The 57671-nt window shown below is 69.6% G+C and carries 50 protein-coding genes (1 of these 50 running past the window's edge); 31 read left to right on the forward strand and 19 right to left on the reverse strand.

Annotated elements, in window-relative coordinates; genetic code table 11:
- Window positions 1–134: 134 nt before the first annotated feature.
- Complete coding sequence (locus tag ACWDOP_RS27720; RefSeq protein ID WP_456347390.1) at window positions 135–485, reverse strand: VOC family protein; 351 nt, start codon at window positions 483–485, stop codon at window positions 135–137.
- A gap of 38 nt (window positions 486–523) precedes the next feature.
- On the reverse strand, window positions 524–1342 hold the full coding sequence (locus ACWDOP_RS27725; RefSeq protein WP_456347391.1) for a MerR family transcriptional regulator: 819 nt from the start codon (window positions 1340–1342) through the stop codon (window positions 524–526).
- A 91-nt stretch (window positions 1343–1433) separates the two neighbouring features.
- Between ACWDOP_RS27725 and ACWDOP_RS27730 the strand changes: the two genes are divergently transcribed.
- Entirely contained in the window at window positions 1434–1766 is a 333-nt protein-coding gene (locus ACWDOP_RS27730) for a YbaB/EbfC family nucleoid-associated protein (RefSeq protein ID WP_456347392.1), read from the forward strand.
- A 34-nt stretch (window positions 1767–1800) separates the two neighbouring features.
- Entirely contained in the window at window positions 1801–2409 is a 609-nt protein-coding gene (gene recR / locus ACWDOP_RS27735; RefSeq protein WP_354988298.1) for a recombination mediator RecR, read from the forward strand.
- A gap of 92 nt (window positions 2410–2501) precedes the next feature.
- Here recR and ACWDOP_RS27740 read toward each other — a convergent pair whose 3' ends face one another.
- From ACWDOP_RS27740 to ACWDOP_RS27755, 4 genes are all read right to left on the reverse strand, one after another.
- Entirely contained in the window at window positions 2502–2693 is a 192-nt protein-coding gene (locus ACWDOP_RS27740) for a hypothetical protein (RefSeq protein WP_354988297.1), read from the reverse strand.
- The gene (locus tag ACWDOP_RS27745; protein ID WP_456347393.1) at window positions 2690–3346 is read right to left on the reverse strand and encodes a hypothetical protein; all 657 of its coding nucleotides are present in this window, start codon (window positions 3344–3346) and stop codon (window positions 2690–2692) included. Before ACWDOP_RS27745 ends, ACWDOP_RS27740 begins: the two co-directional genes overlap by 4 nt.
- 157 nt (window positions 3347–3503) lie before the next feature.
- Window positions 3504–4145, reverse strand: coding sequence for a hypothetical protein (locus ACWDOP_RS27750; RefSeq protein WP_456347394.1), 642 nt, complete (start codon window positions 4143–4145; stop codon window positions 3504–3506).
- 92 nt (window positions 4146–4237) lie between these two features.
- The gene (locus ACWDOP_RS27755; protein ID WP_456347395.1) at window positions 4238–4474 is read right to left on the reverse strand and encodes a hypothetical protein; all 237 of its coding nucleotides are present in this window, start codon (window positions 4472–4474) and stop codon (window positions 4238–4240) included.
- A gap of 129 nt (window positions 4475–4603) precedes the next feature.
- On the opposite strand from ACWDOP_RS27755, the gene ACWDOP_RS27760 reads away from it, so the two are divergent.
- From ACWDOP_RS27760 to ACWDOP_RS27785, 6 genes are all read left to right on the forward strand, one after another.
- A complete protein-coding gene (locus ACWDOP_RS27760) occupies window positions 4604–8647 on the forward strand; it encodes a transglutaminase family protein (RefSeq protein ID WP_456347396.1) in 4044 nt (1347 codons plus the stop codon).
- Window positions 8648–8676: 29 nt separating this feature from the next.
- Window positions 8677–11691, forward strand: a complete 3015-nt coding sequence (locus ACWDOP_RS27765; RefSeq protein WP_456347441.1) for a circularly permuted type 2 ATP-grasp protein — start codon at window positions 8677–8679, stop codon at window positions 11689–11691.
- Window positions 11688–12572, forward strand: coding sequence for a transglutaminase family protein (locus ACWDOP_RS27770; RefSeq protein WP_456347397.1), 885 nt, complete (start codon window positions 11688–11690; stop codon window positions 12570–12572). Before ACWDOP_RS27765 ends, ACWDOP_RS27770 begins: the two co-directional genes overlap by 4 nt.
- A gap of 19 nt (window positions 12573–12591) precedes the next feature.
- On the forward strand, window positions 12592–13665 hold the full coding sequence (locus ACWDOP_RS27775; RefSeq protein ID WP_454204633.1) for a zinc-binding metallopeptidase family protein: 1074 nt from the start codon (window positions 12592–12594) through the stop codon (window positions 13663–13665).
- Between the two features lie 227 nt (window positions 13666–13892).
- Window positions 13893–15695, forward strand: a complete 1803-nt coding sequence (gene leuA / locus ACWDOP_RS27780) for a 2-isopropylmalate synthase (RefSeq protein ID WP_454204634.1) — start codon at window positions 13893–13895, stop codon at window positions 15693–15695.
- Window positions 15696–16311: 616 nt separating this feature from the next.
- On the forward strand, window positions 16312–17658 hold the full coding sequence (locus tag ACWDOP_RS27785; protein ID WP_456347442.1) for a MinD/ParA family ATP-binding protein: 1347 nt from the start codon (window positions 16312–16314) through the stop codon (window positions 17656–17658).
- A 72-nt stretch (window positions 17659–17730) separates the two neighbouring features.
- Here ACWDOP_RS27785 and ACWDOP_RS27790 read toward each other — a convergent pair whose 3' ends face one another.
- Complete coding sequence (locus ACWDOP_RS27790) at window positions 17731–18633, reverse strand: LysR family transcriptional regulator (RefSeq protein ID WP_454204820.1); 903 nt, start codon at window positions 18631–18633, stop codon at window positions 17731–17733.
- An 867-nt stretch (window positions 18634–19500) separates the two neighbouring features.
- Here ACWDOP_RS27790 and ACWDOP_RS27795 point away from each other — a divergent pair.
- The 7 genes from ACWDOP_RS27795 to ACWDOP_RS27825 all read left to right on the forward strand — a co-directional run bounded on the left by ACWDOP_RS27795 (window position 19501) and on the right by ACWDOP_RS27825 (window position 27847).
- The gene (locus ACWDOP_RS27795) at window positions 19501–20484 is read left to right on the forward strand and encodes an EamA family transporter (protein ID WP_456347398.1); all 984 of its coding nucleotides are present in this window, start codon (window positions 19501–19503) and stop codon (window positions 20482–20484) included.
- Between the two features lie 28 nt (window positions 20485–20512).
- Window positions 20513–22285, forward strand: a complete 1773-nt coding sequence (locus tag ACWDOP_RS27800) for a hydroxysqualene dehydroxylase (protein WP_456347399.1) — start codon at window positions 20513–20515, stop codon at window positions 22283–22285.
- A gap of 73 nt (window positions 22286–22358) precedes the next feature.
- The gene (locus ACWDOP_RS27805; RefSeq protein WP_454204637.1) at window positions 22359–22979 is read left to right on the forward strand and encodes a pyridoxamine 5'-phosphate oxidase family protein; all 621 of its coding nucleotides are present in this window, start codon (window positions 22359–22361) and stop codon (window positions 22977–22979) included.
- Between the two features lie 125 nt (window positions 22980–23104).
- Window positions 23105–24352, forward strand: coding sequence for a MurT ligase domain-containing protein (locus ACWDOP_RS27810; RefSeq protein ID WP_456347400.1), 1248 nt, complete (start codon window positions 23105–23107; stop codon window positions 24350–24352).
- Entirely contained in the window at window positions 24349–25059 is a 711-nt protein-coding gene (locus ACWDOP_RS27815; protein ID WP_456347401.1) for a type 1 glutamine amidotransferase, read from the forward strand. The genes ACWDOP_RS27810 and ACWDOP_RS27815 overlap by 4 nt, the downstream gene beginning before the upstream one ends.
- Window positions 25060–25350: 291 nt before the next feature.
- Window positions 25351–26925 carry a GMC oxidoreductase gene (locus ACWDOP_RS27820; protein WP_456347402.1) on the forward strand — a complete coding sequence of 525 codons (1575 nt, stop codon included), beginning with the start codon at window positions 25351–25353 and terminating at the stop codon, window positions 26923–26925.
- A 139-nt stretch (window positions 26926–27064) separates the two neighbouring features.
- The gene (locus tag ACWDOP_RS27825; RefSeq protein WP_456347403.1) at window positions 27065–27847 is read left to right on the forward strand and encodes an ion transporter; all 783 of its coding nucleotides are present in this window, start codon (window positions 27065–27067) and stop codon (window positions 27845–27847) included.
- 14 nt (window positions 27848–27861) lie between these two features.
- Here ACWDOP_RS27825 and ACWDOP_RS27830 read toward each other — a convergent pair whose 3' ends face one another.
- Window positions 27862–29079, reverse strand: a complete 1218-nt coding sequence (locus tag ACWDOP_RS27830; protein WP_456347404.1) for a low temperature requirement protein A — start codon at window positions 29077–29079, stop codon at window positions 27862–27864.
- 100 nt (window positions 29080–29179) lie between these two features.
- Complete coding sequence (locus ACWDOP_RS27835) at window positions 29180–29737, reverse strand: SRPBCC family protein (protein WP_454204643.1); 558 nt, start codon at window positions 29735–29737, stop codon at window positions 29180–29182.
- A gap of 375 nt (window positions 29738–30112) precedes the next feature.
- Between ACWDOP_RS27835 and ACWDOP_RS27840 the strand changes: the two genes are divergently transcribed.
- From ACWDOP_RS27840 to ACWDOP_RS27850, 3 genes are all read left to right on the forward strand, one after another.
- Entirely contained in the window at window positions 30113–30688 is a 576-nt protein-coding gene (locus ACWDOP_RS27840) for a dihydrofolate reductase family protein (RefSeq protein WP_456347443.1), read from the forward strand.
- A 110-nt stretch (window positions 30689–30798) separates the two neighbouring features.
- Entirely contained in the window at window positions 30799–32064 is a 1266-nt protein-coding gene (locus tag ACWDOP_RS27845) for an aspartate kinase (protein WP_456347405.1), read from the forward strand.
- A 3-nt stretch (window positions 32065–32067) separates the two neighbouring features.
- Window positions 32068–33102: an aspartate-semialdehyde dehydrogenase gene (locus ACWDOP_RS27850; protein ID WP_454204647.1), complete on the forward strand. Its 1035-nt coding sequence runs from the start codon at window positions 32068–32070 to the stop codon at window positions 33100–33102.
- 66 nt (window positions 33103–33168) lie between these two features.
- On the opposite strand, the gene ACWDOP_RS27855 is transcribed toward ACWDOP_RS27850, so the two are convergent.
- Window positions 33169–33456 (reverse strand): hypothetical protein, encoded by a 288-nt coding sequence (locus ACWDOP_RS27855; protein WP_456347406.1) that lies wholly within the window; start codon window positions 33454–33456, stop codon window positions 33169–33171.
- 167 nt (window positions 33457–33623) lie between these two features.
- Here ACWDOP_RS27855 and ACWDOP_RS27860 point away from each other — a divergent pair, with 167 nt between their 5' ends.
- Window positions 33624–34883: a helix-turn-helix domain-containing protein gene (locus ACWDOP_RS27860; protein WP_456347407.1), complete on the forward strand. Its 1260-nt coding sequence runs from the start codon at window positions 33624–33626 to the stop codon at window positions 34881–34883.
- Window positions 34884–34919: 36 nt separating this feature from the next.
- On the opposite strand, the gene ACWDOP_RS27865 is transcribed toward ACWDOP_RS27860, so the two are convergent.
- Window positions 34920–36272 (reverse strand): serine hydrolase domain-containing protein, encoded by a 1353-nt coding sequence (locus ACWDOP_RS27865; protein ID WP_456347408.1) that lies wholly within the window; start codon window positions 36270–36272, stop codon window positions 34920–34922.
- Window positions 36273–36724: 452 nt separating this feature from the next.
- Here ACWDOP_RS27865 and ACWDOP_RS27870 point away from each other — a divergent pair, with 452 nt between their 5' ends.
- The 7 genes from ACWDOP_RS27870 to ACWDOP_RS27900 all read left to right on the forward strand — a co-directional run bounded on the left by ACWDOP_RS27870 (window position 36725) and on the right by ACWDOP_RS27900 (window position 43274).
- Window positions 36725–37414 carry a tetratricopeptide repeat protein gene (locus tag ACWDOP_RS27870; protein ID WP_456347409.1) on the forward strand — a complete coding sequence of 230 codons (690 nt, stop codon included), beginning with the start codon at window positions 36725–36727 and terminating at the stop codon, window positions 37412–37414.
- A gap of 9 nt (window positions 37415–37423) precedes the next feature.
- A complete protein-coding gene (locus ACWDOP_RS27875) occupies window positions 37424–38722 on the forward strand; it encodes an AAA family ATPase (RefSeq protein ID WP_456347410.1) in 1299 nt (432 codons plus the stop codon).
- 106 nt (window positions 38723–38828) lie between these two features.
- Entirely contained in the window at window positions 38829–40136 is a 1308-nt protein-coding gene (locus ACWDOP_RS27880) for a tetratricopeptide repeat protein (RefSeq protein ID WP_456347411.1), read from the forward strand.
- 82 nt (window positions 40137–40218) lie between these two features.
- Window positions 40219–40638, forward strand: a complete 420-nt coding sequence (locus ACWDOP_RS27885; RefSeq protein ID WP_454204651.1) for a Fur family transcriptional regulator — start codon at window positions 40219–40221, stop codon at window positions 40636–40638.
- A gap of 121 nt (window positions 40639–40759) precedes the next feature.
- A complete protein-coding gene (locus tag ACWDOP_RS27890) occupies window positions 40760–41284 on the forward strand; it encodes a DUF4247 domain-containing protein (RefSeq protein WP_456347412.1) in 525 nt (174 codons plus the stop codon).
- A 25-nt stretch (window positions 41285–41309) separates the two neighbouring features.
- The gene (locus ACWDOP_RS27895; protein WP_454204653.1) at window positions 41310–41738 is read left to right on the forward strand and encodes a DUF350 domain-containing protein; all 429 of its coding nucleotides are present in this window, start codon (window positions 41310–41312) and stop codon (window positions 41736–41738) included.
- Entirely contained in the window at window positions 41739–43274 is a 1536-nt protein-coding gene (locus ACWDOP_RS27900; protein ID WP_454204654.1) for a polyamine aminopropyltransferase, read from the forward strand.
- Between the two features lie 28 nt (window positions 43275–43302).
- Here the strand turns inward: ACWDOP_RS27900 and ACWDOP_RS27905 are convergent, their stop codons facing one another.
- Entirely contained in the window at window positions 43303–44055 is a 753-nt protein-coding gene (locus ACWDOP_RS27905; protein WP_456347413.1) for a TetR/AcrR family transcriptional regulator, read from the reverse strand.
- Between the two features lie 156 nt (window positions 44056–44211).
- Here ACWDOP_RS27905 and ACWDOP_RS27910 point away from each other — a divergent pair, with 156 nt between their 5' ends.
- Window positions 44212–45747, forward strand: a complete 1536-nt coding sequence (locus ACWDOP_RS27910) for an MFS transporter (RefSeq protein ID WP_456347414.1) — start codon at window positions 44212–44214, stop codon at window positions 45745–45747.
- A gap of 64 nt (window positions 45748–45811) precedes the next feature.
- Here the strand turns inward: ACWDOP_RS27910 and ACWDOP_RS27915 are convergent, their stop codons facing one another.
- The 3 genes from ACWDOP_RS27915 to ACWDOP_RS27925 form a co-directional block, all read right to left on the reverse strand.
- A complete protein-coding gene (locus ACWDOP_RS27915) occupies window positions 45812–46003 on the reverse strand; it encodes a hypothetical protein (RefSeq protein WP_454204657.1) in 192 nt (63 codons plus the stop codon).
- A 540-nt stretch (window positions 46004–46543) separates the two neighbouring features.
- Window positions 46544–47041 carry a hypothetical protein gene (locus ACWDOP_RS27920; protein WP_456347415.1) on the reverse strand — a complete coding sequence of 166 codons (498 nt, stop codon included), beginning with the start codon at window positions 47039–47041 and terminating at the stop codon, window positions 46544–46546.
- A gap of 237 nt (window positions 47042–47278) precedes the next feature.
- Entirely contained in the window at window positions 47279–48433 is a 1155-nt protein-coding gene (locus ACWDOP_RS27925; protein ID WP_454204659.1) for an MFS transporter, read from the reverse strand.
- Between the two features lie 126 nt (window positions 48434–48559).
- Here ACWDOP_RS27925 and ACWDOP_RS27930 point away from each other — a divergent pair, with 126 nt between their 5' ends.
- Complete coding sequence (locus tag ACWDOP_RS27930; RefSeq protein WP_456347416.1) at window positions 48560–50152, forward strand: PKD domain-containing protein; 1593 nt, start codon at window positions 48560–48562, stop codon at window positions 50150–50152.
- A 119-nt stretch (window positions 50153–50271) separates the two neighbouring features.
- On the opposite strand, the gene ACWDOP_RS27935 is transcribed toward ACWDOP_RS27930, so the two are convergent.
- Entirely contained in the window at window positions 50272–51276 is a 1005-nt protein-coding gene (locus ACWDOP_RS27935) for a TIGR03617 family F420-dependent LLM class oxidoreductase (protein WP_456347444.1), read from the reverse strand.
- Window positions 51277–51418: 142 nt separating this feature from the next.
- A complete protein-coding gene (locus tag ACWDOP_RS27940; RefSeq protein ID WP_456347417.1) occupies window positions 51419–53056 on the reverse strand; it encodes a GMC family oxidoreductase in 1638 nt (545 codons plus the stop codon).
- A gap of 295 nt (window positions 53057–53351) precedes the next feature.
- On the opposite strand from ACWDOP_RS27940, the gene ACWDOP_RS27945 reads away from it, so the two are divergent.
- On the forward strand, window positions 53352–54584 hold the full coding sequence (locus tag ACWDOP_RS27945) for a cytochrome P450 (protein WP_456347418.1): 1233 nt from the start codon (window positions 53352–53354) through the stop codon (window positions 54582–54584).
- A gap of 84 nt (window positions 54585–54668) precedes the next feature.
- On the forward strand, window positions 54669–55133 hold the full coding sequence (locus tag ACWDOP_RS27950) for a glutathione peroxidase (RefSeq protein ID WP_456347445.1): 465 nt from the start codon (window positions 54669–54671) through the stop codon (window positions 55131–55133).
- A gap of 3 nt (window positions 55134–55136) precedes the next feature.
- Here ACWDOP_RS27950 and ACWDOP_RS27955 read toward each other — a convergent pair whose 3' ends face one another.
- Window positions 55137–55724 (reverse strand): TetR/AcrR family transcriptional regulator, encoded by a 588-nt coding sequence (locus ACWDOP_RS27955; RefSeq protein ID WP_454204823.1) that lies wholly within the window; start codon window positions 55722–55724, stop codon window positions 55137–55139.
- A 124-nt stretch (window positions 55725–55848) separates the two neighbouring features.
- Between ACWDOP_RS27955 and ACWDOP_RS27960 the strand changes: the two genes are divergently transcribed.
- Window positions 55849–56502: a class I SAM-dependent methyltransferase gene (locus tag ACWDOP_RS27960; protein WP_454204663.1), complete on the forward strand. Its 654-nt coding sequence runs from the start codon at window positions 55849–55851 to the stop codon at window positions 56500–56502.
- A gap of 18 nt (window positions 56503–56520) precedes the next feature.
- On the opposite strand, the gene ACWDOP_RS27965 is transcribed toward ACWDOP_RS27960, so the two are convergent.
- Window positions 56521–57671 carry the 3' portion of a hypothetical protein gene (locus tag ACWDOP_RS27965; protein ID WP_456347419.1) on the reverse strand. It continues 28 nt past the right edge of the window, so the window shows 1151 of its 1179 coding nt (coding positions 29–1179); its start codon lies off the right edge, out of view; it ends in the stop codon at window positions 56521–56523.

The raw sequence follows: 57671 nt of genomic DNA on the forward strand, positions 1-57671 counted from the left end.
GGCGGTGGTCCGGCTGCGCCGCCGCGGTGACCGGTACGTATCGGCCTGGGCCGGAACCGGTTTCGAGGCTCCTGACCCGCCCCGTATATACGGGGCGGGCGGCGGTCGTTCGGGTGGACGGGGCGCGGCGACCATCAGCCCGCCGCGATGTCGAAGAGGTTGCCCTCCGGATCCGACAGCGTCGTCCACTGCATGCCGTACTCGTCGAAATCGGCGATGTGCTTGGCGCCGAGGGCGACCGCGCGCTCGATGCCGCCGGGCAGATCGTCCGACAGCAGGTCCAGGTGGACGACGTTCTTGCCCGGGTTCTTGTCCGGGACGTGGATGAACATGAGCGTCGGGCTGTGGCCGGTGCTCTGGCCGACGGTGGCGAAGTGCTCGTTGCCGTCCGGGTCGACGGTGCGGTCGAGCAGTTGCGCCCAGAAGGCGGCCAGTTCCCCGGCGTTCTGCGAGTCGATGGTGATGTTGGCGATCTTGATGGCCATGACGGTCTCCTGTCGGGTCGGATGAACTCGGGTGCTGCTCAGAGCCGGCCGATGGGCCAGCAGATTTCGGTGATATAGCCGGACTCGTCGGCCTCGTCCGGGCCGGCCAGGTAGATCTCGCGGACCGGCTCGGCGAGCGCGGTGTCGTGTTCGGCGACGTGGCTGCCCAGCGCGCCGTAGGTGCGGTCGAACTCGGTGAACGGGCCCAGGTGCACGGCGACCGCGAAACGCCGGGCGGGCAGTTCGAGTACCCGGCCCACCGCCGCGGCGCGCGCCCGGTCGTCCGGGGTGATCGGCACGTACGCCATGACCTCGCCGTGCTCCTGCTCGAAAAAGTCCATGTCATAGGTGGCTCCGGCCGGACCGGCGGGCTCGATCTCCGCGCGCGCCAGCCCCTGATACAGCGTGCCGAAGCTGGCGTCGCACCAGTCGCCGATGCCGTCCCGGCCCACCGTCTCACCCAGTACGAGGGCGGGACAGCTTGCGACGGAACGATATTCGACCTCGAGCGGAATGCTCGCGGGCGGCAGCAGCAGCGTCCGCAGCGAGGCGACCACGTCGCGGGTGCGGGTCAGCTCGGCCTCCATCCGCTCGAGGTGCGCGCGCAGCGCCTCGTCCCGGGCGGCCCGGTCCGGCGCCGCGAGCACCGCCTTGATCTCGGGCACCGGCATGTTCAGCTCGCGCAGCCGGCGGATGAGATGGGCCTGGTCCACCTGATCGGTGGAGTAGAACCGGTAACCGGTGCCCGGGTCGACCGCGGCCGGTTCGAGCAGCTCGATCTCGTGGTAGTAGCGCAGCGCCTTCACGCTGAGATAGCTGAGCCGGGAGAACTCCCCGATGGGAACCGTCGCTGTCATGCCTTCAGCGAACACTCTCCCACCGGGGGAGAGTCAACAGGCCCCGCTTGTAGGCTGGTGACCGATCACATCCCCGCAGAGAGGACACGTCGTGCAGCCCGGTGGAGAGTTCGATATCCAGCAGTTGATGGCCCAGGCCCAGCAGATGCAGCAGGCCGTGATGGCCGCGCAGCAGGAGATCGCGGCGGCCGAGGTGGAGGGCGAGGCGGGCGGCGGCCTGGTGCGCGTCCGCATTCGCGCCACCGGTGAGATCCTGGCCCTGACCATCGACCCGAAGATCATCGATCCGGAGGACGCGGAGACGCTGCAGGATCTGGTGATCGGCGCGATCAACAACGCCATGGGCAACGCCCAGGAACTGGCCGCGGATCGGCTCGGCCCGCTGGCCGGCGGTCTCGGCGGCGGCGCGCTGCCCGGCTTCTGATCGCGGCCGGGACAGCGGCGGAGAGGAATACCGAGTGTACGAGGGTCCGGTTCAGGATCTCATCGACGAGCTGGGCAAACTGCCCGGTGTCGGTCCGAAGAGCGCCCAGCGCATCGCTTTTCATTTTCTCTCGGTGGAACCACCGGAGATCGACCGGCTGCAGGCGGCCCTGCAGAAGGTGCGCGACGGCGTGCGCTTCTGCGTGGTCTGCGGCACGGTCTCCGACGGTGAACGCTGCCGCATCTGCTCCGATCCGCGTCGCGATCGCACGATGATCTGCGTGGTCGAGGAGCCCAAGGATGTCCAGGCCATCGAGCGCACCCGCGAGTTCCGCGGCCGGTACCACGTGCTGGGCGGGGCGCTGGATCCGCTCTCGGGCGTCGGCCCCGATCAGCTGCGGATCCGGGAACTGCTGACCCGCATCGGCAATCAGGACGACGGCGTCGACGTCAGCGAGGTCATCATCGCGACCGATCCCAATACCGAGGGTGAGGCGACGGCGACGTATCTGGTGCGCATGCTGCGCGATTTCCCGGGTCTGAGCGTGACTCGGCTCGCCTCGGGCCTGCCCATGGGCGGGGATCTGGAATTCGCGGACGAACTCACGCTGGGCCGGGCGCTGTCCGGGCGTCGCGCGCTCTGATCCGGGCGCGTCGCGGATCCGGCGCGGCTCGCTACGCTGCGGCGGCGCGGCATCGCTGCCGCGTCGCTCCCGGGGTGTCCGAGCCCGTGCGGCTAGGTCCAGACCGGCGGCGCGGGCATGGCCGCGGGCTGCGGGCACGGCATGTGCTGGCTGTTGCGCGGAACATCGGCGCCCGCCCCGGTGGCGTGCAATGCCACCACCGCGGCCAATGCGGCCGCGATACCGACCAGCACGGCCAGGCTCTTACGCAGTCTCGGTGTGCTCGGCCTCGGGCGTAGCTTCAAAGCTCTCTCCTCGTCTCGGACGGATTTCGAAAGCAAATCGGACGGCACCGCGTGCGAATATTCCGAAATGTTAGCTTTCCGGCGCCCGCGCACCGTTCATTGCGCGGGTACCGGAATCCGAATCGAGATGCGCTTGTTACTCGGCGGCGCACATGGAGCGCAGTACGCCCCGCATAACCGGCCAGCCGTATTTCATCGGCGCGAAGGCCAGCGCGCGCAATTGTGACGGGCGTCAGAATCTCCGAACCGACGCCTCCCATTCCGGCCACCATGCTGCCGAGCGAGAGCAGCAGGCTCGCGGTATCGGCGGTCACATAGGCCAGGTCCAGCGAATTCTCGACGGTCACCTCGCTCAACGGAACCGTGTGGTGCGCCTTGCCTTCGTAGATATCGAACCCGAGATTGGTGAGCAGCGTCAGCGGCCCGTAATCCAGGATTGCCGGAATGGCGCCGAGTTCCGCTGTGGGACGCAGGATCAGCGGTTCGGCGACATCGTGATCGCGCAGGAATGCGTGCAGCGCATCGGTAGCCGCGTGCAGTGTGGGCAGATCGAATGGCAGCTGATCGGAGGCGGCGAGAAAGGCGCGAGTGCGTTCGAGAACGGCGGCGGTATTCAGCTCGCCTGCCGGAGTACAGCTTTCGTCGGCCAGCACGAGCTGGTTCGCCAGATGGGCGAGTTCGGCGGGGACGGGAATTCGGTCGGGATCTTCACGATCCGGGCTGGTGAAGGCCGCGCATCCGGAACGAGCCCGGGACGCGCTCGCGTCCCGGGCTCTGCGGGGTGATCGTGACGGGCCCGGCCCGCGTCGTTCAGAACGTCAGGCGCTGCCAGTCCAGGGCCTCGAAGCGCGAGCGGTCGCCGACGGTCCAAGACCAGATCAGATCGGCCACCGTCTCGGGATCGTCCACCCGGACCCCGAGGTGCCGCTCGGGTGACCCGTCGCGGTACTCGAGCTCGTACCGGCCGTCCTCGCCGCGATAGGTCTGGATGTAGATCTGCTCCCCGCTCTCGACGATCAGGTACGGTCCCGGCGGGCTCAGCTCCGGGATCCACTGGTGCACGAGTTTGCTTGTGAGATAGGGGAATTCGCCTGCTCCGCCGTGCGACACGGCGACCGGGACGTGATCGGCCGGATCGATCAACCAGGTCAGCTGCGGATCGTAGACGGCGTACCCGTGCGGGGTGGCCAGCTCGAACAGCAGGTTCCGGACGTGCCCGACCGCGTCAATGGGGCTGGAAACGAAAAGTGTCGCGCCGATCGTGCCGTCAGCGGCCGGTGCGGCCAGGAAAGCGTCCGACTCCGGCAGCTCGCCGTTGCGGCGATCGAGTTCGGCGGCGATCTCGGCCACCACGTCCGCGGCGGGCTTCCCGTCCTGCGTGGTCAGGTACGCGTCGACGGCGTCGGGGGTCGCGGCGGCACCGGAGGGCAGCAATACGTGGTCGTAGCTCACCTGACCAGGCTAGTTGCCGGACCCTCGGGGTCCGGAGCCAGGCGGCGCGAGCGTGCCGCGGCGGCCGGATCGGGCCCGGGCGCCGCGGGTGATCAGCCGGCTAGGCTCTGCGGCGCGCGGTGTGAATCGACCTCCGCCACTACGCATTCGCAGCCACCGGCCACCATCGAACACTCGGCCAGGTAGGGGTGCCGCACCCGGTCGGCCGCGGCGCAGCCCCAATCGGTGCATTCGAAGGACCCGTCGGCGTGCGCGATCAGCGTCCCGTGGCAGTGATCGAGGGTCGCTTCGCAGAGCCGGCACGCCGGGGTGCTCGTCGTCGTGCTCATGGAAACCTCCTCCCATCGTTCCTACGAGTGTGCGCACACCCTCGCGGCAACTGTGGGAGGTCGCCGCGTGTCGTCCTTTCTGTCGGTAATAAGCCCGCGTGTCACCGCTCTCGCGTGGTGAACTTGATTATGGGGATTCGAGTTTCCCTCGAGCATCGCACGACCTACACCTTCGAACGCCCGGTGCGGATTCACCCGCATGTGGTGCGACTGCGGCCCGCGCCGCACACGCGCACCAGCATCGAGGCATATTCCATGCGGGTGGATCCGGCCGCGCACTGGGTCAACTGGCAGCAGGACGCGTTCGGTAACTTCCTGGCGCGCCTGGTCTTTCACGAACCCGCGCGTGAGCTCTCCGTGGTGGTCGGACTGGTGGCGGAGATGGACGCCATCAACCCGTTCGACTTCTTCGTCGAGGAGTACGCCGAGCACTTCCCCTTCCGGTATCCCCCGGAACTGGCCGCCGACCTGGAGGCGTATCTGCGCCCCGTCGACGAGGCCGAACCCGGTTCCGGCCCAGGCGAACTGGTGCGCGAGTGGGTGCGCGCGAACCCGCCCCGCGACCGGCCGCGCACCATCGAGTTCCTGATCGCGATCAACCACGCGCTGCGCGAGGACGTCGGGTACACCATCCGGCTCGAACCCGGTGTGCAGACCCCGGATCACACGTTGCGCTCGGCGCTGGGCTCGTGCCGGGATTCGGCCTGGCTGCTCGTGTCGGTGCTGCGTGAATACGGGCTCGCCGCGCGTTTCGTGTCCGGCTATCTCATTCAGCTGGCGCAGGACCTGCCGTCGCTGGACGGGCCGTCCGGGCCGCTCGCCGACTTCACCGACCTGCACGCCTGGACCGAGGTGTACCTGCCCGGGGCGGGCTGGGTCGGGCTCGATCCCACCTCCGGCCTCTTCGCGGGGGAGGGGCACATCCCGCTGGCCGCGACGCCGCATCCGGTGTCCTCCGCGCCCATCACCGGGGCCACCGATCCGGTGCGCGCGACCCTGGAGTTCTCCAACACCGTGCACCGCGTGCACGAGGATCCCCGGGTAACGCTGCCCTACAGCGACATTCAATGGAACCGCATCGCCGCCACGGGCGCGGCGGTCGATGCCCGAGTGCGCGACGCGGGGATCGGCCTGACCGTCGGCGGCGAACCCACCTTCGTCTCGATCGACGACCAGACCGGCCCCGAGTGGACCACCGACGCCGACGGCCCGCACAAACGCGAACGCGCCGCCGACCTCGCCCGCCGCCTGCGCCGCATCTACGCCCCCACCGGCCTGGTCCAGTACCGCCAGGGCAAGTGGTATCCCGGCGAGCCCCTGCCCCGCTGGGACATAGCCCTGCTCTGGCGCGCCGACGGAAAACCCCTCTGGCACTATCCCGACCTGCTGATAGACCCCTGGCTCCCACCCGATGCGCCACCGGAGTCCGCGCCGACGGATTCGACGGACGTCCCTGGCTCGCCGGCCGCGGCGGACTCCGGCACCGCGCCGGATGAGCCGGATTCGGGTGCCGGTCCGAATTCCTCGGCGACGCCCGGCGATACGGCCGCGCAGGACTCGGATTCGTTCAGCCCGGATATCCGTCCGGAGCCTGAGACCGCCGGTGCCGTGGCGGCAAACGCGCACGGTGAGCCACACCCGGCCGCGAATCCGGCGTCCGGTTCCGCAGTCCCGGCACCGAAGTGGGCCATCGACTCCGATGGGGCACAACACACTTCCGATCGCGGGCTCGCGGTCGCGGTCGGTAAGGACGCGGACGCGGAGGACGCGGTAGAAGACCGGGCGCCGAACGCTACGGGTTCGGACGGCGCGTTGCGGACATCCAATAGTGCTGATGCACAACGGGTATCGGACCTCGGCCGACTCAATGGGGCGCACGGAACGACCTTGGGCGCGGGTGTCGCCGCGGCGGACGGTCATTCAGCGGCGGGCGGCCCGACCGTGGCGCGCAGCGGGCCGGGCGTGGACGCGGACGGTGCGACCGACCGGCAGCGGACCGACGCGGGGACCTGGGCGGCGGTGGCTCCGGTTGCCGCCGTGGGCGGCAACGGATCCCCGGCGACCGGGCGCACGGCGGGCACTCGCGCCGTCGATGACGAGCAGCTGGTCGCGCACGGCTCCGGGGGTGTCGCGCGGGCCGTGCTGGCGCACATCGTCGACGGACTCGGGTTGCCGGAGAGCCAGATCCGGCCCGCGTTCGAGGACCCGCTCGCGCGGATGGGGGCCAAGGCTCGGGTCCCGTGGGGAGACCCGGTCGCGGGGGCGGAAGATCTGGCGCCGGAGCGGGACTCGGCGGCGGCGCGGGCGGAACTGCTGGCGCGGCTGGACGAAACGGCGGGGGCGGCCGCGGCCTACGTGCTGCCGCTGCACCGGCGGGCGGACGGCGGCGGCTGGGCCAGCGCGGACTGGCGACTGCGGCGGGGGCGAATCGTGTTGACGGAGGGGGATTCTCCGGCGGGGCTGCGACTGCCGCTGGGATCCGTCTCCTGGGATCCGCCGCCGGAGACGGTGGAGAACGACCCCGTCGCGCCGCCGCCCACGCGGCCGCTGTCGGGGGAACCGGACGCGGCGGTGGTGCCCGCGCACGACGCGCCGATCACCGCCCTCGTGGTGGAGGTGCGGCACGGGCGCATGTTCGTCTTCCTGCCCCCGGTCACCGAACTCGACGCCTACTTCGACCTGGTGTGCCGGGTCGAGGAGGCGGTGGCGACGGTGGGGGAGCCGGTGGTGCTGGAGGGGTACCCGCCGCCGGTGGACGCGCGCCTGCACACCCTGTCGATCACACCGGATCCCGGCGTCATCGAGGTCAACGTGCAGCCCGCCGAATCGTTCGCCGAACAGGCCGAACTGCTGGACACCCTGTACGAGCAGGCGCGCCTGGCCCGGCTCGGCACCGAGAAGTTCGACGTGGACGGCACGCACGGCGGCACCGGCGGCGGCAACCACATCACGCTGGGCGGGTGGACGCCCGCGCGCTCGCCGCTGCTGCGGCGGCCGGACCTGCTGGTCTCGCTGCTCACCTACTGGCAGCGTCATCCGGCGCTGTCCTACCTGTTCTCCGGCCGCTTCATCGGCCCCACCTCGCAGGCCCCGCGCGTGGACGAGAGCCGCCCGGACTCGCTCTACGAACTCGAGATCGCGTTCGCGGAGATCGCGCGCCTGCACCCGGCGGGCGCGTCCGATTCCGGGGACGCGCTGTCCGCGCCGTGGGTGGTCGATCGCGCGCTGCGGCACCTGCTCACCGATCTCACCGGCAACACCCATCGGGCCGAGTTCTGCATCGACAAGCTGTACAGCCCGGATTCCGCGCGCGGGCGGCTCGGGCTGGTGGAACTGCGCGGCTTCGAGATGCCGCCGCACTTCCGCATGGCGATGGTGCAATCGCTGCTGGTGCGCGCGCTGGTCCTGCGCTGCTGGGAACGCCCGTACACCGCGCCGCTGCTGCGGCACGGGGTGAACCTGCACGGCAGATACCTGCTGCCGCACTTCCTGGCGGCCGACATCGGCGAGGTCGTGGCCGATCTGCGCGCGCACGGCATCGATTTCGATATGAGCTGGCTCGATCCGTTCTTCGAATTCCGTTTTCCGCGCATCGGCACGGTGGTACTCGGTGGTATGGAAGTCGAACTGCGCGGCGCCATCGAGCCGTGGAACACCCTGGGCGAGCAGACCACCGCCGCCGGCACCGCCCGCTACGTGGACTCGTCGGTGGAACGGTTGCAGGTGCTTCTCACCGGCGCAGACCGCGGGCGATACCTGCTCACCTGCAACGGTTTCCCGGTGCCGCTCGTGCCCGCGGGCAAGGCCGACACGCAGGTCGCGGGCGTGCGCTACCGGGCCTGGCAGCCGCCGAACGCGTTGCACCCCACCATCACCGTCGACGCGCCCCTGGTCTTCGACATCGTCGACACCGAGTCGGGCCTGTCCCGCGGCGGGTGCACGTACCACGTCTCGCATCCGGGCGGCATGTTCTATCCGGGGCCGCCGGTGAACGCGCTCGCGGCGCAGTCGCGGCGCAATCGGCGCTTCGAACCGACCGGGCACACGCCCGGTCCGGTCGACATCGCCGATCTGCGTGCCAAAATGGCGGTACAGGCGACGGATATCGGTGCGCCCGGGATCCTGGACCTACGCCGGGCGCGCACGGTGTGGGGTCTGTCCGGCGACCGATAGGCATCCGGCGGGAGTGGTTTGCGGTGACAATGCTCGAGGCGACGCCACCGGGTGACGCGGCGCCCGGACGGGACCGCTGGGGTGCGGCCGCCATGAGCCCGGCGGCGGCCGAACAGTACGCGAAATACCGTGCGGCGGCGGCGAACACCGGCGCCTTCGATGCCTGCGGGCTGCCCACCGACGGCTACTACGACGAACTGGTCGACGGCGGCGGGCGGCTGCGGCCGCTGTGGGCCGAACTCTCCAGCGATTTCCTGGAACAGGGCGGCGCGGGCCTGAGCCGGCTCGACGCCCGGGTCCGCCGCCTCATCGAGGACGACGGCATCACCTACACCGAGCTCGGCGGCTCGGCCACCGAACCCGCGGCCGCCACGCCCTGGCGACTCGACCCGATCCCGCTGCTGCTCGCCGCGCACGACTGGGCCGGGCTGGAAGCCGGTGTGGTGCAGCGCTCCCGGCTGCTCGACGCGATCCTGGCCGACGTGTACGGGCCGCGCCGCACCATCACCTCCGGGCTGCTGCCCCCGCAGGTCGTGTTCGGCTACAGCGGCTACATGCGTGCCGCGCACGGTATCTCGCTGCCCGGACGGCATCAGCTCTTCCTGCACGCCTGCGATATCGGCCGCTGGAGCGACGGCGGATTCCGGGTGCTCGCGGACTGGGCGCAGGCGCCCTCGGGCGCGGGCTACGCGCTGGCCGATCGGCGCGTGGTGTCCGCCGCCATCCCCGAAGCGTTCGAACTCGCCAGCCCGCTGCCGCTGACGCCCTTCGTGCGCGCCATGCGCCTCATGCTGATCGAAGCCGCGCCGCGCGCGGCCGACGACGAGCCGACGGTCGTGGTGCTCAGTCCGGGCCCGCAGTCGGAAACCGCCTTCGATCAGGCGTATCTGGCGTCGGTGCTGGGTTTCCCGCTGGTGGAGAACGCCGATCTGGTCGTCCGGGACGGGCGACTGTGGATGCGCTCGCTGGGCACCCTCGAACAGGTCGACGTGGTGCTGCGGCGCGTGGACGCCGAGTTCTCCGATCCGCTGGATCTGCGGCCAGACTCCCGGCTCGGGGTGGTGGGCCTGGTGGAAGTGCTGCGCAAGGGCGCGGTCACCGTCGTCAACACCCTGGGCAGCGGCGTGCTGGAGTCCCCGGCGCTGGCCGCGTTCCTGCCGGGGCTGTCCCGCGCGCTGCTGGATCAGGACCTGAAGCTGCCGAGTGTCGAAACCTATTGGGGCGGTGACGATCTCCAACGCTCCTACCTGATCGGCAACCTGCACCGGCTGATTCTGCGCTCCACCCGCGACGGGACCACCGTGTTCGGCACCCTGCTCACCCGCGAGCAGCGCGCGCAGTGGCGCGCCCGCATCGAGGCCGAGGGCTGGAAGTGGGTCGGCCAGGAACCCGCGCGCTTCGCCGTGGCGCCGGCGGTGTCGGCCGGCGGGACACTGGCCGCGTCTCCGGTCGAGATGCGGCTGTTCTCCCTGGCGGGCCGGGTCGGCTACCGGGTCATGGCGGGCGGGCTCGGGCAACTGCATCAGCGCACCGGTCCCGAGGGCATGGTGGGCGAGGCCGCCGCCAAGGACATCTGGGTGCGCGCCACCCCGACCCCGGCGCCCGCCGTCGAGGTCGCCGAGGAGCGCGAACACCGCACCCCGGCCGTCGCGGCCCTCGAGGTCGTCAGCTCGCCGCGCGTCCTGAACGATCTGTTCTGGCTCGGCCGCTACGGCGAACGCGCCGAGGCCACCGTCCGTCTGCTCGGCGCCACCCACGACCGGCACCAGGACTACCGCTACCGGCCCTGGATGGAAGGCGCCGACGCGATGCCCATCCTCATCGCCGCCCTCGGGCACATGACCGGCACCGCACCGCCCGCGCCGAAACAGACCGTGGCCCAGTCGGACTGGATCAACCGGCAGCTTCAGTCGCAATCGCAAGACGGGCAGGCCCAGTCGCAGGGCGGTCAGTCGCAATCCCAAGGCGGGCAGACGCAGTCGCAGGGCGGACAGACCCAATCCTGGGGTGGGCAATCGCAAGGCGGACAGTCACAGTCGCAGGGCGCACAGTCGCAATCCCAAGGCGGACAGTCGCAATCGCAGGGTGGGCAATCGCAATCCCAAGGCGGGCAATCACAATCCCAAGGCGCGGCCCGGCCCGCGCGCGCCCACCGGGACGCCGACGACATCGCGGCCCGGCGGGAGCAGCGGCGGCGCGAGTACTCCGACCAGCCGACCATGCCCATCGCGCTGCCCGGCGCCTCGCGGCGCGATCACGACTACCTGGTCGCCCTGACCGTGGACCGCGACCTGCCGGGGTCGGTCGCCTACGCCATGGAGCGGTACGGGAAAGCCGCCCGGGCGGTGCGCGACCAGCTCTCGCCCGACACCTGGATGGTGCTCGGTTCGGTGGACCGGGCGCTGTCGGAGTACCGGGGCGTGCGGGGGGATCAGGGCGCGGCGCTGTCGGCGGTGCATTCGCGCGCGCTCGCGGGGCTGCTGGCCCTGACCGGGATCGAGGGCGAATCCACGGTGCGCGACACCGGCTGGCGGGTGCTGGACATCGGCCGCCGGATCGAACGCGGGCTGGCGCTGTGCGCGCTGCTGGCCGCCGCGCTGACCGACACCTACCCGCCCCCGGTGGGGCGCGTGGTCACCGAGGCGGTGCTGCGGGCCACCGTGTCCTCGGTGAGTTACCGTCGCCGCCACCGGGATTCGGTGCGGGTGGCGGCACTGGCCGCGCTGCTGCTGTTCGACGCGAGCAATCCGCGCTCGCTCGCCTATCAGCTCGCCCGCCTCGAAGCGCACTTCCTCGCGCTGCCGTCCGCGGCCGGATCCGCACGCCCGCAACGCCTCCTGAGCGACGCCCAGCGCATGCTGCACCGGCTCGACCCGGCCGACCTGGAGGTCATCGACGCGCAGGGCTGCCGCACCGAACTGGCCGAACTGCTCGACGGCGTCCACCTGCGCCTGCGCAAGGTCTCCGAATCCTTCGAGAGCACACGGCTTTCGGTGCCGCGCGAAACCCAGCCGCTGTGGGGATCGGCCCGGGTGGTCGGATGAGCGCCGCGCGCCGCTACCGGGTCCTGCACAGCACCGTCTACGTCTACTCCGACGTGGTCACGAGTTCCTACGGCCGCGCCTATCTGACGCCGCGCGAATTCCCCGGCCAGCAACTGCTTTCGCACGATATCCGCGTCGATCCGGTGCCCTCGGATCGCTCGGTCGGCACGGACGTCTACGACAACACCACGCTCTACTTCCACGTCACCGCCGATCACCGCCGCCTGGAGGTGACCGGGGAATCGGTCGTCGAAGTACGACGCCCGCCCGCCACGGCCGCCGCGCAGCCGTGGGAACAGGCCCGCCCCGGGCACGAAAACGGCCCGCTGGCGGTGGAATTCACCCTCGATCTGGTGCCGCCGGAGATCGTCCCGGAACTCGCCGCCTACGCCGCCGAGTCCTTCCCGCCCGGCCGCCCGCTGCTGGACGCGGTGACCGAGTTGAACACCCGCATCTTCACCGATTTCACCTACGAGTCCGGCTCCACCACCGTCAGCACCCGCGTGGCCGACGTCTTCGCCGCCCGCGCCGGCGTCTGCCAGGACTTCGCCCGGCTCGGTATCGCCTGCCTGCGCTCGCTCGGGCTGGCCGGGCGCTACGTCTCGGGCTACCTCGCCACCGATCCGCCACCGGGCAAGGAACGCATGGTCGGGGTGGACGCCACCCACGCCTGGGCCGCGGTGTGGCTGCCGGACGGCAGCGCCGAGGGCGGCTGGCTCGATTTCGATCCGACCAACAATCAGTTCGCCGACGAGCGGTACGTCACCCTGGCGTGGGGCCGGGACTACGCGGATGTTCCGCCGGTCCGCGGCATCATCTACACCGACGCCAAGGAGAGCACCATCGGTGTGTCGGTGGACGTGGCCCCCCTGTCCCCGTGAACGATCGAGGTGTCGTGCCGTGCGTGATTTCAGCTGCCCCCAGTGCGGCCAGCAACTGGCCTTCGAGAACTCGCTCTGCCTGCAATGCGGCAGTCCGCTCGGCTTCGGATTGACCGAACGGGCGCTGCTGGTCATCGCCGCGGACGGTGATCCCGCGCGCGCGAGCGGCGAGCCGGACGACGCGGGGGACAGCGCCCGCGATTTCACCAGCGGCACCGTCGATGCCCAGGAGTTCCGGCTCTGCGACAACCGCCATGTGGCCCAGTGCAACTGGCTGGTGCCGCGCACCGGCGGCCCCACCCTCTGCGAATCCTGCCGCCTCACCCGCACCCGGCCCGCCGATCAGGACGACAAGTGGCTGCCCGCCTTCGCCGAGGCCGAGGCCGCCAAACGCCGCCTGGTGCTCGAGCTCACCGAACTCGGGCTGCCGATCGTCGACCGCGTCGAGGATCCCGAGTTCGGCCTGGCCTTCGATCTGCTGGCCAGCGGATCCGAGCGGGTCATGACCGGCCACGAGAACGGGGTCATCACCCTGGACCTGGCCGAGGGCGACGACGTGCACCGCGAGCAACTGCGGGTCGCCATGGACGAGCCGTACCGCACCCTGCTCGGTCACTTCCGGCATGAGATCGGCCACTACTACTTCCCGGTCCTGGTCACCGCCGACGCCGATCTCGAGCTGTCCCGGGAGCTGTTCGGCGATCCCTTCGCCGACTATCAGGAGGCCCTGGACCGGCACTACCGTTCCGGCCCGCCGCCGGGTTGGGAGGACAATTTCGTCTCCTCGTACGCGACCATGCACGCGGCCGAGGACTGGGCGGAGACCTTCGCCCACTATCTCCACATCCGCGACACCCTGGACACGGCCGCGGCCTTCGGCTTCGCCCCGGCCGGCGCCACCCTGGAACGCCCGCAGGTGGGCCGCGCGGGTTTCGACCGCATCATCGATCTGTGGTTGCCGCTGGCCTGGGCGCTGAACATGGTCAATCGCTCGATGGGACACCGCGACCTGTACCCCTTCGTACTGGCCGAACCGGTGCTGGACAAGATGCGTTTCATCCACGAACTCTGCGCTAACGCGGCAAATCGGTAGGCAAATGCGGCAAAGCGGAAGAAGCAGGTTCAGCGGTGTGGCGCGTACCTCCCCGGCTACCGGGTGCGCATTGCAGCCCTGTAAACTCTGATCATCATGCAGCGGGCACTTCTTCTCCTTTGCCGCCGCGACGGGGTCTGATTCGGACTGGCCTCCCGTCGCGGGTGCCAGTCGTGCCGGTCTAAACCCATACCTGGGATCCAGCCACACTTCGGAGATAAATCGCTATGTCACCCGCTGATGCGTTCGTATCCGGCTCGCGCTCCATCACCGCGCCGAGCAAGCCCGCGCCCGCCGACCAGCCCGCGTGGAACAAGCAGAAGAACTCCTCCATGCCGGTGTTCCGGTATCGGCCGTTCGCCGAAGAGGTCGAGGCGGTGGATCTGCCCGACCGCACCTGGCCGGACAAGGTCATCGATCGCGCTCCCTCCTGGTGTGCGGTGGATCTGCGCGACGGCAACCAGGCGCTCATCGACCCGATGAGCCCGGCCCGCAAGCGCCGCATGTTCGACCTGCTGGTCCGTATGGGCTACAAGGAGATCGAGGTCGGCTTCCCGTCCGCCTCGCAGACCGACTTCGACTTCGTCCGCGAGATCATCGAAGACGGCGCCGTGCCGGACGACGTCACCATTCAGGTGCTGACCCAGGCCCGCGCCGAGCTGATCGAGCGCACCTTCGAGGCCTGCGCCGGCGCCCCGAACGTCATCGTGCACTTCTACAACTCCACCTCGATCCTGCAGCGCCGCGTCGTCTTCCGCGCGGACCGCGACGCGGTGAAGAAGATCGCCACCGACGCCGCGACCCTGTGCCTGGAGATCGAGCAGCGGCACCCGGACACCAACTGGCGCTACGAGTACAGCCCGGAGTCCTACACCGGCACCGAGCTGGGCTACGCCAAGGAGGTCTGCGACGCGGTCTCGGCGATCATCGCGCCGACCCCGGACAAGCCGCTCATCATCAACCTGCCCGCGACCGTGGAGATGGCGACGCCCAACGTCTACGCCGACTCCATCGAGTGGATGCACCGCAACCTCGAGCGCCGCGACTCCATCGTGCTGTCGCTGCACCCGCACAACGACCGCGGCACCGCCGTGGCCGCCGCCGAACTGGGCTACCAGGCCGGCGCGGATCGCATCGAGGGCTGCCTGTTCGGCAACGGCGAGCGCACCGGCAACGTGTGCCTGGTGACCCTGGGCATGAACATGTTCAGCCGCGGCGTGGATCCGCAGATCGACTTCTCCAACATCGACGAGATCCGCCGCACGGTCGAGTACTGCAACCAGCTGCCCGTGGCCGAGCGCCACCCGTACGGCGGCGACCTGGTCTACACCGCGTTCTCCGGATCGCACCAGGACGCCATCAACAAGGGCCTGGACGCGATGAAGGCCACCGCCGACGCCGCGGGCTCCGATGTCGACGACATCACCTGGGAGGTTCCGTACCTGCCCATCGACCCGAAGGACGTCGGCCGCACGTACGAGGCTGTCATCCGGGTGAATTCGCAGTCCGGCAAGGGCGGCGTCGCCTACATCATGAAGACCGATCACGGGCTGGTGCTGCCGCGCCGGCTGCAGATCGAGTTCTCGCAGGCGATCCAGAAGATCACCGACGGTGAGGGCGGCGAGGTCACCCCGAAGGAGATGTGGGACGTCTTCTCCGAGGAGTACCTGACCCCGATCCTGCCGCTGGAGCGCATCCGCCAGAAGGTCTCGGCCTCCGAGCTGGACGGCGGCGTCGATCACATCGAGGCCGTGGTCAAGGTCGACGGCGTCGAGCAGGCCATCTCGGGTGAGGGCAACGGGCCGCTCGCGTCCTTCGTCGACGCGCTGGGCACCATCGGCTACGAGGTCCGCGTCCTGGACTACAGCGAGCACGCCATGTCCTCCGGTGACGACGCGCAGGCCGCCGCCTACGTCGAGTGCGCCATCGGCGAGAAGGTCACGTGGGGCGTCGGCATCGCCACCTCCATCACCACCGCCTCGCTGCGCGCGGTCGTCTCCGCGGTCAACCGCGCGGCCCGCGCGAACTGACACCGAAGTCTCGACGAGCCCGCTCCGATTGCCGGGGCGGGCTTTTCGATACCGGGCGAGTTGATTTCGCGGGATCGGGGTAACCCGCGGGGGTACGCCTCGCATCGCCGGCCGCACCGGACCGCGGGCTCGCACGCGGGGCGGGCCGTGGCCCCGGGCCATGCGCTGAAGATTCGGAGAGGCGGGACAGCTGCTAGCGTTGTGCTTGCATTAGCGCCGAGCTCTCTGTTCGAGCTGTCGAGCAGATGGGGGACACGTGACCACGAACGATCAGAATTCGACTTCGAAGCCGGGGTCGTCGGTGGATGCCGACGATCTCGAGCCGGACGAACGCGCGTCCGCCGGTGCGGTTCCGCCGGAATCGGGCGAATCCGCCGAGGCGGAGCAGCCGGGCGCGGGGTTCTTCCCACCGGTTCCGGATTCGATCGACCAGACCGTGCACCTGGGCGCGGGTGCGGTGCCGCCGTTCGCGCAGCCCGGTGCGCCGGGTGGCTTCCCGCCGGGACCCGAGGGCCCGAATCCCTTCGCGCCCGGCGGATTCCCGCCGCAGGGCGCCTACGGCGGGCCGTTCGCGACCGGCCAGCAGCCGGGGTTCCCGCCCACCGGCAACTACCAGATGCCCGACTCCGGGCAGTTCGCGCCGCCGCCGAATCCCGGTGCGCCGGGCGGTTTTCCGCCGGGTGAGGCGTTCGGCGAGGTCCGTGAGGAGACGCCGTACGGGGAGATCCGCCAGGAGATCGGCAGTGACGGCATGGTGCGCCGGGTGTTCCCGGAGCAGCAGCCGGATCCGGGCGGGCAGTTCGGGCCGCAGGGTCAGCAGCCGGGGCCGCCGGGCCAGTTCGGGCCGGGCGCCGACGCGTCCGGGGCGCCGATCTACACCTGGTCGCCGCCCCCGCCGGTGCAGCAGCAACCGCCGCAGGGGCCGCCGCCGGGATTCCAGCAGCAGGGCTGGAACGGGCAGCCGCCCCAGGGGTTCGGGCAGCAGCCCGGTTTCGGCCAGCAGCCACCGCCGCAGGGCAATTCGGTCAACGACCTGAATCTGCTCAAGCGCGCCCGGCGCGCGCCGCGCAGCGGGTGGCGCCGGACGGTGCACAAGGCATCCGGCGGCATGATCAACCCGGGTGAGTCGCCGGCGGACGTCGTCTACGGCCAGCTGGTGGACCGGGTGAATCAGCCGGTGCGCGGTGATTACCGCATCGCGATCCTCTCGCTCAAGGGCGGTGTCGGCAAGACCACGACCACGGTCGGGCTCGGCTCGACGTTCGCCTCCCAGCGCGGTGACCGCGTCATCGCCATCGACGCCAACCCGGACCTGGGCACCCTCGCCCACCGGGTGCCGAGACAGACGCGCTCCACGGTGCGAAATCTGCTGGAGGACAACCACATCAGCCGGTACTCCGATGTTCGCGCGCATACCTCGCAGGCGCCCAGCCGCCTCGAAGTGCTTGCCAGCGAACAGGATCCGGCGGTGTCGGAGGCGTTCAGCGAGGCCGACTACCGCAAGGCCATCGGCATCCTGCAGCAGTTCTACAACATCATCCTCACCGACTGCGGCACCGGTCTGATGCACTCGGCGATGTCCGGCGTGCTGGATATGGCCAGCTCGCTGGTGCTGGTGACCTCGCCCGCCATCGACGGCGCGCGCAGCGCGTCGGCGACCCTGGACTGGCTCGACCACCACGGCTACCACAAGCTGGTGGAGCGGACCGTGGTGGTGGTCAACGCTTCTCGCAAGGGTTCCTCGACCGTGGACCTGGATCAGCTGCGCAAGCTGTTCCTGGACCGGACCCGCGCGGTACAGGTGGTGCCCTTCGACGATCACCTCGCCGAGGGTGCCGAGATCGACCTGGAGCTGGTGAGTAAACCGACCCGCCGCGCCCTCCTCGAACTGGCCGCGATGGTGGCCGACGATTTCGGCTACCACGCCGCCCAGATAGGCCGCGGCCAGCAGCCTCCGCGCTAGACCCACCCCGCCCGACCCGGCCCCGCCTCGCTGCCGAGCGCGGGGCCGACCCGTGCCCGGAGGGGTTCGGGGTCAGGGCGTTTCGGTGGTTACCGTGCGGGCGGCGGCTTGGAAGGCGGACAGGACGGCGGCCACGGCGGGGCGTTTCTCGGCGTGGGGGCGGGTCGCCAGGTCGTAGAGGCGGGCGGCCCGGACGCCGGTCAGGCGGAGCATCAGCAGGTCGGGGTGGCGGACCGCGTAGTGGGGCATCAGGGCTATGCCGTAGCCGTCGGCCACCAGGGCCTCGATGACGGTGAAATCGTTGAGGCGCTGGGCTATTCGGGGTTGTACGCCGGTGACCGTCGCGATGGAGCGCAGGACGTCGTCGACCGGGAAGCCGCCGCGCACGCTGATCCAGGTCTCGTCGGCGAGCTCGGCGGGCATCACCGTGGCATTGCGGGCGAAGCGATGGCCGGGGCCGACGACCACGTCGATCGGTTCGCGCATCAGTACGCGCGAACTCACCCGCGCCCCGCCGACCGAGGGTGAGCGCTCGTCCCGGTGGGTCAGCACCACGTCGTAATCGGCGAGCAGGCGCGGCACCTCCGACGGCGGCACGTCCTCGTCCCGGGCGACCACCTCCACCCCGCTCGCGGCCAACTCGGTCAGCACGTGCGGCAGCAACAGCGCTGCGCCGGAAGGGAACAGCGCCACCCGCACCTGCCCGCGCGCGGATCCCCGATACGAGGCCATCTCCGCCGCGGCGCGCTCCACGGCCGCCAGCACCTCGTCGGCCCGCACCACCAGGGCACGCCCCGCGTCGGTGAGCCGCACCCGCCGCCCGTCCGGCTCCAGCAGCGGCACCCCCGCCTCCCGCGCCAGCGCCTTCAACTGCTGCGATACCGCCGACGGCGTCATGGACAGCGCCGAGGCCACCGCCGCCACCGTCCCCCGGTCCGCCAGCTCCCGCAGCACCCGCAGTCGCTCCACCGACATGAGCGCCCCCGAGCCGCTCTCCGCCGCGCTCGAATCCGCCACCCGCCCATTGTCTCCCGTACGCGGGCCCCCGTGTTCGGCCGCGCCCGAACGCCCTTCGCGCTCGGCACCGGGGCGACGGTCTTCACCGGGGGATACCGGCCGACGGATCGAATCGGTGTCGGCGGCCGATGCCGAAACATGCTGGTGGGCAGACGGATCGGAAGTCTCGTCTGAGAGGGGACCGATGTGCGCCGCGGCGGGATTGCCGGGGCTGGGAGATAGTGGTTCGCCTTCCGGTGCGGTGCCGGTGGGGGGTGGTGAAACCTGTTCTTGCCCGGGCCTTTCGGGGGCTTCGTTCGATCGGGTGTCGGTGGGCGACGCCGGGGCGGGAGTGGACGGTGGAACGCCGGTGGGCTCGGACTTTTCGGGGGCTTCGCCGGAGCAGGTCGCCATGCCTGTGTCACCGACTACCGGGGAGGGGAGTGCGGTGGCATCCTGCGACGGGAGGCCTGCCCTCGGGGGGATCGGGGTGGCGGTCGGCGGGGTCGTGGGGACGCGGCGGGGGCGGACCGTGGCGGTGCCCCGGGTCGGCGGAGTGGCGGGGGAATCCGTGGGGGGTACCCGGCGGGCGGGATCGGGGGACTGGCCGGAGGCGGCTCGGGGGGTGCCTGTTGTGCGACGGCCGGGGGCGGGGACGCGGCGGGGGCGGGGAGTGGCGGTGGCCGGATCGGAGGAGGCCGGGATGCGGCGGGGGCGGGGGACCGAGCGCGGGGGTGTGGCGTCGTCGGCGAGGGGATCCGGGTGGTGCATAGGTAAGTTTTACTACAGTATTGATGCAGAATTATTCGATTGTTCTTACCTATTGGTCGTCGGATGATTCCCGGTATGACGAATCGGGACCGGGTGCTGGGGCTGGCGGTGGTGGTGCTCTGGGGGTTGAACTTCCTGGCGATCCGGGTCGGGCTCGATCATTTTCCGCCATTCTTCTTCGCGGGGCTGAGATTCGCTGTCATCGCGGTGCCGGTGCTGCTGTTCGTGCCCCGGCCGGCGGTGCGGTGGCGGTGGCTGCTGCTGTACGGGGCCGGGTTCGGGATCCTGCAGTTCGCCTTCCTGTTCAGCGCCATGCGGGCGGGGATGCCGACGGGCCTGGCCTCGCTGGTGCTGCAGTCCTCGGCGCCCTTCACCGTGCTGCTCGGCGCGGTGCTGCTGCGCGAGCGGCTGCGCGGGGTGCAGCTGTTCGGCATCGCCGTCGCGATGGCGGGCATGGCCGTGATCGGCTGGGATCGCATGCAGCACGCGGCCCTGCTGCCGCTGCTGCTGACCCTGGCCGGCGGGCTGGGCTGGGCCTTCGGCAACATCGGATCCCGGCTCGCCGCGGCCGAATCCACCGGCGTCAACCCGCTGCACCTGACCCTGTGGATGACCGTCGTGCCGCCGCTGCCGCTGTTCGCCCTGTCCGCCCTCACCGAGGGACCGGGCACCGGCTGGCACGATCTCGCGGCCGCGTTCGGCCCGGGCGGGTGGCCCGCGTTCGTGGCGCTGGCGTACATCGCGCTGCTGGGCACCATCGCCGGTTCGGGCCTGTGGACCTATCTCATGAGCCGCTATCCGGCGGGCACGGTCGCCCCGCTGTCGCTGCTGGTGCCGGTGGTCGGCATCGCCGCGTCCTGGTTCTTCCTCGGCGAGAACCCGTCGGCGGTGGCGCTGGCGGGCGCGGTGATCGTGATCGCGGGCGCTTTCACAGCAACCTCCGGGACATCCCCGCGCCGGGTCCGGCGGTTCCGCCGCGCCGCCGCCGCGCCGCGACCCGAGACCCCGGGTACGGAAAAGATCACCCCTACCGACCCGGTGCCCGTTCCCGCTGCCTAGGATTCCTCCCAGGCGTGGGAGGTAGGGAATGACTGGACAGCGTATGTCCGTCGCACGGCGGTCGGTGCTGCGCGGCGCCGTCGCGGCGGGGGCCGCGGTCGGCGCACTGTCGGCGACCACCCTGCGACCGACCCCGGCGGCGGCCGCACCCGGCCGCAGCGTCGCGGTCCTGGGCGCGGGCCCGGCGGGCCTGACCGCCGCGCACGAACTGGCCGAGCGCGGCTTCGAGGTCACCGTCTACGAGCGCCGCGCGCTCGGCGGCAAGGCCCGCAGCATCGCCGTCCCGAACTCCGGCCGCGACGGCCGCCCGGACCTGTGGGGCGAGCACGGCTTCCGCTTCTTCCCCGGCTTCTACCGCCACCTCACCGACACCATGCGGCGGATTCCCTTCGGGGACAACGCGAACGGCGTGTGGGACAACCTGGTCGCCGCCCCCGAGGCCCGCTTCTCGCGGCGCGGCGCCGACGACACCCTGCTGCCGCTCGGCCGCGCGGGCAAGCCCTGGACCACGCCGGACGACTTCCGCGAAACCGTCAGCTCCGCCATCTCGACAACCACCAAGATGGGCCAGGCCGACGCGCTGTACTTCGCCAATCGCCTGCTGGTCTTCAATTCCAGCTGCGACGCCCGCCGATACGGTCAGTGGGACAAGATCTCCTGGCGCGACTACGTGGGCGCGGGTCACCGCTCCAACGAGTTCCGCATGCTGCTCTCGCGCACCCTGACCACCCTGCTGGTGGCGGCCAAGGACGATCTGGCCAGCACACGCACCATCGGCACGATGGGCGAGCAGTTCCTGGGCAACCCCTTCGAGATCGCCAACGACGGCCCGCTGGACCGGCTGCTGGACGGCCCGACCAACGAAGCCTGGATCGACCCGTGGGTGCGGCGGCTGCGCGAACTCGGGGTGAAGTTCGCCGGCGCCGAGGTGCACGGGCTCGAGGTCGCCGACAACCGCATCTCCGGCGCCCGCGTGGTCACCACTTCCGGTGTGGCGCAGACGATCACGGCCGATCACTTCGTGGTGGCGCTCCCGGTGGAGGTGGCCCGCACCCTCTGGTCGCCGGAAATCCTCACGCGCAGGCCGGAATTGGCGGGCATGAGTCAGCTCACCGTGGACTGGATGACCGGCATCCAGTTCTTCCTGCGCACCCCCTCCGCGATCGCGCGCGGGCACGCCGCCTACGTGGATTCGCCCTGGTCGCTGACCTCGATATCGCAGAACCAGTTCTGGACCCGCACGCCCATGTCCGGACTCGGCGACGGCACGGTGCAGGACTGCCTGTCGGTGGACATCTCGGACTGGAACACCCCCGGCATCCTGTTCGGCAAGACCGCCAAGGAGTGCACGCACGACGAGATCGCCCGCGAGGTCTGGGCGCAGTTGCAGGCGCACCTCAACGACAAGCAGATCCTGCTGCGCGACGAGGACCTGCACTCCTGGTTCCTGGACACCGGCGTGACCTGGAACGCCGCGCAGCGCCGCAACGAGAACGCCGACCCGCTGCTGATCAACACCGCGGGCTCCTGGGCGCTGCGCCCGGAATCCCATCGCGCCGAACTCGAAAACCTTTTCCTCGCCGGAGATTACGTCCGCACCAAGGTGGACCTGGCGACCATGGAGGGCGCCTCGGAGTCCGCCCGCGCCGCGGTGAACGCCCTGCTGGACGTGACCGGATCCACCGCGCCCCGCTGCGCGCTGTTCACCCTCTACCGCGCGCCGGAGCTGGATCCGTTCCGGCAGCTGGACGAGGCGAGATACGCGGCCGGGCAACCGAACCTGTTCGACGTACCGCTCTGAGCCGGCCGTTCCGCCGGGCCGGTTCGTCACAAATCACTGGTGCGGCGGGGTGTCGCGGGCGTTCAATCGAGGCATGAGCGAGATCACCGATCCGGCCGAACTGCGTGCGCTCATCGGAACGCCGACGCCGCGCGCCGTCGCCAAGGAACGCGACCACCTGCACGCCCGGGACCGGGAATGGATCGCCAACTCGCCCTTCGTCGTGCTGGCCACCAGCGACGCGAGCGGCCGCTGCGACGCCTCCCCGAAGGGCGATCCGCCCGGATTCGTGCGCGTGCTCGACGATCGGACCATCGCCGTTCCCGAGCGCCCGGGCAACCGCCGCGTGGACGGCTACCTCAACATCCTCGGCAATCCGCATGTGGGCGTGATCTTCTTGATTCCCGGGCGCGGGGAGACCCTGCGTATCAACGGCCGGGCCCGGCTGGTGCGCGACGCACCGTACTTCGACGACATGGTCGTGAAGGGGCATCGGCCGATCCTGGCGGTGGAAGTCGACGTGGAGGAGGTTTTCCTGCACTGCGCCAAGGCCTTCCTGCGCAGCGGGCTGTGGCAGCCGGACCGGTGGCCGGTCGACACGCTGCCCAGCCAAGCCCGGCTGGTGAAGGAACTGATGCCCGATACGCCGGAAACCGTGGAGCAGCTGGAGGAGTATTACTCCGCGGCCTACGAGGCGAAGCTCTACAACACCTGACGCGCGGCGCCGACACCCGGCGCCCGGGAACGCCGTGACCACGCGCCGCGTCTGAGGCGCACCTCACGCCGAAAGCCGTGACACCGCCTGCGCACCCGGCGCACCGCACCAATAAACTCGCGATCGTGGCAGACATCTCGGTACGCGGAAAGCTGGCGCTGCGGGCGGCGACGGCGGCGTCGTGGGCTTCGCAGAAAGCCGGACGCGGTAAAGGATCGATGATCGGCGGCCTCATCGCGCTGAAGATCGACCCGACGATCATGACCCAGCTGGGGCGCGAGCGGCGCACGGTGCTGGTCACCGGCACCAACGGCAAGTCCACCACCACGCGCATGACCACCGCGGCGCTGCAGACGCTCGGCGAGGTCGCCACGCAGGCCGACGGCGCGAACATGGACGCCGGGATCGTGGCCGCGCTCACCGCGAATCGCACCGCGCGCCTGGCCGCGATCGAGGTGGACGAACTGCATCTGCCGCACGTCGCCGACGCGCTGAATCCGGCGGCGGTGGTGCTGCTCAATCTCTCCCGGGACCAGCTGGACCGGGTCGGCGAGATCAACATGATCGAGCGCCGCCTGCGCGCGGGTATGGCCCGCCACCCCGACGCCGTGCTCATCGCCAATTGCGATGACGTGCTGATCACCTCGATCGCCTACGACCATCCCAACGTGGTGTGGGTCGCGGCGGGCAGCGGCTGGGCGGTCGACGCCACCAGCTGCCCGCGCAGCGGCGAGCCGATCATGTGGGAGGGCGAGCACTGGTACAGCACCGGCGCGGATTTCCAACGCCCGGAACCGCAGTGGCGCGTGGACGAGCACGCGCTGCACGGCCCCGACGGCCTGGAAATCCCGCTGGCACTTGCGCTTCCGGGCCGCGCCAATCGCGGCAACGCCGCCCAGGCGGTGGCCGCTGCCGTCGCGCTCGGCGCCGACGCGCACGCGGCGACGGCCGCCGCGGGCACCGTGCGCGAGATCGCGGGCCGCTACCGGACCGTCGAGGTCGGCGGCCGCACCGCGCGCCTGCTGCTGGCCAAGAATCCGGCGGGCTGGCAGGAGGCGCTGTCCATGATCGACCCCGCCGCAAAGGGTTTGGTGATCGCGGTGAACGGGCAGGTGCCCGACGGCGAGGATCTGTCCTGGCTGTGGGACGTGCGGTTCGAGCATTTCGAGGGCACCCAGGTGGTCGCCGCGGGTGAGCGCGCCACCGACCTGGCCGTGCGCCTGACCTACGCGGGCGTCGAGCACACCACCGTCGCGGATCCCTTGCGCGCCATCGCTTCCTGCCCCGCCGGGCAGGTGGAGGTGCTGGCCAACTACACCGCGTTCCGTGACCTGAACCGCGATCTCGACGAGAAGGCGAGCGTCCGCGCATGAGCGAATCGACCGTCCGCATCGGCCTGGTGCTGCCCGATGTCATGGGCACCTACGGCGACGGCGGCAACGCCCTGGTCCTGCGGCAGCGGCTGCGCATGCGCGGCTACGCCGCCGAGGTCGTCGAGATCACCCTGGCCGACGAGGTGCCGGACTCCCTCGACATCTACACCCTGGGCGGCGCGGAGGATTCCGCGCAGCGCCTGGCCACCCGCCACCTGGTGAAGTTCCCCGGACTGCAGCGCGCGGCCGGCCGGGGTGCGCCGGTGCTCGCCATCTGCGCGGCCATCCAGGTGCTGGGCCAGTGGTACGAAACCTCGTCCGGGGAGCGGGTGGACGGCGTCGGCCTCATCGACGTGACGACCTCCCCGCAGGACAAGCGCGCCATCGGCGAGGTGGCGACCGCCCCGCTGCTGCCGGAGCTGACCCAGGCCCTGACCGGCTTCGAGAACCACCGTGGCGGAACCAAACTCGGCGGCGACGCCACCGGTCTGGCGCGCGTGACCAAGGGCGTGGGCAACGGTGTCGGCGACGGCCTCGAGGGTGTGATCCAGGGTTCGGTCATCGGGACCTACATGCACGGCCCCGCGCTGGCCCGCAATCCCGAACTCGCGGACCTGCTGCTCACCCGCGCGCTGGGCGTCGACTCCCTCGACCCGCTGCCCATGCCCGAGGTGGATCAACTCCGGCGCGAGCGCCTGCGCGCCTGACGCGGTTCGAAACCTCCGGCCGCCCCCAGCCGAAGTCGCACGCGCGGGGGCGGTGTGCGTGCGCCACGACACGGTCTCGGCGGCCGGAATAGATCTGGCGAATTGTCGGCTACCGACCGATTTCTATCGGGCATAGCCGACACGTATGACCGAATTGTTCGGCTCGTCGCATGTGTTGTTGGACCGGCGACCGAACGGTAATCTCGCGCGCGGCCTACTTGATGAGGGAGGTGGCCGGTGCGGAGGCGCGCTCTACTGAAAGCTGCCGGTTTTGCGGCTTTTGTCGCCGGTATGGGATCGGGGGCGGCCGTGCGCGGCCCCGGTACCGCGTCGGCGAGTCCGTTGTGGAACGCGCTGTTCGAGCGGTGGGTGCCGGAAATCTTCGCGCCGCTGCCGGATCCGCCCGAGCACTCCCAGGCGATCGTGATCGGGTCCGGCTTCGGCGCCGCGGTCACCGCCCTGCGACTAGCCGAGGCCGGCGTGCAGAACACCGTGCTCGAGCGCGGCTCACGCTGGCCCAACGACCCGCAGCGGGAAATCTTCACCGGCGACGACCTGCCCGACGGCCGCGGGTTCTGGCACCGGACCAGCTTCACCGGTGTCACCAAGGTGCCCATGGCCTTCGCCGATTTCGGCGGCGTGCTCGACGTGGTCGACTACCCGGGCATCGACGTGTGGCGCGCGGCCGCGGTCGGCGGCGGCTCGATCATCTTCTCCGGCGCCATGGTCGCCCCGCCGAAGCACCTGTTCGACAGCGTCTTTCGCGGCGTGGTCGACTTCGGCGAGCTGGAGAGCGTGTACTACCCGCGGGTGCGGCAGATGCTGCGGCTGAGCCCCATGCCCGCCGACATCTACAACTCCGCGCCCTTCGCCCACTCCCGGGTCTGGGATCAGCAGGTGCGAACCGCGGGTTACGAACCGCTGGCCAATGATTCGATCTTCAACTGGGACGTGCTGCGCGCCGAACTGGCCGGCACCACCCGCGCCTCGGCCACCGCGTCGCGCAGCAACCTCGGCAACTCGAACGGTGCGAAGTTCGATCTCGATCAGAACTACCTGCGCTACGCCGAGGCCACCGGCCGCAGCGCCATCTTCCCGGGCCACCGCGTGGACTCGATCGCCCAGGACGGTTCCGGCAAATACGTGGTGACCGTGTCCAAGCTCGCGCCCACCGGCGTGGTCCTGCGCACCCGCACCCTCACCTGCGATCGGCTGTTCCTGGGCGCCGGATCGATCGGCACCTCCGAACTGCTGGTCCGCGCCCAGGCCACCGGCGCCCTGCCCCGGCTCAACGAGCACATCGGCGCGGGCTGGGGCACGAACGGCGACGTGGTGCTGGCCCGCAGCGCCGATTCGCTGAGCGCCACCGGCGGCGGCGTGCCCAGCGCCAGCCGGATCTTCGATGATTCGGCCGTCCCGCTGACGCTCGAGAACTGGTACGTCCCCGGCATTCCCGTCGACACCGGCGCGATTGCCTCGCTCGGTATGGTGCTCGACCCGACCCGCGCCCGCTTCGGCTACGACAGCGCCCGCAACGCGGTCGGCCTGAGCTGGAACGCCGGGGTGCAGGATCAGGTGGCCGCCGCCTGCCGGGCCGTCGACCAGCGCATCGCGCAGCGCTCGGGCGCCCTGCTGGACTACGCCCCGATCGGCTACGACGCCAACGCCTTCTTCACCGCCCATCCGCTCGGCGGCGCGGTGCTCGGCCAGGCGACCGACGGGTACGGCCGCGTCCACGGGCACCCGGGGCTCTACGTGATGGACGGCGCGGGCCTGCCCGGCAGCTCGGCCACCGTCAACCCGTCGCTGACCATCACGGCCCTGGCCGAACGCAATATCGAGGCGATCATTCGCGCGGGCAGCTGAGCGCGTAGCGGAAATACCTGCGCAGAAACGCTTTTCGCGCTCGCCGGCCGCCCCTCGGACCGGCCGTCGCGGAATCGCGCACCGAGCCGGGTACGGCCACTACGCTGGCGCGGGACCGTTCGATGTGGAAGGGGTCGGCGTGATCGAGGCGAGCGCACCGCGGGACGTGGAGTACCCGCGTAAGCCACCGGCCCTGTGGACGGACTTCCTCATGCTGGGGCTGGCGGTGATCTCGGTCGTGCTGGTCGCCTGGATCACGTTCTTCCCGGTCGGCGGGGACACCTACCGGCTCATCCAGATCGCGGACTACACGATCTGCGCGATCTTCGCGGCCGAGTTCTGCTGGCGCTGGCGGCGGGAGGGCTGGAACTGGACCTTCCCGTTCGTCTACTGGTACGAGGTGCTGGGCATGATCCCGGTGACCAGCCCCTTCTTCCGCGGCTTCCGGCTGCTGCGGGTGATCGTGATCCTGGTCCGGCTGGCGCGCGTGGCCGATCGGGCCTTCGGGGACCGGGTGACCGCGGCGATCGTGAATCGGTCGGTCGGCGCGATCGTCGACACCGTGAAGCGGCCGGTGACCATGGCGGTGCTGGACGAGGTCGCCGAGGTGCTGCGCACCGGCCACTACGCCCGCAACATCGCGAACGCGCTGGAGGAGAACCGCGGCGAGATCGATCAGATGATGGTCGAGTTCATTCGCCAGGACCCGCAGCTGGGCCGGGTCCGCTACCTGCCGTTCCACGAGGACATCATTCGCGGCGTCGCCGACGCGAGCTTCCGGATCATCTTCCGGGTGCTCGCCGACGAGCGCACCGACGAGCTGGTCGCCGATGTGCTGCGGGAGAACATCAATCAGATGCGCGAGGCCGTCCGCGAGGGCGTCCGCGTGAGCGAATCGGTGGATCACCGGTTCGACCGCTGATCCACCTTTCACCCTCACGCTTCGGCGTGCGATCCGTGCCGGATCTCCTCGCGCGGTTCGCGATAGGAGATGGTCTCCCACAGGATCAGCGCGCCCAGCACCACGAACAGCATTGTCAGCGAGGCCAGGGCGGGCAGCGCCGCCGCGAGCGGGATCAGCACCAGCAGCAGGACGACGGCGAGCAGCCGGTGCGTACTCAGCTGCCGGGTCGCGTAGTACTTGAAGCCGACGAGCGCCAGCAGGTACAGCACCACGCCGCCGTACAGGCAGTACAGCGGAATTCCGTACAGCGCGTCGGAGAGCCGGTGGTCCTCCGCGTCGCCGACGTAGTTGATCACCTTCTTCATGCCGAGCGAGAGCGCGATGACGCCGACGATCATGGGGAAGTGCCAGTAGGTGTAGCAGCCGCGGGCGATTCGCACCCGGCGCGTTCCGGTGGAGTGCGCCAGTTCGTGTTCCACGGTCAGCGCGGCGACGTCGAAGTATGCCCACCACAGCAGGCCCGAAATGGCCAGTCCCAGCATCGATCCCAGCGCGATGGGCCAGGAGATCGGCAGGCCGGCGACCCCGACGCCGATGGAGACGATGGATTCGCCCAGCGCGATGATGATGATCAGCCCGTAGCGTTCGGCGAAGTGCTTGGCGGAGTTGAGTCGCCACTCGTTGCCGGCCAGGCTGGTCCAGAGCATGTCCCCGGCGAGCGCCGCCAGCCACAGCAGCAGTTGCGCGGTCTCGCTGGTGAGCGCGCCGATGGTCAGCAGGGTGCCGGAGATGGTGAGCGACCCGGCGGCCCAGCGCACGACCTGGTGTCGCAGTTGCGCGTCCTGCGCGCTGGCGAGCCAGAACATCCACAGGTGGACCAGGCGCACGAGCAGGTACGCGATGACGAAGACCAGTGGCGCGTACCAGCCGCCGGGCAGGTCGTGGAAGGCTTCGGGGATCGTGAGCGCGATGAGGAACGCGCCGCCCATGGCCACGAAAATGCCGACGCGGGCGATGCCCTCGTCGGCCTTGATGACATTGCCGAGCCAGGAGTAGGCGATCCACATCCACCACAGCAGCATGAGGATCAGCAGTGAGCGCAGCATGTTGACCGCGGTGGTCTCGTGCGCGGCGAAGTCGGTGACCATGGTGAAGGCGAACACGATCACCAGGTCGAAGAATAGTTCCAGTTGGGTGACGGAGGCGTTCTCGCCGACCCTCGTCAATCGTGATCGTTGCGCACCGGGCATGTGGGACATAGTGCAGGGCCCGGGGCGTCAATGACAGTGCAGCGGACGCGTGTTCGCCCTCGGCGTCACCGCGGCTCCCGCGGCCTGCCGCCCGTCGCTGTTACGCGGTGCCGAACTTCGGCTCGAATCCGTGGCCGTAGTTGAGCTGCTGCGCGTAGCTCGCGGGCTCGTAGGGCGCGGGTTCGGCGTACGGCTCCTCGACCTCGCCGAGTCCTTCGACGCCGGTGACGGCTTCGACGAAGGCGATGAAGTTCTCGATCATGGCTTCGCCCTCGCGGCGCGCGGTGCGCTTGAGGAACATGCCGGGCGCGGGGATCGGCAGGTAGATCTCGGAGTGGTACCAGACCTCGGTGCCGCCGTCCTCGGTCTCGGCGACGTCGAACCAGCCCTGGCCGCCGGCCCCGGCGCTGGACTCGGTGACCTTCCAGGCGACCCGGTTCTCGGTGCAGGTGTACTCGACGACCTGCCGATCTGGCCGGCCCATGAGGTTCGCCGAGATGTAGGTTCGCTTCGGTCTGCCCATCTTGTCCCGGGTCGCGACCCGGACATCCGAGTGGGAAGGCGACCAGTCCGGCAGTTGCTCGACCATGAGCAACGCCTCCATCACCTGATCGGGATCGATGTCGATGACGAATCGGTGATCAGTCTTAGTACGCATTCCAACCCTCCAGCTTCGGGGCCTGATTGTGACCAGCGTCGCTCGCCGAGTCAACTGTGTCCCAGGCCGCTCGAACCCGCCTGTTTCGACAGGTTTGCGAATATCCCTGGCCGCCAACGTAATAGGCATCTCGGACAGGTGGGGGAGAAATTTCGGCCGGTCAGCTCTGAAACGTGACTATTTCTCTGGGCTTGACGGGCTCGCCTTCACCCCCTGTCACCTGTTCCATCGCGCCGTGACGGGGTCGCGGCGGTGTTGCTCGACCGTCCCGTTCCTCGATATCGCGGGTTTCCGAATCCGGTGTTGACACCACTCCAGTCGTAGTACTACATTCAAACCACTTCAAACGTGGCACTACGGGTTGGGCAGTACAGCATGCGAAACCTCACCTATTTCGTCGGCATGTCCCTCGACGGCTACATCGCCGCCCCCGACGGGGACATCAGCGACTACCAGGCATCGCCCGACTTCTGGACCTGGCTGGCGACCGACTACCCGGAAACCCTGCCCGCGCACGTCCGGCCGCACTTCGGTGTGCCCGAGGGCGCGGCCAACGCGCACTTCGACACCCTGGTCATGGGTCGGGGCACCTACGAGCCCGCGCTGGCGGTCGGCATCGCGAGCCCGTACCCGCACCTGCGGCAGTACGTGGTCTCGACGACGCTCGGCGAGATCGCCGACCCGGGGGTGGAACTGGTGGAATCGGACCCGGTCGGGCTGATCCGGCGCCTGAAGAAAGAGGACGGACAGGGCATCTGGCTGGCGGGCGGCGGCAAGTTCGCCGCCCAGGTGCTCGACGAGATCGACGAACTCGTCATCAAGCAGTACCCGGTGCTGCTGGGGGACGGCGTGCGGGCGCTTGCCGGAAATTTCCGGCCGACCGGCTTCCGGGTCGAGCGGCGGCGGGAATTCGACAGTGGTGCGCAGGTCACCTGGCTCACTCGCGCCTGATCAGCTCGGTGAGATTCCGGTTGCCGGGAGGTGGCCGAAAATCTCGTGACCTGGGCCGGTAGTCTTGTGGATCGGTAGCAGCAGTTAGTCGATCTTGGAGGATTTCCGCCGTGGCTCTCGTCGTCCAGAAGTACGGAGGATCCTCGGTCGCCACCGCCGAGCGCATCCGCAGGGTTGCCGAGCGGATCATCGAGACGAAGAAGCAGGGCCACGATGTGGTCGTGGTCTGCTCGGCGATGGGTGACACCACCGACGAACTTCTCGATCTGGCCCAGCAGGTCGCCCCCGCGCCGCCCGCCCGCGAAATGGACATGCTGCTCACCTCGGGTGAGCGCATCTCCAACGCGCTGGTGGCCATGGCGATTCACTCGCTCGGCGCCGAGGCGCGGTCCTTCACCGGCTCGCAGGCCGGTGTCATCACCACCGGCGCGCACGGCAACGCGAAGATCATCGACGTGGCGCCGGGCCGGGTGCAGGACGCGCTCGCCGAGGGCACCATCGTGCTGGTCGCGGGCTTCCAGGGCGTGAGCCAGGACAGCAAGGACGTGACCACGCTGGGCCGCGGCGGCTCGGACACCACCGCCGTCGCGCTGGCCGCCGCGCTCAATGCCGATGTGTGCGAGATCTATACCGATGTGGACGGCGTCTTCAGCGCCGATCCCCGGGTCGTCTCCGATGCTCAGAAGCTGGACACCGTCTCCTACGAGGAAATGCTGGAGATGGCCGCCTGCGGCTCGAAAGTTCTCATGCTGCGCTGCGTCGAGTACGCGCGCCGCTACAACGTGCCGGTGCACGTCCGTTCCTCGTACACGGACAAGACCGGCACCCTGATTACCGGATCGATGGAGGACATCCCCTTGGAGCAAGCAATCCTCACGGGCGTCGCGCACGACCGCAGCGAGGCCAAGGTGACCGTGATCGGCATTCCGGACGAACCGGGCTACGCCGCCAAGGTGTTCCGTGCCGTCGCCGATGCCGAGATCAATATCGACATGGTGCTGCAGAACATCTCGAAGGTGGAGACGGGTAAGACCGACATCACCTTCACCCTGCCCAAGCTGGACGGCCCGCGCGCGGTCGAACTGCTCACCAAGCGCCAGGGCGACATCGGCTTCTCGCAGGTGATCTACGACGACCACGTCGGCAAGGTGTCCCTCGTCGGCGCCGGTATGAAGTCGCATCCGGGCGTGACCGCGACCTTCTGCGAGTCGCTCGCCGACGCGGGTATCAACATCGATCTCATCTCCACCTCCGAGATCCGAATCTCGGTGCTGGTCAAGGACACCGACCTGGACGAGTCCGTGCAGGTGCTGCACCGGGCGTTCGAGCTCGGCGGCGACGAACTGGCCGTGGTGCACGGCGGAACGGGGCGCTAGATCATGGGACTGCGGGTAGGAGTCGTCGGCGCGACCGGTCAGGTCGGCGCCGTCATGCGAAAGCTGCTGGAGGAGCGCAACTTCCCGGTCGACGAGATCCGGTTCTTCGCCTCCGCGCGGTCGGCGGGCAAGATCCTGCCGTTCCGCGGTCAGGACATCGTGGTCGAGGACACCGAGACCGCCGACCCGACCGGCCTGGACATCGCACTGTTCTCCGCGGGCGCGACCATGTCCCGGGTGCAGGCGCCGCGTTTCGCGGCCGCCGGCGTCACGGTCATCGACAACTCGTCGGCCTGGCGCAAGGACCCCGAGGTCCCGCTGGTCGTGTCCGAGGTCAATCCCGAGGCGACCCGGAACCTGAAGAAGGGCATCATCGCCAACCCGAACTGCACCACCATGGCCGCCATGCCGGTGCTCAAGGTGCTGCACGACGAAGCGGGCCTGCGCCGGCTCATCGTCTCCAGCTACCAGGCGGTGTCCGGTAGCGGCCTGGCCGGCGTCGAGGAACTCGCCACCCAGGTGCGCGCGGTCATCGACAACGCCGAGCAGCTGGTGCACGACGGTTCGGCCGTGGAGTTCCCGGCCCCGAACAAGTACGTCGCGCCCATCGCCTTCGACGTGATCCCGCTCGCGGGCGCGCTGGTGGATGACGGCTCGGAGGAGACCGACGAGGATCAGAAGCTGCGCAACGAGTCGCGCAAGATCCTGAACCTGCCGGACCTGCTGGTCAGCGGCACCTGCGTGCGCGTGCCGGTCTTCACCGGGCACTCGCTGTCGATCAATGCCGAGTTCGCCGAGCCGATTTCGGTGGAGACCGCCAAGAAGCTGCTCGCGGGCGCCCCCGGCGTCAAGTTGGTGGACGTCCCCACCCCGCTGGCCGCCGCCGGCGCCGACGACTCGCTCGTCGGCCGCATCCGCCAGGATCCGGGCGTGCCGGACGGCCGCGGTCTGGCGCTGTTCATCTCCGGCGACAACCTGCGTAAGGGCGCCGCGCTGAACACCATTCAGATCGCCGAGGTCCTGCTGGCGAATCGCTGAGATTCCACGTGAGTCCGAGAACGGGCCGTTCGATCCATCAAGGATCAAACGGCCCGTTTTCTCATTTCAGTCGGTCCAGAGTTCGGCGCAGGGGAGTGGGGGAAGTCGGTTCGGGGCCGACGTCTCTATGGTGACTTCAATGCGATGGGGGCGCAGATGTGCCGCGAGTCGTTCGGCAATTGTGTGTTCGGCGCGGTAGTCCAAGACCATGCCGCCCGGAAAGCGCAGGCGCACATGGACTTCACGCGTTTGCGGTGCGGCGGTCAACAGCCACCTCTTGTGTCGGATTTGGTGCGTCGTGTCCTCGGTAAACGATAAACACAGAAAAATTGCGGTGCAATAAGAAAAATACATGTTCCATACTGTGCGCCGTAAGCTCGCCCTGTCTGGAATCCTTGTCGGCAGATCTCATAGGGGAAGGAGAAGTTCCCATCGGGAAGGAGAAGGGCATGGTAGACATCGGCGAAACACGCGGGCGGTGACGGCCGGGAAAGCCGATCAGGCAGAAGGAGTTTGACCCGGTGGCCGAAAGTACCCTAGGGGCACGGGTAGCGGAGTTGCGCCGGCGGCGGGGACTATCGCAGAAAGAGTTGGGCGCCGCGATCAGGCGCTCGGAAAGCTGGGTGTCACAGGTCGAGCGTGACGTGCTGCCGGTCGAGAGACTGTCGGTACTACAGCGTTTGGCCGATGTACTCGGCGTGGCGGTGCGAGATCTCAGACCGGAGGCGGCCGAACCCCTGGCCGCCGATCGCGGTGATGGGCGTCGAGCGGGGTCCGCCGTTTTCGAACAGCTGCGACTGTTGCTCACCGGACATCCGGCATTGGAGCAAATCCTTGGCGACTCGGAAGTGAGACCGGTCGATCGCGAGTCGGCCGACGAGTTGCCGGGGCTGCGGGAGCGGGTGGATCTGGTTTGGCGGCTGGCGCACGAGTCTCGGCTCGTGGAAGTCGGCAGCAGCCTGCTGGAACTCATCCCGGATCTCGAACACGCGGCGCGGAGCGATTCCGCGAAGCGGCCGGAGGTGCTGACACTGCTGTCACGCGCCTACCAGGTGGCCGCGACCGCGTTCACCAGACAGGAAGAAGTGGATGCGGCCTGGGTTGCCGCGGATCGGGCGCTGACAGCGGCCGAGGAATCCGGCGACGCGCTCAGCGTGGTGGCCGGAACGTACCGCATGGCACAGGCTTTCCTGCGGTTGCAGCGACTCGAGCAGGCCGAACAGGCGGCTCGGGTCTCGGTGGCCGCGTTGGCGCCGCAGGTCGGTCAGGCCGGCGGCGATGATCTCGTTCGTCCGGAGGTGTTGTCGCTCTACGGTTCTCTCCAGCTGATGCTGGCGGTGATCGCGGCGACGGACGGGAACAGAACGGCGGCCCGCACGGGATTGGCCGCGGCGCGTGCCGCCGCGGCGCGACTCGGTGAGGGGCGCAACGATTTCGACACCGAATTCGGTCCGACCAGTGTGGCCGTGTACGCGGTCGCGGTGGCGGTCGAGCTCGGTGACGCGGGCGAGGCGCTCGATACCGCGCGCACCGTCGACGCGTCCGTGCTCTCACCGGAGCGGCAGGCGCGTTTCCTGGTGGATGTCGCACGCGCGCACGCGCAACGGCGGCAGGCATCGGAGGCTCTGGAGTCCCTGCTCAACGCCGAGCGGCTGACCCCGGAGTACGTGCACAACGATCATCGTGCCCGGGAGGTGGTGCGCGACCTACTACAGTTCGCAGGCCGGCGTCCGGCCGATGAACTGCGTGATCTCGCGGGCCGCGCGGCCGTGACACCCTAGTCGGCACCCCTCGGTTCGGGGACCGGGGGCGTGGGGTCAGCGGATTCCGGGTGTGCGCGGATCCGGGCCGAGGCATGCCAGCAGCAGGCAGCCCGGCGGCGCGTCGCTGAACGGCGGCGCGAGCGGAATGTCCAAGCAGGACAGCACGGTACAGCCGGGATAGGCGGCGGGACCGAGGCCGAACACGGCCAGCGCGATATCGGTGTCGATGTAGTCGCCCGCGTTCAACTGCGCCGGAGGTTCCACGAACGGGCCCGGCGCGGGGACCGGGCTGTCGGTCATGGCGGCGAAGAGCCTGCGGAAGAACTCGTACGGCACCTCCACCCCGTGCTTCAGCAGACCGCCCGGCACCTGCGTGGTGTGCACGCCGAACAGGCCGGTCCACACCACGGTGAGATCGAGGCCGGGCAGGAAGTACACGTGCTGCAGGCCGAAGCCGGACATGGAATAGGCGTCCGCGGGCAGGAATTCGGGATTCTCGGCGCATCCGGGGCCGGTCCAGAACAGGAAGCCGTAGCAGGGGTCGGTGTCCGAGGGCGCGGTGGCGCGGCGCAGATACTCGGCGGAGATCACCTGCCGGTCGTGCCAGCGCCCGCCGGCGGCGACCAGCAATCCCAGTCGCGCCAGGTCCAGCGGCGGCAGCAACAGGTGCGCGTAGCCGTAGGTGTGCCCGGATCGATCCCGGGCCCAGTAGTAGTCGCCGCGCTCGATGCCGATGGGGCCGAACAGTTCCCGCTGTGCGAACTCCTGGAGCGGGCTGCCGACCGCGAGTTCGAGAACGTACGCGAGCAGGTCCACATTGCGCTGGCTGTAGGTGAACACCGTGCCGGGCGGATCCGCGAAGGGCACCGCGAGCGCCTGCACGGCACTGAAGGGGTCGATGGGAACGACCCCGGTAATCCCCTCGGTGACGACGCCGACTCGCAATCCGGATGTTTCGGTGAGCAGATTGCGCACCGTAATGGCGCGGTGCGCGGCATCGCCGAGTCCGGGTGGCAGATATTCGCCGATAGCGGCGTCCAGATCGAGTTGTCCGCGATCCCAGGCGATTCCGGCCAGTAGCGAAACGACGCTTTTGGTGACGCTCCAGACATTCCAGGGAACCGATCCGGTCAGTTCGTTGAAAGGGCCCTCACCGATCAGGCAATTGTGCCGAAAGATCTGCACATTGGCGCGATTACGACCGGCCGCGAAAGTGAGGGCATCCGCGAGCAGTATCGGGTCGAATCCGGCTTCTTCGGGAGTTCCGCGTTCGAATTCCCGCCCTATCGGTTGCGCGCATCGCGATGAGGCCGGGGCGGCCCCCGCCGCACCGCTGCCGAAGAACACGCTGCTCGCCGTCATCGCCACCGCTACTGCGCCGGCCAGCCCCCTGCGCTCGCGCACCATATTTTTCAGGCTAACTCGCGGCGGGCGCCGCGAGCCGTTGAATCAGTCCGTCCGCGTGGCGAATTGCGCCGGGCCGTGACGGCGGGCCCGGAACAGCAAAACGCCGCCAGACGGGGGTGACTGGCGGCGTCCGCTCGCGGCACGAATGCCGCGAAGAGAAGTCGACGCCCAACAAGCGCCTCTCGGCGAGTGGTCGCTCGTAGCGACTGATGGGTGCGGCCCGGGGCTGTTTCCGACGCCGACAGAACTCATCAACCGGGGCCCGGCCGGATCTATTCCACCGCGGCGCGTGTGATGTGGGCAACGTGCGGAATCCGGTCGCGCCGCGGGTGCGCGCCCGCTAACGTGCGAAGCCGCACGGCCATTCGGATAGCGCCCGCCACACCGCACCACAACTGTTGTCGGCGTCACGGTTTAGCATTCGGGCCGAACAGACAGAAGTGTGGTGGGGGATGTACGGCTCGAAGGACGGCGCTGTCGCGCAGGACATGCTGCGCGCGGCTCTCGCGGCGCTGGAGCGGCACGAGTACGAGACGGCGCTCGAACGGATTTCGGTGGTGCTGGACGAGCAGCCGGACAATGCCACGGCGTGGCGGGTACGCGCGTCGGCGCACCGGGAATTGGCGAGCGCGACCCGCGGCAAGGTCGCGCGGGTGCGCGAGCATCGAATCGAGTCGATCGTGGCCGCGCGCCGGGCGGTCGAACTGGCGCCCGGCGATGTCGAGAATCTGCGTATGCGCGCGCTGACGCTGCTGGTGGCCTCGCCTGCCGACGCGCTGGTCGCGCTGGACAAGGCGGTGCGGCTGGATCCCGCCGATGCCACGCTGTACGAACTGCGCGCCGCGGTGCGCGCTGATCTGCAGGAGCAGGAGATCGCGCGGCGGGTGGCCGCGGCCGAACGCGCGCGGGATGCCCGGCAGTCCGAGGATTCCGATTCCGATGGCCGGGTGCTGGCGAAGATCGCGTTCGGCGCGGTCACCTTCATCGCCGGCATCGCCCTGGAACTCGGGCTGGGCGATTCCGATTCGTCGTCCGATCGGCCGGCGCCGCACTACCCGACCCGTACCTACACCAAGCCGTACCCGACCCAGGTATATCCGCCCACGGTCCCGCAGACCTGGCCGACCATGCCCGCGCGATAGGAACAGATCTTGATCGACGATCCGGTGCTCGCCGAACTCCTGGCGGTGCTCGACCACAACCCGGACCTGCTGCCGATCCGCCTGCGGGTGATCGAGCTGTTGGCCGAGCGCGGCCGCCACGCCGAGGCGCTCACCCACTGCGCGAGCGCCCTGGCGCAGGACGCGGGCAACGCCGCGGCCATGGCTCTGCTCCAGCGCTGCACGGCGGCGCTGGCCGGTGCGGCCGCCCCCGAGCGGGTCGAACCCGCGCCGAGAGCCGAAGACGCGCCGAGAGCCGAAGGCCCCCTTCCTGTTCCGCCTGTCGCCGACCCGAATTCCCAGCGCGGTGGTGATTTCGACTGGGCGGCCGCGGAGGCCGAGGTCGGCGACATCGTCAAGCCCGCGTTCATCGACAGCGGCGAGTCGCTGGCCGCCATCGAGTCCGATGTCGGCCGCTTCCAGAAGCCGAAGGTCGTGCTCGCCGATGTGGGCGGGATGGAGTCGGTCAAGGAGCAGCTGGAGCTGTCGTTGCTCGGCCCGCTGCGTAATCCCGAGCTGGCCAAGGCTTTCGGGACCAGCGCCCGGGGCGGTCTGCTGCTGTACGGGCCGCCCGGCTGCGGCAAGACGTTCATCGCCGCGGCCGTCGCCGGTGAGCTGGGCGCGAACTTCTACCCCATCGAGATCGCGGAGATCCTCGATTTCCACCTCGGGTCGAGCGAGCGCAATCTGCACCAGGTGTTCGAGATGGCCCGCCGCAATGCCCCCTGCGTGCTGTTCATCGACGAGATCGACGCGCTCGGCTACAAGCGCAGTCAGATGTCCGGCTCCTCGGGGATGCGCCCGATCGTGAATCAGCTGCTCACCGAGATGGATTCGGCCCTGGGCAGCAACGAGGGCGTCTACGTGCTCGGCGCGACCAATCACCCCTGGGACATCGACGTGGCCCTGCGCCGCCCCGGCCGGTTCGACCGGATGATCCTGGTCGGGCTCCCCGATCCCGAGGCGCGCGTGGCGATCCTGCGCCACCACCTGCGGGACCGCCCGGTGGAGGGCATCGATCTGAAGGTCATCGCCGCCCGCACGGATTCCTTCTCCGGCGCCGACCTGGCCCACATCTGCACGTCCGCAACGCAGTTCGCGATGGCCGACTCGCTGCGCACCGGGACGGTCCGCCCGATCGCGATGCCCGACATCGAGCGCGCCATGGCCGCGATCCGCCCCAGTACGACGCCGTGGTTCGAGTCCGCCCGCAACGTGGTCGAGTTCGCCAACAACGACGGCGCGTACGACGAGCTCGCCGCCTACATGCGCGCCCGCAAGGCCCGCTGACCCGAAACCGGTTCGCGCGGAACCGGGTACGAGCGCGTCCCGGGCGGCGTACCGAAAAGAATTCGTCTGGCCACCCGAGCGCGCGGCGGCCGAGAGGTCGTGAGTGATGGAGAGCAAGGTCGATCGGGCCTGGGTGCTGGTCGAGCTGGGGCGGCTGGACGCCGGGCGGGAGATGTTCGCCGAGGTGCTGGCGGCCGATCCGGAGGACTGGTCGGCGCTGACCGGGATGGCCGAGGTGGCGCTGCGCCTGGGCGAGTACGCGCGGGCGCTCGAGTACAGCGAGCTCGCGCTGCGGGTGGTGCCCGAACACTCGCTGGTGTGGCGGATCCGGGCGCTGGCCAAGGCGCAGGAGGCGGCGGACACCCTCGAACCGGTGTGGCGGCGGGAGCTGCGGGAGCAGGCCGTGCAGAGCGCGCTGCGGGCGACGGAGATCGATCCCGAGGACGTGGACAATCTGCGCGTGCTCGCGGTGACCAGGCGCGAGACCGATCCCGGTGCGGCACTGGAGAATCTGGACGAGGCGCTCGAGATCGACCCCGGCAACGTCGATGTCCACGTGCTGCGGGGGTCGATCCTGCACCACCACGTGCGCGGCCCGAATTCGCTGGAACTGGCCGAGGCCGCGTTCCGCACCGCGCTCGAACTGGCGCCGGAGAACACCGAGGCCCTGCTCGAGCTGGCGCTGCTCGAGCTGGCGCACGGCCGCCTCGACGTGGCCCGCGAGGAGCTGCTGCGGGCCGCGGTGCTGGAACCGGCTCGCGGCGGCCAGGTGCGGGCGCTGCTGGAGACCATCGATCGCGAACGGGATCGGCGCGCGCTCGCCCTGCGCGCCGCGCTCGGGCCGGGCCCGGACGACGATCCGCCGGTGCCCGTGGACTACGCGGCGATCGTCGCCGCACCGCCCGCGCCGGACCCCGCGCCGAACATGTGGGTCGCGGTGAGCGGGTACGGCGGCGAGGACGGCGCCGACCGTCCGGTCGCGGGGGAGCCCCCGGCGCCCGGGTCGGGTCCTTCGTCCCCGGAGCCCCCGTACGACCCGGTTCCACCCCCGGTCGTCCATCGGTCGCCGCGCCCGCGTCGCGCACCCCGCCCCGCCCCGCCCCCGCCGCGTCCCTCGGGCGGGATCGGCGGCAGGCTCATCGGTTTCGGCCTGGCGGCGCTGGCGCTGGTCGCCTTCCACGGCATCGCGAACTCCGGGGACGACGACGCGGGGGACCGGCCCGGGTTCACCCCGCCCGCCAACATCTGGCGGACCCCGTTCCCGTCCTACCGGCAGCCGCCCACGCTGTACCCGGATCCGTTCGACCACTTCCCCTCCCGTGTCGTGCTGCCCTCGGGGCTCGGGCAGCTGCCGACCCGGGCGCCCACCGCCCCGCGGGTGACCCTGCCGCCGAACGTGAATCCGCATCAGTGAGCGCCCGGGAACCGGTCGTGGGCTCGTCGCCTGCGCGAATGTCTTTTTGACTAATTCCAGAAAAGCGGGCAGGCTGGTTGTCATGCACACCGGATATGACGCACGGGAACGGTTGCGGGCCGCGGGTCTGCGGGTGACCGCACCGCGCGTCGCGGTGCTGGACGCGGTGGCCCGGGCCCCGCACTCGGACGCCGACCGGGTGGCGGTGCGGGTGCGCGAACAGCTGGGCTCGGTGTCCACGCAGGCCGTGTACGACGTGCTGCGGGCCTGTGTCGGCGCCGGGCTGCTCCGCCGGATCGAACCCGCGGGTTCGCCCGCGCTGTACGAGGCGCGCACCGGCGACAATCACCACCACCTGGTGTGCCGGAGTTGCGACACGGTCGTGGACGTCGACTGCGCCGTGGGCGCGGCCCCGTGCCTGGAACCCGGTGCGGCCCACGGATTCGTCGTCGACGAGGCCGAAGTCGTGTTCTGGGGGCTCTGCCCGAACTGCGCTCCCTGACGCCCGGTTTCCCTCCCGGCAAGGCCCACCGCGAGCCCGCACCCGTTTCGGTGCGGGCTCGCTGCCGCTGTGGTTTCGCGTCCCGTCCAGTACTATTCGCGCCGGGGAGGAGTGAAATCTCGTGGCTTTGTTTCTGTGGATCGCCCTGTTGGTCCTGGCGGTCCTGGCGTTCGGCGTCCTGGTGTGGTTGATGGTCCGCGCTTCGCGCAAGGGCAGCGTCCGGGGGATCGGGCTCACCCTCGCGGGCCTGCTCGTCGCCGTCCTGACCGGTGTGGGCGCCATCGCGGGCCTGGTCGGCACGCTCAATGTCGATGACCCGCGACCATACATCCAGAAGCACTACCAGCGCGCCGCACAGTTGGACGACAAGCTGGGCGGGCAGGTCTACACCACCTCCCAGTCGCCCGATCGCGTGGTGCGGGACGTGACGCGCAAGACCGACGAGACCGCGCAGTACCGCAGCGGCGCGCTGACCTTCCTGCGCTATCCCGAATGGCTCGTCGTTCTCGGCCCGAACGGCAACGGCGCCAAGATCGACGTCGACAGTTACGACAACGGCTACAAGCGCTATCGCGAACAACTCGCCGGTTCCGGCTGGCCGGCCAATGCCACCACGGGCAACGGCGGCAACAACTCGGGCAAGTAGTACAAGCGATTTCGAGGAGAAACACATGCTCGCCGATCTGGCCCGCGACGGCGGTGCGGCTCTGGCCTACAGCGCCGTCGGCATCGTGCTGATGGTGCTGGGATTCGTCCTGGTCGACGTGATCACGCCCGGGAACCTGCGCAAACAGATCTGGATCGATCGCAATCCGAACTGCGCGCTGCTCGCGGCGTCCAACGTCCTTGCCATGGGAATCATCGTGGCCATGGCGATCTGGACCTCCGAGGGCAGCATCGGCCGCGGCCTGACCGCCAGCCTGGTGTACGGGCTCATCGGCCTGTTCGTGATGGCGATCGCCTTCGTCCTGCTCGATCTGCTGACCCCCGGCAAACTGGGCGAGCTGCTGGTCGAGGGCGAGGGCCTCAACCCCGCCGTATGGGTTTCGGCGGCAACGCATATCGCGGTCGCACTGGTCGTCGCCGCCGGCCTGTCGTAGATGGCGCTGCGACGGCGAGCGGCGCGTCTGGGACTGCTGCTCACCGTATTCGTCTGCGCCTCCTGCGGATTGGTCTACGAACTCGCCCTGGTGACCCTGGGCAGTTTTCTCATCGGCGACACCGCCGTGCAGGCCTCCATCGTGCTCAGCGTGATGATCTTCGCCATGGGGATCGGCGCGCTGGCGGCGAAGCCGCTGCAGCGCTGGGCCGCACCGGCTTTCGCCGCGATCGAGCTGCTGCTCGCGCTGATCGGCGGCTTCTCGGTGCTCGTGCTGTACGCGGCCTTCGCCTGGCTGAAGATCTACACCGGCGCGCTGATCGGCGTCGCCCTCGTCATCGGAATGCTGGTGGGCGCGGAGATTCCGCTTCTCATGGTGCTGCTGCAGCGGATCCGCAGCCAGGCCGCGGGGTCCGCGGTGGCCGATCTGTTCGCGGCCGACTACATCGGCGCGCTCCTGGGCGGCCTGGCCTTCCCGTTCTTCCTGCTGCCGGTCTTCGGCCAGCTGCGGGGTGCGCTGGTGGTCGGCGCGGTGAACGCGGTGGCCGGAATCATCCTGGTGTTCACGGTCTTTCCCCGCGACCTGCGCCCGCTGGTGCGCGCCGGGCTCGGGGCGGCCTCGCTGGCGGTGGCCCTGGCGCTGGGCGTGAGCTACGTCTACGCCGATCGGTTCGAGGCCACCGCCGAGCAGGCGCTGTTCGCGAGCCCCATCGTGCGCAGCGAGCAGACGCCGTATCAGCGCATCGTCGTCACCGAGGCGGCCTCGCCGTTCCGGACCCGCGACACCCGCCTGTTCCTCAACGGCGACCTGCAGTTCGCCTCGGTGGACGAGTACCGCTATCACGAGGCGCTGGTGCATCCCGCGCTGGCGCAGTCCCGCCGCAACGTGCTGGTGCTGGGCGGCGGGGACGGGCTGGCGCTGCGCGAGATCCTCACCTATCCGGACGTCGAGTCGGTGACGCTGGTCGAATTGGACGCCGCCATGGTCGAATTGGCGCGCTCGTTCGAGACCCTGGCGGAACTGAACCGGCACGCCTTCGACGATCCGCGCGTCACCGTGGTGAACGACGACGCCTTCGGCTGGCTGCGCGAGTGCGACTGCCGCTTCGACGCGGTGATCGTCGACTTCCCCGATCCGGATCAGACCTCGATCGCCAAGCTGTACTCGCGGGAGTTCTACGGGTTGCTCGCCCGGTCGCTGGCGCCCGGCGGCACCGCGGTCGTGCAGTCCGGGTCGCCGTTCTACGCCCCGCATTCGTTCTGGTGCATCGAGTCGACGATTCGCGCCGCCGGACTCTCGACCCTGCCGTACCACGTGAACGTGCCGAGCTTCGGGGACTGGGGTTTCGTGCTCGCGACCGCGGCCCCGGCCCGGCTCGATCTCGCCCCGCACGCCCGCACCCGGTCGCTCGACGCCGCCACGCTGGCCGCCGCGTCGGTGTTCCCGCCCGATCGCCGGGCCTCGGGGGAGGAGATCTCGACCCTGCTGCACCCGGTCATCCTGGACTACAACCGCAAGGAATGGTCAACGCGCTGAGGCGATTTCGGCGTGATCGGGGCGACCGTCAGGCGCGCCGGCGCAGTTCCGGATCGAGCCCGTCCAGCATCCGATCCAGTTGGGTCTCGAACGCGTCCACCCGGATCCGGCTCACGTCCAGGGTGGGTTCCGCGGCCTGGTCGGTGAACGCCACGTAGCGCTTGTGCAGCACCGGATACGGTCCGGTGGCGGCGACCGCGGCGGGGGATATGCGGCGGAACCATTCCTCGTCGGTGAGACCGCTGCGGCGAATCGTCTGCTGCGAGGCCGCGTCGGTGATGGCCAGGCCGAGGCAGTACGCCCAGAGCACGGTGAGCGTGATGTCCGCGTCGGCGTCGGAGAAGCCGGATTCTTCGAGCAGGGCGAGGGTGTCGTTGTTGAGGCGCAGCATGCTCGGTGCGAGGTAGAGCATGCCGACGTCGCCGATCACGGTGGCCAGCCAGGTGTGCCGCATGAAGGTGGCGTGCAGGTCCTTGGCGAGGGTCAGCAGGCCGTCGCGCCACGGCCCGGCGGCGGGGGAGGGCACCTCGCCGAAGGCCGCGTCGGTGACCAACTCCATGATCTCTTCCTTGTTGGCCACGTGCGTGTAGAGCGAGGTGGCCCCGGCGCCCAGCTTCGTTCCGAGCTTGCGCATGCTCAGCGCGTCGACGCCCTCGGTGTCCAGCAGTTCCAGTGCGGCGGTGATGATCTGCTCACGGCTGAGCGCGGGCTGCTCCCGGCGGCGGCCCCGGGGTTCGGCCCGTGTCCACACCGATTCGAAGCGCTGGTCCTTCTCGGCCACGGCTGTCTCCTTCGTCGACTGCGGTCAGCATAACGACCGCCGGAACGCTGTTCGCGAGGCCGAACACCGTTCCTATTTGCGAACACTGTACGTAGATCGTACAGTGTTCGCTAACGCCGAACAGTGTTCGGCGACAGGCTTCGTAAGGGGATCGACGTGACTGCCAATCAAACCGCCGCGACCACGGAAGTGTCAGCGGCCCAGCGCGATCCGAAGCGCTGGCTCATCCTGATCGTGCTCTGCCTGAGCTCGCTGGTGCTGGTGATCGACAACATGGTCCTCACCGTCGCCATCCCGCAGATCTCCACCGATCTCGGCGCCGGCGCCCAGGACATCCAGTGGATCATCGACTCGTACATCCTGGTCTTCGCCGGCCTGCTGCTGACCTCGGGCAGCCTGTCCGACCGGTTCGGCCGCCGCCTGGTCATGGTGCTGGGGCTGGTGCTCTTCGGGGCGGCCTCGCTGCTAGCGGCCTACGCGAGCTCGCCCGAACTGCTGGTCGCGGGCCGCGTCGTCATGGGCATCGGCGGCGCGCTCATCATGCCGAGCACGCTGTCCATCCTCATCACCGTGTTCGACGAGCAGGAGCGGCCGAAGGCCATCGCGGCCTGGAGCGCGGTCGCCATGATCGGCATGGTGGGCGGTCCCGTCATGGGAGGTGTACTGCTGCAACACTTCTGGTGGGGTTCGGTCTTCCTGCTCAATGTGCCGATCGCGATCGTCGCCATCGTCGCCGCGCTCGCGCTGATGCCGGAGTCCAAGGGGCCGTGGACGAAGCCGGATCTGTCCGGCATGGCGCTGTCCATCCTCGGCACCACCGCGTTCGTGTGGAGCATCATCGAACTGCCGCACCGGGGTATCGGTGGTGTCTGGCCCGGAATCCTGTTGGCCGCAGCAGGTTCGATCGCGTTCGTGATTCGTGAACTGAAGGCCGAACACCCGATGGTGCCGATGCACCTGTTCCGCAACCGAGTCTTCACCGGATCCAGCTTCTCCCTGGTGCTGGTCACCTTCGCCAATGCCGGTCTGCTGCTGGTGCTCACGCAGTACCTGCAGTTCGTGCTCGGCTACTCACCCATGAAGACCGCCCTGGCTTTCACCCCGATGGCGTTGAGCGCCTTGGTCTTCAACGGCATCGGCGCGGGGATGGTGACCAAGCTGGGCGTGCGGGCCGTCACCATCGCGGGCCTGCTGGTCCTGGCGGCGGGCACCGGACTGCTGTGCGCGCTGACCGCCGACTCCGGGTTCTGGCTGCCCGCGGTGGCCATGGCCCTGGTCGGGGCGGGTGCGGGCCTGGCCATGCCCGCCGCCATCGGGGCGCTGATGGGCGCGGTGCCGCCGGAGCAGGCCGGCGTCGGCTCCGCGCTGAACGACACCATTCAGCAGACGGGCGGCGCGCTCGGGGTGGCCATCCTGGGCGCGGTGCTCGCGCACACCTACACCGAATCGATGCCCGACTCCGCTCCCGAGGCGGCGCGGGAGAGCGTCGCACCGGCCGTCGCGAGCGGGGACGGAGGGCTGGTCGACGCCGCGCGCGACGCGTTCACCACCGCCATGTCCGCCACCTTCGGAGTCGGCGCGGCCTGTGTGCTGGTCGCCTGCGCCCTCGCGTTCGTGCTCATGCGGGGCGCGAAAGCCGCTGCCCCCGAGCGGCTTCCGGCCGAGACCGAGCAGCTCGAGCCCGCGCGCTGACCCACGCGTGAAAAAACTCCGCCCCCGGCCTCGGGTGCCGGGGGCGGAGTGCGTGCTGCCGCGGTCAAGCGTTGCGATTGGAACTGGGTAGCGCCGCGCCGACCAGGGCGATGATCAGACCGAGCGTTCCGATGGCGAGCCCGGCGACGGGCTGGACATCATCTGCCCAGGTCAAAATAACAAATTGCATATCGAGCACCTGGAGCAACACCGAGCCGAAACCCAGGACTATGAGCCATAAACCGATGCGAATCATCGTTTCCCCTGTGGTTCACCTTGTATTCCGCGCAAGAGCGTATAGAGGCTCGCGCCTACTCGCGCGTAACGGTCGGGATTCCCGAAAACTTGGCCGCTGGAGTCTGTTTCGAGCGAACCGGGATCCGGGTACGGGACCGTCCCGGCCTGGCGGCCGGGACGGGAACATCGGTGGCGGCCGGCGCGGCCGCGCGGGGTCAGGGTATGAGGCCGAACCAGTAGATCAGGCAGGCGAGCACGAAGACGACCACGCTCTCCATCGTCTCCTCCAATCTCCTTGGCGCACTTACCTCCATGATGCGCCGCCGCGGGCGGAATCGGCCAGGAATGGCAGAACAAGATCGCCGATCGTTAGCTCGGCATGACAAAGAACCCGCCCGGCCTGACACCCCTCGTGGCCAGGTCGGACGGGTTCTTCGCGGCCTGCCGCCCCCTTCGCGGCAGGACATCTCTCTCGTACGGGGGACGCGATTCGCTGAACCCGGCCCGGCACCCCTCGTGGACGGGCCGGGTGCAGCATCTCCCACCCCGGTGGTGGCTCCTATTTGCAGACCGCGAGCGTCGCGAGCAGGGTGCGCCCGTCCTTGATCGCGTAGCTGGTCGCCTCGACGTTCAGCTCGGCCAGCGGGTTCTCCTGATCGGCGGAGAGCCATTCGATCTGCTGGTAGACGTGGTACTGATTCGGGTCGTTGCGCAGGACCTTGACCTTGGCGTCATCCAGCTTCGCGGCGTCGGTGGCGGTGGCCTTGCCGGTCGAGTACTCGGTGACCGCGGCGACGGTGCCCTGGGCCTCGTCGATCACCACGGTGCGGTACCGGATGGTCTGGTGCTCGCCGGGCAGGTAGCCGGGCTGCGCGTAGACCTTGGGCGCGTCCATGGTGATCTCGATTTCGCTGTTCTTGTGCTTGCAGGTCGCCGCGGCGACCACGGTCTGACCCGGGGTGCCGAAATCGGCGGCGACGGCCGTGCCGGTCGCGCCGAGCGTGAGTGCGGCGGTCGCAACGGTGAGGGCGATTCCGGCGGCGAGCTTCGCGATCATCGTCGTGTCTTCCTTCGGTTCCGGGTTTTTTTCCGGTGGGTTCCGGTGTTGACGACAACGATGTCGGTTGGTGCTTGGCACGGCCTTAACAAGATCTTGCGGAGTCCGTCCGCGCGGCGGGGCCGGTCTTGTGTGTGAGCGCGTCTCCGGTGGGATCGCTTGGAGCGGTGCGTGTTTCGGCCCGGGCGGCGAGAGCCGCCCGGGCCGGGACAGTGGACGTGCCGGGTTCGCCCGCGGTCAGGTGCGGATCTCGCGGCCCAGCTTCAGGGTGTAGGCGAACGCGCCCAGCGCGGTGAGCGCGAGCAACCAGTAGCCCAGCGTGTAGTCCGACCGTGAGCTGTAGACCAGGCCCATGACCAGGGGTGGGAAGTAGCCGCCCAGGCCACCGGCGGCGCCGACCACGCCGGTGACCGAACCGACCTTGGCGGGATCGACCAGCTTGGCGATGAGCGCGAAGACGCCGCCGGTGCCCAGGCCGAGGAAGAAGGCCATCAGCACGAGGCTCACCCCGGCCGGAATCTCGGGCGCCGGTTCGAATCCCAGCACCACGGCCATGATCGCGGTGCCCGCGAACGACACCGCCAGCACCCGGTCCGGGCCGACCCGGTCGGACAGCGTGCCGCCGATGGGGCGGGCCAGCACGCCCGCGATGGAGAAGCCCGCGGTGCGCAGGCCCGCGTCGGACTGCGCGAAGTCGTAGACGTTGCGCAGCACCGTCGGCAGGTAGGTCGAGAACGCGACGAAGCCGCCGAAGGCCACCGCGTACAGGAACGAGCCCTGCCAGGTCGCCTTCAGGCTCAGCGCGTGCCGGATGCGCGGCAGGGCGGGTTCGGTGGCCGGGGACCAGTCCGGGGAATCGCGGCTGAACAGCAGCATGACCACGCCCATCACGGCGAGTGCGATCGCCATGATGATGTGGGTCTGCGCCCGCCCGAGGTGATCGACCAGGCGCGGGGTGAGCAGCGCCGAGAGCGCGGTGCCGCCCATGCCCGCGCCGAACACGCCGGTGGCGAAACCGCGCCGCGCCGGCTCGTACCAGGCGCTGACGAAGGGCACGCCGATCGCGAACGAGGTGCCCGCGATGCCCAGGAAGAAGCCCCAGAAGATCAGTGCGCCATAGGAATTCGACCATCCGACGAGCAGGGTCGGAATGATCGAGACGAAGCAGATCACGGCGAACATGAGGCGTCCGCCGAACTTGTCGGCCAACACGCCGACGGGAATGCGGCCCAGCGACCCGACGAGCACCGGCGTGGCGACGAGCATCGACGTCTGCCCGGGCGAAAGCCCGAGATCGTCTGTGTAACTACCGGATAGCGGCCCGATGAGGTTCCATGCCCAGAAGGTCAGGGCGAAGGCCAATGTCGCGAGCGTGAGGTTTCTCGCATTCATCCCATTTGTCTAGCAGAAACGCCGGTAAAAGTGACTAAATTCGGCCAGCTCGGCGAGCCTTTCGTGTGTCGCGCGGCCTCGGTTCACTATGTCTGCTGTTGAGTTGCAGATCTCCAGGAGGCGCGTGTGAAGCTGTGGCGATCCCGCTGGTGCCGGGCGGCGATGCTGCCCGGGCTCGCCGGTGCGGTGGTGCTGGGCGGGCCGGTGGCCCGCGCCGACACCGGCACCGACCATCCGCTCGTCATCGACGTGACCACGGCGGCGGAACGACCGTGCGGCGGCCCGGTGCGCGGCACCGCCGCGGTGTTCTATCCGCCGGGCGTGCTCACCGCCGCCGAGCTGGAATGGCGCATCCTGGCCGGTGAACAACCCCTGCGCAGCGGGATCACCCCGGCCGGCAGCGAGGTGGTGACCGTCGGGTTCGACATCCGCCCCGAGGAACTGCCCGCCGACGGCCTGCTCCGCATCGACGCCCGCGCCCGGATTCCCGGCGGCCGGATCGGCGACTACGGCAAACCGTGGAACCTGCGGGTGAGCCGCGAATGCAGTCCGCTGCACGTGGTGTCCATCGGCGACGCGGTCACCTGGGGACAGGGCCTGGGCGGGGACCGCAAGTTCGCCCACCTCACCGCCGAGACCCTGGGCAGTAGAACCGGGCGCGGGGCGCGGGTCCACGACTACTCGGTTCCGGGCGCGGTGCTCGACGCCCCCGACCTGCCGGCGGGCAACGACGACAGCGCCTGCCCGCCCGCCGGCGGCGATCTGATGCCGGACGTGTTCTGCCAGCTGACCCAGGCCGCGGACGACGCGAGAACGCACGACTACAGCGTCGATCTGGTACTGCTGACCGGCTGCATCAACGATCTCGATCCGCTCTTCGGCATTCCGGTCGGCGTCACCCCCGGCACCCAGGATCTGGACGCGGCCGTGCGCCGCGAATGCGGGGGCGAAGGCGCAGAACCCGAGAACCCCGCCGCGCACGTGCCCTACTTCAGCGGCGCCAAGGACGGTTACGGCGGGCGCGGCATGGCCGCCGCCATCACCGCCGCGCATCGCCTGCCCGGCAGCCCGAAGGTCATGGTGGGCAACTACTTTCACGGACACGACACCGAGGACGGGCCCGACGGCCTGCACCGGCGGTGGTCCGAATTCGTGCGGTCCTCGGCGGAGGTCTTCCGCCAGGCCGCGGCCCGGGCCAACGCCGAGGCGGGCCGGACCTTCGCCGTCGCCGCGGATGGACTCTCCACCGCCGACACCGATCTGCACGGCGGTGCGCCGTGGATGAATCCGCTCGGCGACGAAGCCGTCTCGCTGCGCCTGCTGGCCTGCCCGCAGTGGAGCGAACTCCCGCCGCAGTGCCGCACCGAGGCGAGCGCGCGGCGGGATGTGCGGGGCGCGCAGCAGTACGCCGACGCGTTCCTGCTGAACCCCCGCGTACGCGACTGGTTCGGCGGCGGCGGGCCGGGCGGCGAGGGCTTCGCCGCCACCCGGGACACCGGCCCGATCGGGGCCACCATCGACTTCGACGCCGCGCTCGCGGGCGGCGCGATACGCCGGTACGAATGGCATTTCGGGGACGGTGATCGGGTGATCACCACCGCGCCGACGGTCGCACACGTCTATCGGGAGCGGGGGCCGCATCTGCCGCGGCTGGTCGTCACCGATATGACCGGCCGGCGCAGCCTCTACGAATTGCCCCATCCGATAGTGATCGGCTGAGGGGTGATGTGACGAGGTAGCACCGTGATGTCGTACGAAATCCACTGGCACGGAACGAGAGAGCGCCCCGGGCCCGCGCAGTCTGCGGGTCCGGGGCATTTGTTTGCGCGGGCCCGGGATCACTCCCGGTGCAGCAGCGCGGCCAGTTCGGCGATGGTCTCGTCCCGGACCGGATAGCCCGGGAAGTAGCAGCAGACGCGCGCGATGTGGTCGCCGTAGCGGGCGCGGATCGTCGCGGCGCACTCGGCCGGGGTGCCGCTGATGGTGAGGGCGTCGACCATGTCGTCGTCGATCAGCGCCGACATCTCCTGCCAGCGGCCCTGTTTGGAGAGCGCGTTGAGTTCGGGCTGCAGGTCCGCCCAGCCCTGCACCTCGAGGACCGGACGGTAGGCGGGGGTGGAACCGTAGAACGCCAGCAGGTTTCGCACGGCCCGGCGCGCGGCATCGATCTCGGCCGCGGAATCGCCCATGGCACAGATGGCCTCGGCGATGATCTGGAACGGCCGGTCCGCGCCCGCCCGGCCGCGGGCGACCGCGGGCAGGGTGCGCTCGTGGAAGTGCCGCTCGGTGTTGAACGGCATGACCAGCAAACCGTCGGCGACCTGCGCGGCCATCTCGGTCATGCGCGGGCCGAGCGCGCCGACCAGCACCGGCGGCGGTCCGTACGGGTTGGGGCCCGGATCGAACTGCGGCGGCATCAGGGTGTGCCGCCAAAATTTGCCCTCGTGGCGCAGTCGCTCCCCGCTCTGCCACGCGTGCAGGATCGCCTGCACGGCGGCGACGGTGTCGCGCATGCGCTCCACCGGTTCGGACCACACGCTGCCGTAGCGCCGTTCGATGTGGGTGCGGATCTGACTGCCGAGCCCGAGCCGGAATCCGCCCCGGGACAGCTCGTGCAGATCCCACGCGGCGTGCGCCAGGTGCACCGGGCTGCGCGGGAACGCCATGGCCACGTTGGTCATGACGTCCAGCCCCGGCTCGGCGGCCGCGGCCAGGGTGAGCGGTGCGAAGACGTCGTGCGCGCCCTCGAAGGTGAAGACGCCGTCCACCCCGAGTTCGCGCAATCGCCGTGCGCGCGCGGCGGATTCGGCGAGTGGGGCGTTGAGCCACACGTCGATGGGCAGGGCAGCCATCGTTCCTCCGGAAGGGCAGCGCCCCCGCACCCGGAATCCGGGCGCGAGGGCGCGGCGGAGCGGTGTCGTAGTGGCAAGGGAAGAAACGGCACCACGACGCCGCGGTTTCAGCGCCGCACGGCGACGCCCGGACCTACACCTCGATGAACTCGGCGCACTTCTCGCCGATCATGTAGCTCGGGGCGTTGGTGTTGCCGCCGGTGATGCTCGGCATGATCGAGGCGTCCGCGACCCGCAGGCCCTCGATGCCGTGCACCTTGAGCGTCGGGTCGACGACCGCGCGCTCGTCCACGCCCATGCGGCAGGTGCCGACCGGGTGGTAGATCGAGTGGACCCGGTTGGGCAGTTCGGCGCGCAGCGCGTTCTCGTCGCGCAGCGAGTCGCCGGGGGCGAGCTCCTCGGTCCAGCTGCTCTTGATGGCGGAGTGATCCATGATCTCGCGGATCATCCGGATGCCCTCGATGAGGAATTCGGTGTCGCGCGGGTCGCTCAGGTAGCCCGGGTCGATGTACGGGGCGGCGAACGGATCGCTGGAGTTCAGCTTCATCTCGCCGCGGCTCTTGGGGTAGATGAGGCTCGGGAAGATGGTGAAGGCGGGCCGGCGATCGACCAGGTGCAGCTTGTCCTCGTCCTGGTTGGGCGTCGGGTAGCTCCACGGCAGGGTGTGGATCTGCATGTCCGGGTAGTCGCCGTCGGCGAACTTCGTCTTGACGAAGCCGCACGCCTCGAACACGGTGCGTCCCATCCAGGAGCTGCCCGGGCTGCGCAGTTCCTGCAGGATGCCGCTGGCGAAGTGGGTCGGAATGCCGCGGTGCAGCGCCTTCTTCGACACGTAGGTCATCGGCACGAACAGGTGGTCGTGCAGGTTCTGCCCGACGGGCAGATCGGCGATCACGTCGATGCCGTGCTCACGCAGGTGCGCGGCCGGCCCGATGCCCGAGAGCATGAGGATCTGCGGCGAGCCGATGACGCCGCCGGAGACGATGACCTCCTTGGCGGCGCGCACGATGCGGCGGCTGCCGTTCTTCTCGGCGATCTCGACGCCGGTGGCGCGGCCGTTCTCGATGACGACGCGGGTGACGTGCGCGTGCGTGATCACCTTCAGGCCCGAGTCCGGGCGTTCGGTGATGAAGGCGCGGGAAGAGCTGTACCGCAGACCGTTCCGCACGCTCTGCTGGAAGATCGAGATGCCTTCCTGCGACTCGCCGTTGTAGTCCTCGATGATCGGCGCGCCGAGAGTCTCGGAGGCCGCGACCATGAATTCCTGCGCGATCGGGGTCAGCTCCTGCTGCCGGGTGACCTGGATGGGGCCGCCCGCGCCGCGCATCTCGCTCGCGCCGTCCTGCCAGTTCTCCAGGTTCTTGTACGACTTCAGAACCTCGTCGTAGCTCCAGCCGGTGTTGCCCTCGGCGGCCCAGGAATCGAAGTTGGCCCGGTTGCCGCGGACGTAGAGCATGCCGTTGACCGAGCTCGATCCGCCGAGGATCTTGCCGCGGGTCATCGGGACCTTGCGGTTGTTGGCGAACTTCTGCGGGGTGGAGACCTGGGTCCAGGTCACGCGGTGCTTCAGCTGCGGGACGGTGTGCACCATGCTGATCGCGCCCGGCATGGTCGCCATGCGGGTGTTGTCCTTGCGGCCGGCCTCCAACAGGATCACGCTGGCGCCGCGCTCGGCGAGACGTCCGGCCACCACGGCGCCGGCGCTACCGGCGCCCACGACCACGTAATCGGCTTCGTTTGCGGCGTCCGCGTTGCGCGCAGAAGCGGTCATTGTTCGTTACCTCATCCTCGAGTGTGCCTGCGGTCACTGTAGAACAAGTTCTAGTCTGTGCCCAGACTGGACATCATGTCCAGCCACAAGGTCGACTTCAGGGCGTGAAGTATCCCAGTACGTTTGTCCGGTAACAGGTTCTAGGAGTGCTGGGAGATAGCTGACTTCCGGGTGGCGCGGGCGGAAGAAGGCGCGCCCGTCGAAACCGTGTTCCACGTCACGTGCGCGTGGTTCAATCAGTGTGAAACACGTTACAATTTCGTGCGCATTGCGGCAAGATGCCCGAGGAGGAACAGTGTCTGTTCCATCGCTACCGGCCGGCTTCGATTTCACCGATCCCGCACTCTGGGCCGATCACAGCCCCGTCGAGGAGTTCGCGGCGCTGCGGCGTACCGCGCCGGTGTGGTGGAACGCGCAGACCCCCGAACAGGCCGCCCCCTTCGACGATTCCGGTTACTGGGCGATCACCCGGCACGAGGACGTCAAGGAGATATCGCGGCGACCGGACATCTGGTCGTCGCACGAAAAGGGCGCGATCATTCGAATGCCCGCGGATTCGCTACCCGAACAGCTGGAGCTGTCCCGGAATGCGTTGCTGGTCAACATGGATCCGCCCAAGCACACCAAGATTCGGCGCATCATCTCGCAGGGTTTCACCCCGCGCGCGGTCGAAGGACTGCGCCGGGCGCTCACCGAGCGCGCCGGAGCCATTGTCGCCGAGGCGAAATCGAGCGGCGGCGGCGATTTCGTGGAACAGGTGGCCTCGGAACTGCCGCTGCAGGCCATCGCCGAATTGCTCGGGGTGCCGCAGCACGATCGGCACAAACTCTTCGCCTGGTCGAATCAGCTGCTGAACTACGACGATCCGGAATTCGCCGGCGCGAACATGACCGCCAACGCCGAACTGCTCGGGTACGCCTACAACCTGGCCGAACAGCGCCGGGCCCGGCCCATGGACGACATCGTCACCCAATTGGTCACCGCCGATATCGACGGTGAGGCGCTGGGCTCGGACGAATTCGGATTCTTCGTGATCCTGCTGTCGGTGGCGGGCAACGAAACCACCCGCAACGCGATCACGCACGGCATGAAGGCGTTCGTCGACAATCCCGGCCAGTGGGAGCTGTATCGCGAGCGGCGCCCGCGTACCGCACCGGACGAGATCGTGCGCTGGGCCACCCCGGTCACCTCGTTCCAGCGCACCGCGCAGTGCGACACCGAACTCGGCGGGCAGCGTATCCGCGCGGGGGATCGGGTCGGATTGTTCTACAGCTCCGCGAATTTCGACGAGGCCGTGTTCGACGATCCCTTCCGCTTCGATGTGCTGCGCGATCCCAATCCACACGTCGGATTCGGCGGGACCGGCGCGCACTTCTGCGTCGGCGCGAATCTGGCGCGACTGGAGATCGACCTCATGTTCAACGCCATCGCCGACGCCATGCCGGATCTGCGCGAGGTCGCGCCGCCGGAACGATTGCGGGCCGGCTGGATCAACGGGATCAAACACTGGCGCGTGCACTACGGCTGATCGCCCGGCGCGACGACCGAGACGGGCCGGGGTACCGAACTCGTTCTACTATTCGTTGTCGTGACCACTCTTCGCGAAATTCCGTTGCGCACGCTGTCCGACAAGCCCACCACGCTGGCCGAGTTGGCCGGTGACAAGGTCGTGCTGCTGGTCAACGTGGCCTCCAAGTGCGGCCTGACCCCGCAGTACACCGGCCTGGTGGAACTGCAGCACGCCTACGGCGGGCGCGGGTTCACCGTCATCGGCGTCCCCAGCAACCAGTTCCTCGGCCAGGAGCCCGGCACCGCCGACGAGATCGCCGAGTTCTGCTCCACCACCTACGGCGTGGACTTCCCGCTGCTGGAGAAGACCGAGGTCAACGGCGAGGGCAGGCACCCGCTGTACGCCGAGCTGACCGAGACCGCCGATGCCGAGGGCGCCGCCGGTGACGTGCAGTGGAACTTCGAGAAGTTCCTCATCGGGCGCGACGGCGCGGTGCTCGCGCGCATTCGCCCGCGTACCGAGCCCAAGGACCCGAGCGTCATCGCCGCCATCGAAGCGGCGCTCTGACCTTCAGCCGGCCAGGATGCGAGTGGCCGCCTGTTCGAGCCGTTCGGCGATCTCGGTGTACGAGGCGTAGCCCATGCCCGCGCGCACCAGCGCGCCCGCGTAGAGCAGTTCCAGCGTCTCGACGATCTCCATGTCCGGCGTGCCGCCGAGCGCGTCGATGAGCCGCCTGCGGATCTCGTTGCCGATCCGCAGGCGCAGGTGCGCCACGTCCGGGTCGGTACCCAGCAGCGCGCTCGTGACCGCGCCGGCCAGCGCGGGTTCGTCGGCGACCAGCAGGGCGATCTGCCGCAGTACCGCCAGGGTGCGCGCGGTGCTGTCCTCGTCCGTGCCCTCCGGCGCGGGGGTGGCCGCCAGGCGCCGCCAGAACATCTCCGCCACCAGGTGTTCCTTGGAGGAGAAGTAGGTGTAGGCGGTGGCGGTGCCGACACCGGCGGCCGCGGCGACCATGCGCACGGTCAGCCCGGCGAAACCTTCGCGGGCGAGCACGTCCATCGCGGCCCGGGTGAGGCGATCGACGGTGTCCGCCTGCTTCTCGGTGAGCCGGCGCCGGGTCGCCTCCATGCTGACAGGTTCGGTGTTCACGGCCTCCATGTTCGCCGACCAGCGGGCGGAAGGGTAATCAGACACGTGTCTGGATGCTATTATCGGTCAGCTCGCCGGGCAATGCGGTGACGTGCGCTGTGTATCGATCCCGTTGCCGCAGAAAGGTTTTCGAATGACGCAGGCCGAAGTTTCCGACGCGACCCGCGAACTGCTCGACTATGCCGAGCGGGCGCGCGGATTCATGCCGGCGCACGAGGGGCTCGCCCTGTACGAGGCCGCGCGGACCTACGCCGGGGACGGCGTCATCGTGGAGATCGGCACGTACTGCGGCAAATCCGCCGTCTATCTCGGCGCGGCCGCCCGCGAGACCGGGGCGGTTGTCTACACGATCGACCACCACGGCGGTTCGGAGGAACACCAGCCGGGCTGGGAGTATCACGACACCACGCTGGTGGATCCGGAGACCGGGGTGTTCGACACGGTGACGGCCTTCCGGCGCACCATCGTCGGCGCGGGGCTGACCGATACCGTCGTCGGCGTGATCGGTTCCTCGGCCACCGTCGCGCGCACCTGGCGCACCCCGGTGCGCCTGCTGTTCATCGACGGCGGGCACACCGAGGAAGCGGCCCAGCGCGATTACGACAACTGGGCGCACTGGGTGGCGGGCGGCGGCCTGCTGGCGATTCACGACGTCTTCCCCGACCCCGCCGACGGCGGGCAGGCGCCCTACAACATCTATCGCCGCGCCATGGACAGCGGGAAGTTCCGCGAGCTCTCGGTCACCGGCTCGCTGCGAATCCTGCAGCGCACCGCCGCCTGCAACTGACGGCGCGATGCGCGGCGGTCAGTTCCGTTCGCGGCGTGTGCGTTCGGGCCGCGGTCGCATCGCGTCGAGGTACGCCAGCGCCCGGGGCGGGAACAGTTCGCGGGGGTAGCTCTGCCACAGGGTGCTGTCGATCCGCACGACGCCGTCGAGCACGGCCACGTTCGTGAGCCAGTCGTAGCGGAAACGGGTGCGGCGCGGGCCGATGTGGATGTCGAAGGCGTCGGGGCCGAACCGGGTCGCCATCCGCGTGCCGGGCGGCATGTCCCGCTCCAGTTCGGCTGTCACGCGCCGAACGGTGTAGCGCGCGTGCAGCATTCGGGCGGGCACGAGCAGAACGAGCACGGCGGCCGCGATGCCGAGCGCGGTCCAGCCGCGCAGGTACCACAGCAGCGGCAGATACGGCACCGCCACCACCAGCAGCAGGGTCCGCAGGCCCTGGGTCCGCTGCCGCTCGAGCCGTTCCGCGATGCGCAGCGCGGTGCCGGGCCGCACCACGAAGGTCGCGGTCGGCCGTTCGAGCGGCGGGATCGGCGGCAGCGGCGGGCGGGGCAGGGTGGCCTGGTCGGGCACGCCGTCGGCGACCACGGCCAGCAGGTCGATCACGTCCTGCGGGAACAACTCTCGCGGATAGGCGTGCAGCAGGTCGTCCTGGGTGAACAGCACCGTGCGCTCGTCCACCCGGAGCCGGGTGATGTCCGCGTACCGCACCCGGCGGTGATGGCCGTCCCCGATCTGTACGTCGAAGGACTCCGGGCCGAACCGCGTCGCCATGACGGTGCCCGCCCCGGACAGGGTCTGCCAGAACGCTTCCGACCGCGCGAGCCGGCGCTTGCGCCCGGGCATCCGCAGCCACAGCAGCGCGCAGACGGCCACGCCGATGCCCGCCCCGATCGTTCCCCACAGCGATGCCAGGAACAGGCAGACCACCGTCAGGATCGCCGCGCCCGTCGACCAGCGGGCGAGCCGTCCGGAGGAGTACGCGATCCCGGCCGCGGCCAGCAGTTCGGGGGTGCTCGCGCGGGCCACGAACACCGCGTCCGGGTCGAGGAGGAAGGGCATCGGCGCGAGCGGGCCGAATTCCTGCGCGGTAGCCGTCCGGGTAGCGGACCCGGACCCGTTCGGGGCGGCGGACGCCGCCGAGGTTCTCGAATTCTGCTCGGGCCCCGAGT

Source organism: Nocardia sp. NPDC003693, from assembly GCF_053981095.1.

Excerpts from the sequence above, each read along its gene's own strand:
- ACWDOP_RS27795 (WP_456347398.1), top strand. The coding sequence starts at position 19,501 with ATGACGAATCGGGACCGGGTGCTGGGGCTGGCGGTGGTGGTGCTCTGG.
- ACWDOP_RS27765 (WP_456347441.1), top strand. The coding sequence starts at position 8,677 with ATGCTCGAGGCGACGCCACCGGGTGACGCGGCGCCCGGACGGGACCGC.
- ACWDOP_RS27955 (WP_454204823.1), bottom strand. The coding sequence starts at position 55,724 with ATGGAGGCCGTGAACACCGAACCTGTCAGCATGGAGGCGACCCGGCGC.
- ACWDOP_RS27815 (WP_456347401.1), top strand. The coding sequence starts at position 24,349 with ATGAGCGAATCGACCGTCCGCATCGGCCTGGTGCTGCCCGATGTCATG.
- ACWDOP_RS27755 (WP_456347395.1), bottom strand. The coding sequence starts at position 4,474 with ATGAGCACGACGACGAGCACCCCGGCGTGCCGGCTCTGCGAAGCGACC.
- ACWDOP_RS27885 (WP_454204651.1), top strand. The coding sequence starts at position 40,219 with ATGCACACCGGATATGACGCACGGGAACGGTTGCGGGCCGCGGGTCTG.
- ACWDOP_RS27820 (WP_456347402.1), top strand. The coding sequence starts at position 25,351 with ATGGGATCGGGGGCGGCCGTGCGCGGCCCCGGTACCGCGTCGGCGAGT.
- ACWDOP_RS27925 (WP_454204659.1), bottom strand. The coding sequence starts at position 48,433 with ATGAATGCGAGAAACCTCACGCTCGCGACATTGGCCTTCGCCCTGACC.
- ACWDOP_RS27895 (WP_454204653.1), top strand. The coding sequence starts at position 41,310 with ATGCTCGCCGATCTGGCCCGCGACGGCGGTGCGGCTCTGGCCTACAGC.
- ACWDOP_RS27865 (WP_456347408.1), bottom strand. The coding sequence starts at position 36,272 with ATGGTGCGCGAGCGCAGGGGGCTGGCCGGCGCAGTAGCGGTGGCGATG.
- ACWDOP_RS27790 (WP_454204820.1), bottom strand. The coding sequence starts at position 18,633 with ATGTCGGTGGAGCGACTGCGGGTGCTGCGGGAGCTGGCGGACCGGGGG.
- ACWDOP_RS27840 (WP_456347443.1), top strand. The coding sequence starts at position 30,113 with ATGCGAAACCTCACCTATTTCGTCGGCATGTCCCTCGACGGCTACATC.
- ACWDOP_RS27725 (WP_456347391.1), bottom strand. The coding sequence starts at position 1,342 with ATGACAGCGACGGTTCCCATCGGGGAGTTCTCCCGGCTCAGCTATCTC.
- ACWDOP_RS27720 (WP_456347390.1), bottom strand. The coding sequence starts at position 485 with ATGGCCATCAAGATCGCCAACATCACCATCGACTCGCAGAACGCCGGG.
- ACWDOP_RS27785 (WP_456347442.1), top strand. The coding sequence starts at position 16,312 with ATGCCCGACTCCGGGCAGTTCGCGCCGCCGCCGAATCCCGGTGCGCCG.
- ACWDOP_RS27920 (WP_456347415.1), bottom strand. The coding sequence starts at position 47,041 with ATGATCGCGAAGCTCGCCGCCGGAATCGCCCTCACCGTTGCGACCGCC.
- ACWDOP_RS27830 (WP_456347404.1), bottom strand. The coding sequence starts at position 29,079 with ATGCCCGGTGCGCAACGATCACGATTGACGAGGGTCGGCGAGAACGCC.
- leuA (WP_454204634.1), top strand. The coding sequence starts at position 13,893 with ATGTCACCCGCTGATGCGTTCGTATCCGGCTCGCGCTCCATCACCGCG.
- ACWDOP_RS27915 (WP_454204657.1), bottom strand. The coding sequence starts at position 46,003 with ATGATTCGCATCGGTTTATGGCTCATAGTCCTGGGTTTCGGCTCGGTG.
- ACWDOP_RS27870 (WP_456347409.1), top strand. The coding sequence starts at position 36,725 with ATGTACGGCTCGAAGGACGGCGCTGTCGCGCAGGACATGCTGCGCGCG.
- ACWDOP_RS27900 (WP_454204654.1), top strand. The coding sequence starts at position 41,739 with ATGGCGCTGCGACGGCGAGCGGCGCGTCTGGGACTGCTGCTCACCGTA.
- ACWDOP_RS27940 (WP_456347417.1), bottom strand. The coding sequence starts at position 53,056 with ATGACCGCTTCTGCGCGCAACGCGGACGCCGCAAACGAAGCCGATTAC.
- ACWDOP_RS27850 (WP_454204647.1), top strand. The coding sequence starts at position 32,068 with ATGGGACTGCGGGTAGGAGTCGTCGGCGCGACCGGTCAGGTCGGCGCC.
- ACWDOP_RS27835 (WP_454204643.1), bottom strand. The coding sequence starts at position 29,737 with ATGCGTACTAAGACTGATCACCGATTCGTCATCGACATCGATCCCGAT.
- ACWDOP_RS27770 (WP_456347397.1), top strand. The coding sequence starts at position 11,688 with ATGAGCGCCGCGCGCCGCTACCGGGTCCTGCACAGCACCGTCTACGTC.
- ACWDOP_RS27760 (WP_456347396.1), top strand. The coding sequence starts at position 4,604 with ATGGGGATTCGAGTTTCCCTCGAGCATCGCACGACCTACACCTTCGAA.
- ACWDOP_RS27880 (WP_456347411.1), top strand. The coding sequence starts at position 38,829 with ATGGAGAGCAAGGTCGATCGGGCCTGGGTGCTGGTCGAGCTGGGGCGG.
- ACWDOP_RS27855 (WP_456347406.1), bottom strand. The coding sequence starts at position 33,456 with ATGTATTTTTCTTATTGCACCGCAATTTTTCTGTGTTTATCGTTTACC.
- ACWDOP_RS27805 (WP_454204637.1), top strand. The coding sequence starts at position 22,359 with ATGAGCGAGATCACCGATCCGGCCGAACTGCGTGCGCTCATCGGAACG.
- ACWDOP_RS27800 (WP_456347399.1), top strand. The coding sequence starts at position 20,513 with ATGACTGGACAGCGTATGTCCGTCGCACGGCGGTCGGTGCTGCGCGGC.
- ACWDOP_RS27960 (WP_454204663.1), top strand. The coding sequence starts at position 55,849 with ATGACGCAGGCCGAAGTTTCCGACGCGACCCGCGAACTGCTCGACTAT.